Raw genomic sequence first — 43,988 nt, 5'->3', positions numbered from 1 at the left:
AGTTATCTGCGGCGATCCGGGCAAGCTTTCTACGCTCGGATCGAACCTATGGGGCGCGGCGGGTTTGGCACGATCTTCTCGAAGAAGGTTATTCCTGTGGTCTGCATTGCGTTGAGCAATTGATGCGACAAGCGGCCTTCAGAGCCCGTCCAAAGCGTCGGCAACCACCGAAAGACCAAGGCACCAGGTCGGTGATAGCCGCAAACGTGCTTGAGCGAGAGTTTGATGCAGAAGGTCCGAACCAGAAATGGGTGGCCGACTTCACCTATGTCTGGATGGCGGAAGGCTGGCTCTACGTCGCGGCCGTCATTGATCTGTTCTCACGTCGGGTCGTCGGTTGGTCCATGAGCGATGCAATGACATTCCAGATGGTGACAGATGCTCTGATCATGGCGATCTGGCGTAGAGGGCGACCACGCGAACTTCTGCACCATTCGGACCAGGGCAGCCAATATACCAGCGAGCCGTTCCAGCGGTTGGTGGCTGACCACGGCATCACATGCTCGATGAGCCGCTCTGGCAATGTTTGGGACAATGCTGCGATGGAGAGCTTCTTCTCATCGCTGAAAACCGAAAGGGTCAGGAGAAAAACTTACCGGACCAGAAAGCAGGCACGTGCAGATGTATTTGACTACATCGAGCGGTTCTACAATCCAAAACGCCGCCACGCGACCATTGGCTATCTAAGTCCTGTGACCTTCGAGGAGAGAGCTATGAAAGCTTAAATTGCCGTCCACGAAACCGGCAGCAGGCCATTCTGCTTCTCTTTAGGTCGAGCTACGCCTGATCGTCTAGAATTGGGACTATCGTGAATTTCGTGCTCTGGCGTAGTAACTGCTCTGTAAGGAAACGGACGTATGAGCATTGACAAAGCCCTATTGGACCGGTTGATGGAAGGCCGCTCGGCTGGCGACCTGTTCGGCAAGGAAGGCATTCTTGCCGAGCTGACGAATGCACTGACGTCACGCGCGTTGACGACCGAGATGGAGGAACATCTCGGCGAGGAACGTGTCGAAGGGTACCCGAGGGCCATAGCCAGCCGCCCAATCTCCGCAACGGCAGTAGCCGGAAGACGGTGACCACCGACAGCGGGAAGGTGGTTCTGGACATCCCGCGCGACCGGAATGGCACCTTTGATCCGTTGCTGATCGCTAAATATCAGCGCCGTTTCCCGGAGGTCGACCGCAAGATCGTCAGCATATATGCCCGCGGCATGACGACCCCGGAAATTCAGGGGCAAATCGAGGAGATTTGTGGCTTTGAGGCCTCTCCAAGCCTCATTTCTGCGATCACAGAGGCCGTGATGGAGGAGGTCACCGCCTGGCAGAACCGCCCTCTGGAACCCTGTTATCTGGTGGTATTCATGGATGCGATCCGGGTCAACATGCGCAGCGATGGCGCGGTCAGCAACAAGGTGGCGTTCGTGGCCTTGGCGATCCTGCCGGACGGCGAACGCGACGTTCTCGGCCTGTGGTTCCAGACCAACGAGGGCGCCAAGTTCTGGGCAAAGGTGCTGAACGATCTTCGCAATCGCGGTGTCCAGGACATCCTGATTGCCGTCGCAGGTGGTCTCAAGGGCTTTCTCAAGGCCATCGAGGCGGCCTTCCCAAAAACTCAGGTCCAGACGTGCATCGTCCATCTGCTGCGCCACTCCATGAGCTTTGCCAACTCCAAGGACCGCAAGGCGGTAGCGACAGCCCTGAAGGCTGTCTACACGGCCGTGGATAGGCGATGCTATCGCCGAGAGACATTTTTGGTTGGGGCCGCGCTTTGAACGTCTGCTGACGCATCATTCTTTCGACGCGATGCAAATCACAGCGATGGCCCTGCTCCAAAAGATCATGCCAGACACGGTGCGCACCATAAGTCCGATCCGAGCGCAGAAAGCTTGAACGGATCGCTGCCGATATCGTCCCGGATCGACTTGTCGCGGCGCGGTCTTGTCAGCCAGGCATGGGGTCCGCTTCGTGACACACCGAGCGCATCACACATCCAACTCACTCGCCAAACCCCTCTGTGTTTTGCAACGAACCCAAACATCATAGCTGGTCCTTGGCGCAGGAGGCTGCGGCCTTTTACCAAAGCTTACGACAAATTCCCGTTAAAAAGGAGAGGTTCCCAGGGCCCGAGATTCCGTGGACTGCATCATCGCGATACTGGCAGCAGCGAACTAAAAGAGGGCGCGAACCTGATCCGCGCCCTTTGACGTTTTCTGGATGGGCTCAATAGCGCGGTCGGCTGCAAACGCCAGCATCATCGCAGAATACACCGGCAAGCCCGCCGATGATTGCACCGCGGTCACCGTTTCCGTCGATGGCCTTGGCCGTGCCGTACCCGAGAGCTGCGCCGACAAGGCCGCGCTCCATATCGCTGTCAATTGCGGTGCCTGGTGCGCAGGCTGAGATCAGGGCGGTCGCTGCGATGAGCGGATAGATGAATTTCATGTTGGTCTCCTGATGAGCCGACAGTGCGCCGGCGGCATTGCGGGTATCGGGGGGATTGCGGAGAACCATGTCTCCGCAGCCCCCCGCAGATGCCTTTACTTATACTTCAAAGGCGTGCTGTTATCCGATCACCGCCCCAGTTTTTAAGCGTGTTATCAGATAACAACGCCTCCCTATCGTTCGTTCCGTAAATACCATTGGCCGATAGAGCACAAATCTGGGATATCTTCCCAAATTACGGTGGGCACCCGACTGTTTCTGAGCTTTGAGAAATTTGGTTCCCCGCTGGTCCTGAGCTAATGACTGCCTAAGACGGATGTCTTCTAGGGGCTGGCTGCGGTCAACTGAGAAAAACCGTCAGATGAGGGCTCCGAGCCCCCTTTGCCCAAGAACCGATGCCTTGCGTATCCCAAAGTTCCAACAGCATTTCAGGAATTTTTCCGCGATAAGAGTTGATAACTTCAACGGAAACAGATTTCGCTTCCAACAGTGGGCCATTGCGGTCAATTATTACGTCCAAATCATTCACATGATTTTCCTCAACATGGTTTGAGCCTTACGTTCGCTTTCACAGCGCCTTGGCCGGCTTGACTAGCAAGAGCGTCATCAAGTGCATCTACTTTTCCCCGCCACTGGCTACCTAAAGAGCGATTGACGGACCTGTTTTGTACGCCTGAAACATCTGATGGATCACCGCCTGCAACGATATCAAGCACATGGGTTGCATCTAGGGTTGATGCCTCCAACTCAGCAAGACGTTCGGCCTCGATTGGTCCATGCAAATCTGCTGATTCATCAATCTTATTGCGCATCGACGCATTCGCATTTCATGGGTCGCCAAAGCCATTCGACGGAGATGTTGTCCAGGAACCGGCCCTTGGCGAGGTAGGTTTGGAGGACCGCCGGCCGGATCCAAACTGGGCGTGGAACCGCATTCCCGATGACATTCGGGATCAGTTGGTTGAGATGGCCCTGGAGGAGCCGGAGTTGTCGCCACGCGAACTGACGGTGCGATTCACCGATACGAAAAGGCACTACATATCAGAAACATCTGCCTATCGCATCCTCAAGGAGCGCGATCTTATCAGTCGCCCGGCCTTCGTGGCCATCGAAGCTGCTGAGGCGTTCAAAGACAAAACCACGCGTCCCAACGAACTCTGCCAGACCGATTTTACATATGGCCGGCGCTCTCCTTGAGTACAGCCTGCCTAAGGACCCAAATTATCTGAAAACTTGAAGGTTTGGAGCCGATCCCGGGGTTTGGATCAGTGGCAACTCTGAGTTGGCCTAGTCCGCGAGACCACATGTGGGTCTGTTTGGACATGAGGCTGCTTGGGCAATGCTAAGCCAAAGCGCACCGCCTTCAAAGACTTTCGGTAAGTGTCAGGTCAAACCAAAAGCTGTCTGCGCCCTCTCCCACATCCTGATCGGTAGCGAGAACCAAGCTGTCGAACCGACCTGTAAAATAGTCGCCAACCGGAATTTCATAGCTGAGTGGACCATCGGCAATCACTGAAGTGTCGTAGAAATCGCGGATGCCAAACCCGTCCTGCGTCCCCAGCAACGTAAAAAACGTATCCCCATCCGGCACATCATCGTTTTCAAAGCCGATTGCATGCAATTCGCCTTGATTAGAAGAGTCAAAATCGAATGTGAGGAGGGTTTTCTCTGTCACCTGATAGTCAATGTCGATCCGCTTCCAGGAATTGGAATCCTGTACCAGCGTGAAACCGTTATCAAAGATCGTGGCCGTGCCGCGGTCCTGTTGCGCGCTATAGGATTGAACGTTTTCCAACGCGCCATTCAGCCGCACTCGGGGTCCATCCTCGAAAAGTGCGACGTCGGACCAGATACTTGCCGCGGGGTCCTGTGATACGGGACCCGGCGCGTCCTGGTCCGTGACAAAAACCAGCCGGTCGAACTGTCCTGTGAAGTATTCGCCCACCGGGATTTGGAAGAACTCGGCGCTTGTGCTGTTTTCTATCCCGATATTGAAATCTTGAAGACCGAAATTCCGCTGCGTTCCACCGAGTTGAAAATAGGTTTCAGATTCGGGATCATCGTCATTGTCGAACCCTATGCCATAGATTTCGGCCTGCCCTTCCGCCTCCAAACGGAAGGTCAGGATCGTGTCGGGCGTCACCTCATAATCAACGAGCAGGTGATTCCAGGCGTTTTCACCCTGTATCAGCCTGCCGGCAGAACCGCTCACGTCGAAAGTCCCGCGGTCCTGGCCTCCACCGTAACTCAGCACTGGCAGCACCGTGTCGTTGAACGCCAGCGTGTCCGCCGCATCAAGCCGAAGTTCCAGAGCGCCCAGATCGGCAAGGCCATTTCCGGTCGCGCCGGTATAGGGCAAATCGACCGTCCGCGCGAAACCCGCACCCCGCGCATCCGTCATTAGCGGCATCCCGGTTGCGTCAACCGCCAAAGCCGGATCTCCTGCATCGAGAGCCGGGTTAAGCTCCGAGGCACGCAACAGAAGCGTTGGCAACGTCCCGCCATTGTCCGCCAGCACCGGGCCGTCCTGACCGATATTTGCAAAGATGTCCTCTGACTGGACCTCGCCGGACTGCAAGTCACCATCAAACAAGGCCGAACCAACGATATTTTGGCCGATCTTTGTGATCACCGCGCCGGGTGCCTCCGTCACGATACTGTTGATCAACGTCAGTTCGGCACGGTTCTCGATCTCCGCCCCTGTGTTCGCCGTGATTGTGGAGTGCACGAAAGTCATTTGTCCCGTGTTCCAAACCGCATCAGGGGTTCCAAACGACGTGGGTGTGGGGGTGTTTCCGGTAATCGTTGCGCCGCTGAGCACCATGGTACCAGAATTGTTGATGGCGCTGCCCTCAAGCCCGACGTTACCGGTAAACAGCACATTTGTCGCCAACGTCGTCCCGCTGTTCAATATACCCCCACCGCCGCCGAGAATGCGTCCCGCCGTTGCGTTGTCGCTGATGAGCGTATTTTCGATAATAAGCATGCCGGCATTGGCGACACCCCCCCCATCCGAAGACGAGCGACTGAAGCCCGCCGAGTTCTGAAAAACTTCGGAACCGGTCAGCCGCAACGTGCCCTCATTGTATATGCCACCGCCTAAAGATCCGGCAAAGTCGCCTGCCCCGTTGCGGTATATCCGCGCGTCGGCGATCGTCAGTTCAGCCTCTGCGGCAATAGTCACACCACCGCCATCACCAAAACCACGTTCATCTCTCAGGCCGAGACCGCCCCGGGTGATATCAACATCCGAGATTGCAGCATCGCCTGCAAAAACCTCCAGAACGCGGGATCGATAGCCACCGTCTAGGATGATGCTGCTTGTCCCGTCACCTGCGGCATCGCCTTCAATCGTAACATCACTCGTGATCTGCAGTGCGTTACCGGTCAGCGTCACTCGACCGTTGGCGAGGTCCGGGTGAAACACAATCTCGTCTGAGCCAGTCAACGCATTGGCAAGATCGAGCGCTTCACGTAGCGACAGGCCAGTGCCATCCGCCGCCTCTCGCGCTGCGTCAAAGGGTTGGTCCGATGAAAGTGCTTCGTCCGCAAGTGTTGTTACAATGTAGGTTGTCATCAGAATCTCCGACCGCAAGCGTCGGAATGCCGGAGCAGGCTCGCAGCACTGCATCAGGGCCTGCGACGCGAATAAACGTAATGGTTGAGTGTAATCCGCAGTATTCTACTTAGAAATGTTAGATCGGGTTCTGGATTCGAGCAAGTTCCTCTTGACCAGGACAGAAACGTTGGGCGCAAGTCCGCCGAAACTCTGTGATCGGCGCCCGACCTTGAACCAGCATCTTATGCCTTGATGCCGGACAGTACTAACGCAAGTGCTATTGAATATCCCGTACGGGCTCAGTTACAGCAGGGGTCGGCGGGGTCCCGTGGCTCTAGTACGGTCTCCTCGGGCTTTGGTCGTCTGATTGCCTTTTATGATCCTGACCTTCTGACCCAGCTCCCTGAAATCCGGCCACTGAGGTGCTAGTGATCCGTCCGAGAAAGGGATGGACTATGAAACGCAGATTTAGTGACGAACAGATCATTCATTGCCCGGCAGACGATTTGTTTCACAAATCTGCCGAGGGGGGGGATGGTCAAGGAATATGAGGCAGGCGTGAAAGCGCAGGAGCTGTGCCGGAGTTGGAGCGTGTCGCAATCGATCCGGTGGATCGATTGTAGCGAACAACGGGATCAGCGATGCGACGTTTTACAAATACAAAGCCAAGTTCGGTGGTATGAACGTATCTGATGCGAAGAAGCTCCGGGCGCTCGAAGACGAGAACAATCGCCTGAAGCGGATGCTGGCGGACGCAATGTTATACAATGCTGCGCTAAAGGATCTCGCGACAAAAAATTACTAACGGTTCGGCATGCGGCCGCCATCGGTCCGAGGACCATGCCGGACACGTGAAACGCAGGGCTGTGTCGGACGTGATGGATCGGCATGGCCTGTCTGAGCGTCCATTGCCCGGCAGGCGATTGCGGAGCAATCTGCCGAGAGGCGGGCGTGCGAGTTGGCGGATCTGCACAGGTCCGTCTTCCAGTATCAAAAGCAGGATCAGGGCGATGGCCCCCTACGCAGAGCTCGTGCACCGTGGCAGTTTTGCAAACCAGAAAACTAGCCAGCTAAGCTGAGAGTCGACCATTAAAACGGCGACTATGATGGAAATCGTGTTCTTACCCGACAAAAGTTGCAAGTCTCGCCGGACAAGTTGCGATTCACGCCGGATGGTACAAATGAAGTGTTTGGCTGTGCGCGCAGTTCCGAGCTATCCAGTCTGCGCCAAATTTCCCTGTTAACAGGGAAAATACAGGGAAAACTGCTGATTTTGTTGATATTCTGGCCTGCCGGCTTGATTTCGGCAAAGAAAACAGATGCTTGAACGCCATTTCCCTAAACTTTTTAATAGGGAAAATTTGTTCTAGTATCAGCGAATTGATTGGAACGAACAGGGAAGCGATACCTAGCCTGACCTCTGCGGCATGGTGGATGAGTTGCCCGAATTTCCTAAAGCCGACATTCGAGTAAAATGCAGCGAATGACTGTAGCGAGGTGTTTTGGGCGCATTTTCGGGCGATTTGTTCATGGTTTTGAGGCTATCATTTTTATGTCCGATAAGGCAAACTTATTGGACATAGAAAAGAGCTGTAACGTGGGGCGGTTTGTACACTATCTGGTAGCGGAAAGCGCCGCCGTGCGATAGTCTTGTGGCATGACCTATCAGCCCACAGCTGTCAACGACGACCTAGTGAGCCTACCCAAACTCCCGGTATGGGTCACCACTCGGCGTGCCGAAACCCTTGAAACTGTGGCATTTCGGTCCGGGGCGGCGCTGATAGTGCTCAATCAGTTGATCAGCGATCCTAGGCATGGTGTGCCGCTGAAATTGCTGGCCAACCGCCTGGCGCTAAGCGCGGCGACGGCCACGTCGAAACTGGAAGGCCGGCTGGCGCGGGAGGCGGATATCCGCGACGCCTACCACCTGACGCCGCGGGGCGAGGCGCGGGGTTCAGACGGAGATCTGTTGGCCTTCTGGCGCGCCGCCGTGCGTCTGCGGGCAGGAGGTACGGATGAGATTGCCGACCTTGTCGGTGCCGACTTAGCAGGCGAGGTTGGCGTCTGGCTTGACGCGGGATTGGAGCGCGCACGGACACATGGGCCGCTGTCGGGTTGTGTCGCTGTGCTGCGCGCTGTACTCGAGGTAGACGACCGGGCGGAACGGGTTGCTTGCCTGCTCTCGGATATTGTCTTGGCGCGAGCCCTGAAATGGAAAACCCTGCTACCTGTATCTGCACGGCGGCTGACAAAGACGGCGCTGCGAGACCTGGTCGCAGACGGGCAGGGGGCCGAGCTGGCGGTCCAGGTACTGATTTTGGAGAGCATCGAAGAGACGAGCCGAATGGCAAGGGATCTAGCTCGTCGCGGCGAGGCGCTTTGCTTTGTCGCCCCGAAACTGCGGGCAAAAGGATCGGACGCGGCGGTCGATCTATTCCTGACCGAGGATGCCGTGGTGCCGGCGTCGATGCTGTCGCCGCGTATCTGGGGTACCAACATTCCGATGACGGATCGCGCGGCGCGGCGGTTCTGTGACAGGCTGGTGGAACTGGGTGTGGCGCGGGAACTGACCGGACGCTCGACGTTCCGGCTTTATGGGATCGCATCATGACTGTCGCTGCCAAGAAGCGGAAGCTGACAGACGAGGGTGGAGCCGTCTTTGACCGGGAGCTCGACGACCTTCCACAGGAGCTGCGTTGGCGCGAGTGGATGGGGCGGATCGAAGTGGTGCTCTTCGCGAGCGCTACTCCGGTTAGACGTGATGATCTTGCGCGCGTGGTGGGGCAGGGGGTGTCTGTCGAGATGCTGATTGAGGATGTTCAGGGGGAGCTCACGGGTCGACCTTACGAACTGGTCCAGACCGCCGGCGGCTGGATGTTCCGGACTCGAACCCAGTTTGCTGATGCGATCAAGGCGGCCGCTGATCTTGGAGATCAGGCGCTGGCCTTCACCGAGATGGAGATGGGCGTGCTCTGCGCCATCGCCTATCACCAACCCATCGATCGGGCGGGCCTGAAGAACATCTTCGGCAAGGAGGTCAGTCGCGACCTTCTGGCACGGCTGCGGTTTAAGGATTTGATTGCCAGGGGACCAAGGGCTCCGCGTGCGGGCGCGCCGCATACCTTCGTGACGACTGAAGCGTTCTTGGCCACCTTTGATTTGCAGAGCCTGCGGGATTTGCCGGAGCTGGACTTGGCTACCGATGGCGCGAATGAACAGGCCCGAACTCTGCAGGTTTGAGGGTGCTCGCTTTCAATTGGTCGGGCTTTGACTTTCAATCAGTCGGAGTTAAGAGCAAGTTTTACGTGCAAATGCACAGCAGAGTATAAGTGTGTTTGCACGTGTTTGAGTTATAGGATTGACTTCTATAGCTCAAAAATGCTCATTCTGTGAGTTATAGGAAGGAATTCTATAACTCATGGCATGGAACTGGCAGATATCAGGTTGGCCGGATTTCCGGTACGACGCAGCATCACTGGCACCGTTCGAGCAGCGCTTCCTGATGTCGTCAGGCGAAGTCCTGGGCGCCGCTCAGCATGTCAATTCGGCAGAGCGTGATCAACTCCGCATCGACCTGCTGAGCGACGAGGCCATGAAAACCAGTGCCATTGAAGGCGAGATGCTGGATCGGCGCAGTGTACAATCCTCGCTGCGCCGACATCTCGGATTGGAACCGGACAGCTATCCGAACAAACCCCGAGAGCAGGGCGTGGCCGAAATGATGGTCGACGTATACTCGACCCATGCCGAGCCCCTTGAACACGACACGCTCTTCCGGTGGCACGAAATGCTCCTGTCTTTCGACAAACGGCTCGAGGCCATCGGGTCCTATCGGCGGCACGAAGATGCGATGCAGATCGTCTCGGGTCGTGTTGATCGCCCGGTCGTACATTTTGAAGCCCCACCGTCTAAGCAAGTTCCGGACGAGATGGGCCGATATGTCGATTGGTTCAACCGGACAGCGCCGAATAAGGAAGGGCCTTTACCAGCATTGACGCGCGCCGGTCTCAGCCATCTCTACTTCGAAAGTATCCACCCGTTTGAGGACGGGAATGGCCGCCTGGGTCGGGCTCTGGCTGAAAAGTCCATAGCTCAGAACATCGGTCAGCCAAGCCTCATCGCACTTGCCTTCACCATCGAGCGAAAGCGGAAAGACTATTACGATCAGCTCGAGCGGCACCAGAAGACGCTGGATGCCACGCCGTGGCTGCTATGGTTCGCTGAGGTCGTTCTGGAAGCGCAGCAGGTCACCCAGGACCGTGTGAGTTTCTTCATTGCCAAGGCACATTTCTATGACCGGTATCGCGTTGCGTTGAATGAAAGACAGGCCAAGGTGATCGAGCGGATGTTCCGAGAGGGGCCTGACGGGTTCAAAGGTGGCCTGAGTGCGGAGAACTATATCTCGATCTCCGGGACATCACGGGCAACGGCAACAAGAGATCTACAAGAACTTGTCGCGATTGGTGCCCTGAGGCGGACTGGCGAGCTCAGGTACACGCGCTATTGGCTAAACCTGAATGAAACAAATGTGTGACTAGAGGAGCTGGAGTTGGGCGTTCTCTAACCATGGAAAGTCTATCAGAGACATTTTCACAGCACCCCGTTAAGTTGCCGGGCAAATTGAAATTCAATCAAGACGCGTAGGTCTTGTTCTGAGCGACTGATCATTAAACAGAAACCCTAGTTGAACTTCTAATTGAGAGTACAATTTGTCAGAGACTGAACTATCCAGAACATCGCTTGCACTCTGGCCGCATCAGCATGCAGCTCTAGATACCGTAGACGCTTATTTCGCGTCATCGAGCGAACGCGCCTGCCTTGTCAATATGCCGACTGGCACGGGAAAAACTGGAGTAATAGCTTCAATCGCTCGCCAACGAGCCCAAACTCAGGCCGTACTCGTAGTTTGTCCTTCAGCGGCTTTGGTCGAGCAGCTCTCCTCCCAGTTCGAGAACCGCTTTTGGGATAAAATCGGTGCTGGACCAGAATGGAAGCCAGATAAGGTCTGGAATATTCTACCGAGTAACATCGAGCAACTGATTGAACACCTAGACAATAACAACGGTGAGCAGATCATTTTGGTCGGTACCGTGCAGGCAATCCAGCAGATCGACGCTGACGGCAAAATTAGTCAACTGCATGGCCGCGTTGGCACGATATTGTTCGACGAGGGGCATCGTGAACCTGCGCCAAGCTGGGCACGCGTAGTCCGCGGATTTGCCGTGCCGACCGTCTTGTTCAGTGCCACACCATTTCGTGGCGATCTAAAGATCTTCGACGTCGATGATGACCATATTCACTTTCTTGGCTTTGCCGATGCGGTTGGCTATGGTCTCATACGTGACGTCGAAATTGACGAACAAGCATTGCCCGCATCGGTTGAAGACTATGCCATGGAACTGGTCGCCAGAGTCGACGCACTTGTTGCAGATGCACGTTTCACGGCAGCCAACAAAGTCATAGTACGTTGTGACCGAGAGGATTCGGTTCGAGAAATGCATGAGGCGTTGACTGTAGCTCTTGCCGGTCGTGCCGACGGGGTCCTCGCGATCCATAATAACTTCCCCGATCGGCCCCATGACGGGATTATCAATGCCGTACCGCGGGACCTTTCAGCGCGACCCGAACGTTTTCTCATCCACCAGTTCATGCTGATAGAAGGAATTGACGACCCGCTCTGCACGATACTCGCGCTCTACGAACCTTTCACGAATACGCGCATGTTGGTCCAGCAGATTGGCAGGTTGATACGCCATCCTGGACCGATTGGTGAGCCCGTACCACAAGCTTACGTACTTGCACCCAACGGTCAGAGCGTCGCAGACGAATGGAATAGTTTTCTTTCTTTTGACAAAGCTTCGATGGCGAACGACAACAAGCCGTTTGTCCGCAATGACGCAGCGGTTTTGGAAAATCTAATCGCTGCCCTGCCAACTCTCGACTACGTGATGGGACGCTTCCGCGAAAGACCCGAACTCGACGATCCCAGTCTTCATGACGATCTAAGATTCCCGAGCGCGGCGGTCGCATTCACGATTCAACAAGACCTTAATTTGGATGAGCTCCAAAGAGACATCCGAGCCCAACTGACTAGCGATGATCGGCACGAAGTGCTAACCGGTCAAACTGCCGACGGTCTTTGCCGCTATCATATCACACTTCGACTAACGCCATCACCGTTCCTGTCAGGCAGCCTCTTTCAGGCACCCAGCCTCGAAGCGACGATCTACGCAAAAAAAGACAAGCGTCTTTTCTTCTTCGACAGCGCGGGACTCTGGGTCAACGAACTTGATGGCATCGGTCCACGCGTTAACGCCAAGACCTTACGCGCTCTTTTGCCCGACGGGCATTACAACAACATTTCTTTCATGAGCGTAAAGAACACCGGTCTCGGGCCGCTAGCGCTACGATCACGCAGTCTGTCAGCTCGCTCGCTTGATCGGTCCGGTGTGTTTATGGGCGAGCACCTCAACGTTGTGACCCGGGCCACGGGTTATATTCACGCCCAGGCGAACGAAGATGGTACTCGGAGATCTGTTGGTTTTTCCCGTTCGCGGGTGCGCGATGGCAAAGGAAACGACCTAACACCACAGCAATATTCGGAGTGGTGTGGAAAAGTTGCCTCCGAGCTCGACGAAGCCGCAGGGACAGCGTCGATTTTCTCCCGTTTCGCAGTTCCTGACATGGTTCCAGCCGATCCAACGCCGCTCAACATTCTTGTGGACATGGCGGAGCTGGATGACCAGTTCGTTGCAAAGGGACAGACAGCGGCTGTTGCTATCGAGAATCTGTGCGTCGAAGTTGAGGAAGACACAGATCCTAAGGCGCCGAAGAGGTTCCGGTTTAGCCTGCGTGTCGATGGAGACGACCATCATGCGTGGATCGATTGGAACGCAAAGAAGGGGAAGTACTGGCTCGTGTCGCCTAGCCTCAGCCGCATAAAGACCAAGGACAATCCTAAGATCTCTTTAACCCGTCGCTTGAACCAATTGCAGCCTTTCCGGATCATCACCCGCGATCTAGTCCACACATATGTTAGTGGTGACTTTTACCGTCTCGATCTCGACCTCACTGACCCGAAAGGTGCCGCTAGTTTGGTGCTCGATCTAATCACTACAATCCCAGGTCTCGAAGCGGTGACATCTGAGAAAGGCGAGCTGGTCAACGGCCATGTCGATGTTTGGGCAGACGGCTCTCTATTCGAGTTTATCGATAAGTCGCTCAGGCCAGATAGGGGACCTACTCTATTTGGGCGGAGCTTTCCGGATCTGGTGTGCGACGATCTACATGACGAAGTCGGCGACTTTCTTGGGCTAGATGAGGCCTTACTAAGCCCAGCAGCGGTCGTGGTCGCCGGGAAGTGGAAAAAAGGCAACCCTGGAGTATCGGCTTCAGCCTTCTACGATGTTTGCGCTCAAGGCCTTAAAAACCTTGCGTATATGAAAAGCGACGGAGCGGAACTGCCGGGTAGCGTGACCCGTTTCGATGGCCGTTGGAGACTGTCAAAGCGTAAGTCACCCATCACTCAGACGGTCGATCGTAAACGTCATGGCAGAGGATCGAGGACTTTCCGTAGGGCCTTCCAACGTTTGCGTTCTAGTCCAACCACAGACAGAGAGATTTGGCTAGTATGTTCGGGAGGTATGCTTTCGCTTGCGAAGTTGAAGCTCCAGTTCGCGAAACCGCAACCTGAGCCGCACGTACTTCAATTCTATCACTTGGTACTTTCAACCTATTCCGCATGCCAGTCAGTCGGTGTTCGCCTCCGAATTTTCTGCGCTGAGTGACATCCATCTGCTGAGAAGGAAACTTGTTTGACTGCGCGTGAGCTTCAATTTTAAAAAGATTGTAATCTCGGTGAATAATTGCATGCACTATCACCCAAGTCGGCTAATGCGATCCCACAAGAACAGTTGATTTAGTCGCTACTGCTATCCATGTTGACAGATAATAACGACTTATTGGAAACACTGAATTATGCCTGAGATCGATCTTCGCGACGCAATGAATGCAGTATCCGATGTTATTCAAAACCGCCCGAGGCCCATTAGGCAATTCGACCAGATCTACATGAAGGCGGGTGATATGGTCATCCAAAGCGAATTTGTAGCTCGTTGGGCAAATGAAAAGCGTCTAGTGTTTGTCGGTGATGGCGACGCGATTAGTGTTTGCGTCGCCTATTTGAAGAACCGTGGCGTCCTGGAGTACGGGCCCTCAAAAGTAATGGTGCTCGACTTTGACGAGCGCATAGTAAACGCGGTCAAACGCTTTGCTGACAAGGAACGCTTGGAGAACCTTGATGCAAGGCTGTACAATGCCTTGGACGGGCTCCCCGAAGATCTAGTGGAGTTTGATTACTTTTATACCAATCCCCCCTGGGGACAATACAACGACGGTGAAAGCATAAACGTGTTTCTTGATCGAGGAGTAGAAGCAGTCTGCAGTCAAGGAGAAGGGCTTGTTGTAATAGCCGATGACAAAGAGATAAACTGGTCGCAAGAGGTCTTGGCTAAAGTTCAATCACACGCAGCGAGCAGGGGCTTTTTTGTTGCCCGCATGCAGCCGGAGCTACACCTGTACCATCTGGATGATGCGCCTGACCTTAGGTCTTGCAACCTTCTATTCCGAGCGCGACCCCAGAATGAACGAGTTAGGGTGAGTGAAGCCGTAATGGAGCAAAGTCGTCTGGAGAACTTCTATGGACGCTCGAAAGCGCCTCGCGCCAAGTATGTTCGAGAACTGAAGTCTCTAAACTACGGCCAGGCGCAAGACAACGAGTACGAGCTGCAACTCTTGGAGGAAAGATATGACTAAGATTTTGAAACCAGGGGCAGGAGTTCTTTTCATGAAGGTTGGTACTCATGCCAATGAGGGATTGGAGGACATAATCGGTCGCAAGCAAAAGGAAATCGAAGACGAAGGTTTCGCCCTTTGGGGCTACGGCGGAAACACCTGTCACCCAACAACTATGGTGCAGCCTTTTGCTGAGGAACATGCAGAGAATGGTGATCCCATTGTCCTTTGCATGGAACCGATGGTTTCAAACCACTTCGCTGAGCCTATTAGAGCCGATGAGTACTCCGTTGATGGTGTCACTTGGCAGAAAGTTCCAAATGGTATCCATGCCGTGGGTTCAAGGTTCGCTCTACTCATCAAGAATCTTCAACTAGCCAAGTTCGAGCTACCTCTGTCAGCAACCGAAGTTGCCGTAGGTAGGAGTGCGGGAAGGTTGGGAAGCCAATATGTTCGTGGTCGAGTTGACAAAGCCTGTTTGAATGTGAGGACTGATCCAAGTTTGTTGAATGATCCAAACCAAGAGAAAGTGATTAAGATCGGGCTGACGGCGGAGCTCATCGACCCTTACGCGGTGTTTCTACGGACTGCAGCCTAAGGTCTTAGAGCTAAACCCATCGGACTTTGTAGCCAGGTCCGACTGATAGCTAAGAAGTGCTTGCGCTGCGGTTCCTTCGCTCAAATTTTCCGTTCCACACGAGAAGCAGATTGCAGCTGTTTTGTCTGCCTTGGCATCAGAGCAAACTCTTTTTCTAACCTGGTCTTGGCCAAGAACTTCGATCATGGTTCCTAAGATTTGCTCTAAACTCATGAGGCGACCTTTAAGAGTTGCAATCTCTGCAGCGTCTTTCGCGATCTGAGCGCAGCCGCAAATAGCTCGCTTGTCGCCAGTCAGAACGCGATCAAGCGTACGCAGGATGGCAGCGGAAAAAAGTATGCTCTCACCTTCATCCATCGTCATCCCTTTCGGTAAAGGAAATTCTTGGAGCGAAGCCGCCAGATGCAACTCAGCCTCTGTAGGAACAAGCTCCGACGCAGCATGCAAGAAAGCTTTTAAGTCCTCTGTCGCGCCACTGTATTTCTCACCGACAAACTTTTTTCCAATAACAAATCGAAGCGAGCCCAAATATCCAACGGCTGATAATTCAAGCTCAAGGCAGTCTGAGATCACACTCAGGCTTTCCCAACGACACAGCTTCTCAATCACGTCGTTGTCGACAACAGAATTAAGCAACGTCCACAGCTCCCATGACTGCTCTAATGTAAGCTGCCTCGTCGTCTCTGTACGAGGACCAATCAAGCTGTTTTGATGCGGTCAAATTAAGAAATCGCCAAACGTCGTGCTTTGAGTCATAGATATGGTGGAGTGCGGCGTAAGCCGTCTTCCAATCATTGGTTTGGTAGCCGTAGCAAAGTGCAAGTGTCCCAGGTTCAATCCTTCGTTCCGAGGCAGCTTTGGCGACAGCTTGCGCCAACTCCAACCCGTTTCTGGGTGGCGTGTCGAACTGAAGGCTTGGATTCCTTTGCCCTGTTAACAATTCCAGAGCGTATCCATCCGCTTCTCCCTCCTCCTCATCCTTCTCATCCTTCTCATCCTTTTCGATTGTCTCTTCGAGATCTACCAGAGCGCTCACTTCCGCCAGATGACCCGCGGCAATGTGGCCGAGTTCATGAGCTACGTGGAACGCTGTTGGCGCTGGAAACCGGGAATCCTTACCAACGAGTATTGCAAAACCTTCAAGTGTCCTAACTGCCATCGCCACCATGTTCTTTGCAGAGAGCGGAAACACTCGAAGGTGCACAACTGGTATTCCAAATCCCCAACACACCGCGCAGACGTCCGGCAATGAGACATAAGGAGATCGACCCAAGATCGCCTGTCGAACGCTTGTTGCATCTGACAGATCTGCCGACTGTCGCGAGGCCCGGCTGATGCCTTTTTCAAGATGGCGCCCAAACGCAATGCCGAATGACGTTAAGGCTGCTTCCTCGTCGCCACCGTAGGCTGATAGCCCCTTGAATTTCGCATCATGGCGCCAAACAAATTCAGGCTGATCTTCACCGATGACTGATTTAGGAGTAAGGCCAAGTCTTCGCGCCACAGAAAACCGCATCTCTGCCTGAGCAGAAATTGAACCATCGGCTTCGTTGCTCCACCATTTTGGCCAAACCGCTTCAAGAGCTTCCTTGGAGATACCAAGTCCTTGAAGCTCTTCCTTAAATGATTGCGAGTCCGTTTTCACCTGGCCCCTTTGCCTTTGATTTCAGCGTAGTTTGCTATCGCCGTTAGCAACATGTCTATCGCTTCCGCTTCGCGGTCGTCTACTGGAGCTAAATTCTCGAAGTGTCGAGCAAGCATATCTGAGCCATTATGAATACTTGTATATTCAGAGTCATCTTTCGTTGCGCCCTCCAAGAAACCAAGCACTTTGCGATAGGCGGGACCTCGCTTAACAGTTGGTTTTCTGAGTATGCGAGATATTGTTGGCTGACTGACGCCAATTAGTACAGCCAACTCCGATTGATTTATACGTTTTTTTTCAGCGAATGATCGCAGCTGGACAGAAACATCTTGCATAAAGGTGAATATGCATGAATATTTGGTTGAGCCAAGGGAGAAGTTGATGTCACTGCCAGAAGTATTCGTTTGGACGCGATTTGGAACTGAGGCAGGGCAATCCATTGAAGACATCATCGAAAGGAAGGAACGTGAGCGCCGCGAGAACAACGGCGTGTTTCTGTGGGGCATAGGTAACAATATCGCGCCTTCACTGCCTGCACTTTTAAGCGCTGGACATAAGCCACTAGTCGCCTTTAGCCCGATTAAGTCGAAGCCGCGACTGGTAGACGAAAACCCTGGACAAATTGCTGTGTGGCGCCAAGCGACAACTCCAGGAGGTGTGCGATACGAGTTACCATCCGCATCTCTGGTAACCAGCAGATACGTCCAAGGCAAATCCAAGCACTTTGCATTGGTCTGTAGATCAGATCACCCTCTGACAATCAGTTCCGTATGCGATACAGTGGATTTTGGAAGTTTGGTTAATGCCAAGTCCGGTGCTGGTATTGGATTTTCGCAAGTTACAGCTGTGGTAAAGTCCGGTGGAAGTTTAACCGGCCAAGAACGTCACTACGACGTAGCAATACGTTGTGAACTGGCGGCACCATATGTGGCGGTACTTCGTGATCCGATCGTCATTTCCGATCCTAAAGAAAAAAGCCTAAAGGACGCCTATCGTGCCGGTTGGCATGGCGAAGGTGCGGAAGATGTTACAGGTCAGCTTACCCTCCAACTCGGTTAAATAGTTCTCTTCAGTTTGCCTGGAATTGGCATCCGCAGCGAATGACTGTTTTCCTCGCTTAATGTTTGAGAGCATTGAGAATGTCGGCGCGCGCCAAAGCCCGTTTCAGAGCATGGTTTGAGACCCTCACATAGATTTCAGTGGTCCTGAGGTTGGCATGCCCGAGCAGCGCCTGCACCATTCGGATGTCGGTGCCTTCCTCGATTAGCAGTGTTGCAGCTGAATGGCGGAACCGGTGCGGTGTCAGGTGGGGTGCGATCCCCAATCGATGGGACAGAACCCGCAACCGTTTCCGGAAGGTTTGCGATCGGAGCCGACGGCCAACAGCGTTCAGGAATAACGGCGAATCTAAAGAGCCATGCTTAGTGCGAACAATGCAGTATTGTCGAAACGCGCTTTGCAGCTCCTCGTCGGGAACAAAGACCATCCGCTCCTTGTTGCCTTTGCCGCGTACGATCATTTGGGAGGCGTCGGTGGAGACATCGCGGATCTTCAGGTTCGTGAGTTCGCCGATCCGAAGCCCAGTAACGATCAGAAGCTTGATCATCAGGATTGTGACCTCTTGCATCACGCAGGAGTTCGGGCGGCTTTGCAGCGCAAAATTCATTTCGTTTTCTGTCCGCAAAATTGCTTTGAGTGTGTCCCGGTCGATCGGGCGTGGAAGGCGCCGTGGAATGCGGATCGAGATGCGAACGCCCATGAAAGGTGAGGGAAGGGCGCTGTTCCGATCTGCGCGCCAAGCAAAGTACGACTTAAGGGTTACCAGCCGACGCTCGATGGTCGCAGGTTTGGCGCATAGCTCATCGCGCAGATGGCGGTGGTAGGCGAGGATGTCGTCTTTCGAAAGCGGATCGGTGAGGTGGTGTTTCCTCTTGAAACTAGCGAAGGTGCGCAGATCCTGAGCATAGGCTCGCAGTGTGTGATGTCCGACGCCGCGTTCATCGCGGCATGAATTGACGAAGGCTCTGTAATCGAGGTGGGGCATTGGCGACTCCTGTTGCGATGCCCCGGCAGATCATCATGGTATTCTGGATCGGCGAAATCGGTCCCAGGCCACGGCAACGAAAATGGCTGTGCCAATCGCTCTGAGCCCTAGAAAGCAGTATCAGAGGCAAAGCCCGGTCCGTGTCCAATGCTGCAGATCTGGCCAACGTAAGCTATGTTCCGAGCTTCCACACAAGTGGCGGTTTGGCTCGCACCGACACTTTGTGTCTGGCTGGGGCAGATGTTGAAAGCAAAGGGGAATATGAAGCTTGGTGCAGGTGGTCATTGGCCTCTCGAACCTAAAAGGAAACGCAGAAGATTTTCCCAATCTGGTAAACGCCCAAGAAACGTAGGGCACCAAACTCCACCAAGGTTTTCATCGTCCGATTGCCATGGCTAAGGGCCTATCTCGAAGTCAACCTCAAATACGCTTGGCCGACTCTAATGCGCATTGTTATCGTGAATATGTATAGCAAGACACCAATACAAAGAATTGCATATTGCCCAACGATACTCCACTTGAGCGTTGCCCATGAAGAGATGAAAGCTTTGTCGACACTTGCAAAAGTTGTCGCAAACAGAACAAAAAATATGACGGGGATCAGATAGTGGAAGGCGAATTCTTGACCTACTAAGGGCATGATCCCGTGCCGACCGAGAAGATTCTGTCTTTCCTCGTGAAGGTAGCGGTCTGCGCCCAGCAGGGAGATAGTTCCCGTCAGTCGCCGGATCTCAGGTGCGACCACATGATTTATGTACCGAGCATGATGAATTATCATCAAGTCATGGGTGTTGTGTGCTGACGAGAATAGCAAAAAAACGAAAGGTGTCAGTAGAAGAACATACCTAACAAACGCGGAGGCCTGGAGTTGCAAGAAGGTGTCATCAAAGAACTGGCTGCTTGCTGCGGCGACTACGCCGATAGCGGCGATTTGGTAGTTTGTCAGATTCTGCTGAAACCCTAATCTCAACTTTATTTCACCTGAGGACTGTCGATACTCCTCTAGAAGGATGTCTACGATCTTTTCTTCCGCTGGTGTCAGTTGGTCCATACTGTTATTTCCTCAAACGTGGCAAGTTCACTAGAAGAGTGTCGGAGCATTTTGACTAAGAAGTTCAAGCGACCTTGTCCCAGACTAGAACTATACCCATAGCGAGTGAGCAGTATTGGCTCCAACGCTCGAAAGCAATTCGTCGGTGGTCTTTATGGTTCCCAAGTAGATAGTAGCCAAGGAACGCGCCCACTAGTGCCACCAGACTTACCGCTGCGAGTGGTGAAACTTTGAAGGCCAACATGCATAAAATTCCTAACGCCAAGCAGGCCGAGAGATAGTGCACAAGGGCCTCGTATTTTCTTAAGTCGAAAAGGCTCAACAGATTCTGTAATCCTGCTTCACGATCTGCATCATAATCCCTAATCTCATTATTTAAGTCACTTAAGCATGATATCATAAAAAATGCCCCGCCAAGAACAATGGCCCATGGATCACCTATCTGGCCGTCAACAGCGAATAGTGCCACCCAAAACTGAAGAGTACCAATAAAGAAGCCATGAGACACAACATCTAAAACGGGGATAGCCTTTAGCCTTACAAATCTCCAAGAGTACAAAAACGCCAGAGAAATGCCGATAAGGTTTGCCAGGAATGCTTTCCATCCAAGAGCTGCTGAAGCGGTCATAGAAGCGAGAAGACAGAACACACAGATTAGAATAGCACTCCTGAGGCTGAGCCGACCTGCGGTCAATGGGTTTCGAGTGCATCCCCTGAGGCTCTTTCGATCATCTTCAATGTCTTGGAGGTCATTGAACGCGAACGCAAAGGCGAGGCAACCAATGTTCGAAATCAGTAGTAGCAGTAAAATGGACAAAGAGGAGTTTGACCCTAGCACGTAGCCAACGCTCGTACAGAAGATGCAGACGCCGATGTATTCGTGGGGTCTCACGAGTTCGATGGCCGCGTATGCGCTATTTCCTAAGGTTATTCGTGGCACGCGAGACGAGCTCCTTTTTACTGTGTCCTCTTGTTACATTCAAGATTTTACTCTGTTTACCGAGATCAAAGTAGGTTCCGCGCCAGACGGCTTTACGCCTCAACACTGAAACCAATCCAACACCAAATATGATAAACTCCCTCATTGGCAGAAGAAACAAATGGGGTAGCCTGTAGGCTGGACGACAAAGAACTCGCGCACCGAGAAGTTCTAGAACCAACTTGATCAAATAGACGACTGGTACGACGTTGAAAAAAAGGCTTGGCTGAAATAGGGCTGCCAAAACGGCAAAGCAAAAGGGATTAAAAGCAATGTCACCTGCGAGTGCCGGCAGGCTGATAGAACCGCGCATGGCCAACCAGCGCAAATTTTTGCTAAGCAGGCTGCTAGCACTCAGTGTTTGGTTTATTGATGCGATCGAACTCAGTGGTAGAATGTCGACTTTCTTGTGCCCTCTACTGAATGCTTGCCCAAGCAAGTAGTCCTCGGCCAAAAATCCCGCAATTACTTCCTCCCCCTCCAAATCTTGAAATGTAGTTCGACGGAAGAATAAGCTCTTTCCCAATGTGCAGGGATGATGCGCGACGATTGACAGGAACACTATCGAAGGGATTAGATAGGTGTTCAGGTAAGAATTGTGGAATGCCGCGAAGATGTTCGTTTCACCGACCCCTATGGGCAGAGCGCAAAGAAGGTCGCTTTCCTTAGACAGAAAGTTTGAATGGATCACTCGCAGGGAATCTCGTTGAACCCGAATGCAAGCATCGGTTTGCCAGATCAAATCAAAGTTAGATGCAGCGATGCCCTCAATTATGTTGGCGGACTTCGGGTTGAGAGCTTCACTACCTGATGAACTCAGGAACCTAGTCGTGACGTCAGGAAATTCAGCCGAAATCGATCTGGCAACTTGAATGCCGGGTTCATTCAGTGAACCGGCAACAAAAAGGACTTCATGGTCGCCAATCGGCTCGACTTCGAGGATTGAACGTATGTTCTCTTCCAACCCTGCATCAACTCCGCAGATTGGCTTGATTATGGAAACTGAGTCGGCATGCTTCGGACCCGATTTGCTGGCTGGTCTCATTCGTCGAACTAACAAAGCTATACCTAAAAGATGCAGCGCTAACCCTATGAAAACAATAAAAAGAAGTGGGTTCACAAGTGTTTCCATAAGGCACAGTCACTCAATCAGTCAGTAAAATAGGCAGGCGTTTGGAAGGCAGACTGAGACTCACTAGTAACTCCACCTACTCCAGATTAACACTACAGGCCCGAGGGCTCTTGGCACGCCCCTCTTGCTAGTAAAGAATATCGTTGATTTAAGTTGAGGGTGCAGAGTGAGTCCAAGTGATCGGCTATTAGGCCTTATCATAGCTTGTTTCCTAATTTTTGTTGGGTATCAGATATACTTTTTCCCACAAAGATTAAGGGTGCGCCGGTACTATTCTCTGTTGATTGTCCTCGATCAACGCATTCGCTTTGAACCGGTTTGGGTTTGGATTTATACCGTTGCCTACTATCCGTTCATACTGTCGCTCGTTTTTATGGTGTCTAACTGGCGCGAGTACACCTACATAGCTTCCAGCTTTTTCTTCATGCTCGCACTTCAAGCCACAATAGCTATGATTTTCCCAGTAAAGACGCCGTTTGAATGGCGTGAATATCACCTTGAGACGATTTCGCGAAGACTACTTTCGGTCGTTCAGAGGATTGACCGTGGCGGGAACTGTTTCCCGTCGATGCATGTTTCGGTTGCGGTCCTTAGCGCAATGCACATGCACATGATTTGGGACGTGACGATCACAGTTTCTGCCGTTATCTGGCTGTTCCCAGCCTTGGTTTCGTTGTCAACCATATACACGAAACAGCATTTCGTGCTTGATGTTCCGGCAGGCGTTCTGCACGCCGTAGTATGCTTCGTTGCCTTCGACAATATCTTTCAGAAACTCACTGTGGCTTGAGAAGCATTGGCTAGAGTTGCCTCTGGCAGGCAACACATCCACCAAAACTTAGTACTAGGCGGTGTTGTGAAGCGCTTGTAGAGTAGCCTTGTCGCCTGGAGACTTCTTAATATGGACCTGTCGACATCGTGTATAGCGTGAGTTCAACCTCTAGCCACCGTTAGTACTGGCGTCGGAGTTGCCGATCGATACCCGTCATCCGAAGCCTCCAGGTTGCGAGCTGACTGCTTATGCCAAAGGCCTCAGCAATTTGGTCATCATCAAGTCCCCGCTTTCGCAAGGCCACCAAACCGTCGCGGGGTGCTAACATTGCGCCGGACAACCAATCTGCTTCGTCTTCGAGTTCTTTCGGATAGTCACTGAGAAGCAGAAGGCCATTTTCAAACTCGTCAACACGGCTTGGTTTATGCTTCAGCTCAAGATGTGCCCACTCATGCATGATCGTGTTGGCTTGCCTCGCAGCAGGGCGCGTGTTGTTGACAACAATGACCGTGCAGCCACCTTCCTTTATTGTAACGGCATCCCAGCTATCCGGATCAGAAACGGTCAACTGAGTAAGGTGCGACACATCTAGTTCAGGCACCTCTTGAGGTGTCCAAACAAGACACCCTTTAGACTGAACAAGTTCGATGGGGTCGATGGCGCTGTCATTGCGGATGCCAAGCCGATTTCGCGTCTCAAGTGACAATCGCTCGGCATGCGCCTTAAAGCCCCTGCGCATCTATTCAAAGTTCTTCCCGAGCGATGATGGCATTCTGCACGGCTACTATCATGGCTCCAAGCGCAGTTGCTGTATCAACTGATGTTGTATTTTTCTTGCGCATATGGACTGTTGGGGGCGGCCTGACCGAGCGATTTGCTTCGATGCCCAAGAATACAGCGGGGTCTTCTCCCAGCCACGCGCAGATCTTTGCAAAGGTTCCTAGGTCCGGAACATGCCCATTTTCAATCCGTGACAATGTAGCTGAACTAACGCCAATTTCTGCCGCTGCGGCCCTAACGCCACTAGGGCCACGATGCTCAACGATACGAGCGCCGAGCTTTTGAAGCTGAAGACTCATTCTTTCTCCCAGAAGATGCGTTGACTCGGTGGTGAATTCGTCTTAACTGTCCTACATGTGAGACAGTTAGTGTTTCGGTTTTGGTACGTCTCTCATGTAAGACAGTGAATCATGTGCATGCTTGTGCGTCAAGTCTGACGTCGGGTTTCGGTGATTTTGGGCAAGAAAATAAGCTCGAACTTCTCGAGCAGCAGTCAAAGCAAGGAGCATGGAAATGGCTACAAAACGAAACACAGAAGTTACCGGGAAGCGCGCTGCATCTGCAGCATCAAAGGTCTTGCGAAGCCGTACAGCCAGCAAAGCCGCCAAGAGCGCAGCCGGATCTGCATTGACGCAGGTACGCAGCAAAGGCAAGGCCAATGAAGTCACCAGCAAGAGGGCTGCAAGCGCTGCTTCCAAGACGCTTCGGAACCCCTATGCCTCAAAGGCAGCAAAGTCCGCCGCTGGGTCTGCTCTGACCCAACGTCCTGGTCGCAAGCGTTAAGAACTCACGCAAGGCACCGAAAACCCTAAGAAGTTGAGAGATAATAAATGGCAAGATGCACAGCCCCAGTGAATGGACACCGAACAGCGAGCGGCGCAGCAAACTGTCCGGCATGTAGCGGCGGCTATCGCGGATATAGATCGTACTCGTCGCCATTTCCATCTCGGACCTATTCTGGCTCAGGATATGTCAGTGGTGGTCGCAGTAGCGGTGGAGGTTCTAGTTCCGGTCGTAGTAAGCCGAGCTGGTCTCCGGCAGGATCGGCTGTGACGTACACCACGGCTGAGGTGCGAGCACTGACGCCGGTCCGCCGCAGTGTCGAGATACGAACTACTCCGCCAGATCCACGCGACGTATTTCTCTGCCATGCGTGGGAAGATCGAGGAGGGGCAGCCAAAGAGCTTCACGATTTGCTAGAGTCGCGGGATGTTTCAGTTTGGTTCAGCGAGAAGGATGTCCTTCTTGGTTCGACGTTGCTCCGAGAAATTGACAAGGGTTTAGCGAAATCGCGTGTTGGGGTCGTGCTGGTAACACCGGCGCTGTTGGAGCGTCTTCGCGGGGAAGGTATTGCCGACAAGGAACTGTCTGTTCTTCTAGCGACTGACTTACTCGTTCCTGTCGTACATGACACCACGTATGAAGCGCTTAGAGACGTTAGTCCGATGCTTGCTTCTCGTAGTGGTCTGAGTACCGCAGAAGGCGCCATGGCAGATGTAGCGGCGAAGCTAGCAGAGCTAATTAGCCTCTGAATCGATAGTTGGTCCAATGTTTGGGGCGTGTCAGCAAAAGTAAATCAGCGGTTAGTAAGGTAGGGATTACCAGATGCCAAAGAACATACTCATTTTTTCTGATGGCACTGGTCAGGTAGGGGGGCTGCGCCCCGACCAACGGCTTTCCAACGTCTATAAAATGTACCGTGCAATGCGGCCGGGCCCGTCCTCACCGATCAAGCCGCACGAGCAAGTCTGCTTTTATGACGCTGGACTCGGCGCCGGCGAAGTTGGCGGCCTCACTCTTCAGCGGGTCAGAAATGTGCTCTCAGCGGCGGTTGGGACCGGTATCGATGAAAACGTGATCGACTGTTACGAAAAGATCATTTCTTACTATGAGCCGGGAGATCGCATCCTCCTGTTCGGATTTTCGCGTGGTGCCTATACCGTCCGTGCGGTTACGAACGTTATGAACCTTTGCGGAGTCCCAACTACGATGCCGGATGGCACGTCGGTGCCGCGGCATGGACCGCGTCTGCGAAAAATCGCGAGCGACGCCGTCAATTACGTATACAATCATGGCAATGGGTTTCCGAGAGGCCAACAGCCCTATCTTGATCGACGGGAGGAGCTGGGTCGGCGGTTTCGGCGCAAGTATGGTAGCTTTGTTCCGGATGCGGAGAAGGACGTACAGGGTAATGTGCAGCCCACTTTCGTCGGTGTATTCGACACAGTTGCTGCATTAGGGAATGCCCTAGTCGGATTGGCCGCAGCGGGCGCGTTTGCTGCGCTTCTGGCCGCTGTTTCGTTTATGATTTATGCCTCTTGGCATTGGCTTCTGTGGACACCCCTGAGCATTCTGGCCCTATTCGTCCTCTACTGGTACGGCAAATTGCGGTGGTCGCAGTTCAAGTACTTCTCTCCTGATGAAGACAAGCCACTAAGGATCTCGAACATCCGAGATTGGCCGAAGATCTGGAAGTTCGGACATCGAGCTGTTTGGAATCGCCAAAACTACGACAAATGGCTGGATTCGGATGTTGGCTTTGCTCGTCACGCCTTGGCAATTGATGAGCAGCGGAGGGATTTTCCGCGTGTAAAATGGGCCATGCATGCTGAGGAAAAGAAAAACGCCGGTAAAAAACCTCAGTGGTTGAAGCAGGTTTGGTTCGCGGGATGCCATAGCGACATTGGGGGAAGTTATCTCGAACCGGAATCAAGGCTGAGTGACATCTCCCTGGAATGGATGGTCAAAGAGGTACGTGACTGCGTGCCAGAGGTTTTGATCAATGATGACCAACTTGTGACCTCGCCTGACCCAATGGGAATGCAGCACGAAGAAAGCTTCATGTTCCAGCTTGGCCCGATCAAGAAACGGTGGCCAGCAAAGCCGCGGTTGGTGGATCCAGGTTTCCCACTTCATCCTTCGGTACTACAGCGTCTAAAAGCTGAATCGGTTTCGCACTTGGGGGAGATGAAACCGTATCGGCCCGAGCAGTTAAGGGACCACATTGAGGCGCGCGAATTCTATGAAGAATGCCAAGCAGCAGCTTCGGGGTCGTCGCCTTTAGGCTAGCGATAAGATGGCCTTGGTTTGAAATCCGCCGCCTGGACCGGTAACGATAATGGGACCCAATATTCGTTCAGACTGAAAATTTGCTTTGGTTCGCCAGGCTTCACAACAAGTCTTCGGGCATGCCTTGCGGCACATTAATGTGTGGCGTTGCACGTGAAGCCCAATCTGCCAGCCATTCTGCAGCTCCGTCACGCTTGCGGATGGTACGGTCCGACTTCGGCGGCACCCAGCCGTAGATCGATTGCTCGCGCCACGCAGGCTTCGACATGCCGAACACCCATCTCATGTTGCCATAGGTTGCTGGATCTCGGCCATCAAGGGAAAGGCGATCGTTAAGGTAGGAAGCCGTTTTCCAAGCGGTCTGCGGATCCTTCGTCAATTTGATCAGCTGTTTGCCCCAATACATGCGGAGATTGTTGTGCATGTAGCCGGTGACGAGCCATTGGCGCTGAGCAGCGTTCCAGGTTTCGTCTTCCGTCCGCCCGTGCACAAGATCATCCAGTGAATACAGAACGAGTCGTGGATCATCAGTGTGTTCGATTAGCGAACGCCGTGGACGCTCGGGTACGGTTTCAAAGCTGTCGGGGCGCTCTTCGCGATACGCTAAGTAGTGGAAGTATTCTCGCCATGTCAGCAGCTCATCGAGGTACTTCCACTTCGCGTTGGCAGGGACATCTGCGGCCCGGATAGCTTCTGTGATTTTCCGTGGCCCGATCAGTCCGAAATGCAAGTAAGGTGACAGGCGTGAGACGCCGTCTTCTTCCGCAGGGTTATTGCGTCGATAGGGATAAGACTTCAGCGCGGTATCGACAAATTCGTTTAGCGTCGCATCTGCGGCCGCGGCCGTTGGCGGAAATTCGGGGCAGGGGGGTAACGAGTGGTCAATCGCACAACTCGCGATGATCTCCGACAACTCGGCATCAGACTTGCTGCCCAAGGCTTCATCTTCGAAACAAAGATGGCCATCGAACTGCGGAACCGACGGTTCAAAATCTCGCGCATGCTCCTCGTATCTGGTACGTAAAGCGCCACTCGCTTTGCGGAATGCTGGCGTGGTCGTGAGTCCATCGGGTAAGACGCGAGTTGGGACGAGCCGCGCGGTATCAACAGCGACCACTGGAACTTTCGAGCGCTTCGCAAAACGATCGGCCTGTTCACGTGCGACAAAGACAGGGTGGTCGTCGGTCAGAACCGCAGCCGCACTTTCAGCCAGACGGTAAACTAAACCCTTCTCACGCCGCCCTTTCCGCTCGACGTAGTTGACGCTCCGCACTCCGCGCTGCTCACACCCCTGTTGCAGATCGCGACTGGCGCCAAGCAAAAACGCATGAAGCCGGTCGGACGCGCAAGGGTAGTCTTCGCGGACCCCGTGATATACGAGCACAGGAAGGCCAAGCGCGTTGCCAAGCTCGATTGCCGCGTCCAATGCCGGATTGTCCCACGCACGCAGCGTTTGTTGCAGCCAACAGAGCACATAGGCGGTTTCGTCTGACTTCTGTAGCTGCGCGGCGTTGAGCGGGCGGATGCGATCGGCGATGTCGGGTGACCACTTATGCATTTCTGGCAGCCTTCGCTTTCTTGCGCGGTTGTCGAAGCTCTCGCGGCTTGCGGCTTCCGTGCTTCTTAAACACCGCTTCGGATTCCTGCCGAGCTTCATCGGTTCGACGGAGCGCATAGATCCGCTTTTTTGCTTCACGCGCTGTTTCCTGATGGTCTACTATTGGCTTTGGATAAGCGGCAGGCGGCTGGTCCAGCGTCCAGGGTTCCTGCAGCGCCTTGCCCTCAAGGCTCGCAAGCTCGGGCACCCAATGGCGCGTAAAATCGCCGGTTGGGTCCTGATCATAACCTTGCTTGACGGGTGAATAGACACGCACGGCGTTGATACCCGTTTCGCCCGCCTGCATCTGGCTTTGCGGCCAATGAATGCCAGGCTCATAATCGGTAAACAATCGGGCGAGAACTTCTCCGGACTGCTGCCATGGAAGCCACAGGTTGTAGGATGCAAATGACATGAGCATTGCGCGCATGCGGAAATTGATCCAGCCCGTAGCTTTGAGGTAGCGCATGCAAGCATCGACGAACGGGTACCCGGTCTGCCCGGTTGCGAAGGCATTCAATAACGCATCATCGTTGGGTATCGGGCGCAGCCCCTCATAGAGGCGTGCCATGGGAAGCCATTCAATCTCTGGCTCCGCTTCCAGCTTTTGCATGAAATGGCAGTGCCAGTGCAGCCGCCCGATGAAGGATTTCATCGCACTTGGCCACGTTCCGCGTTCTGACTTCGGAAGGTGGGCGACCTCTTCTTGGCGAGCCAATGTTGCCTGGTAGACCTCGCGCATTGAGAGGCTTCCGGCGACAAAGTGAGCTGACAGTCTGGAACAGGCAGTCTCCCCTGTGACCGGACTCGACATGGCTTTTTGATAGGGCTCGCCACGATCATTTAGAAACGAGTATAACGTCTGCAGCGCAGCGGGACGGCCCGGTGCCTGTAGATCAACTATGCCGTCACGGTCCAATCCAAGATCGGCGGCTGTTGGTACCTGATCGCTGCCCTGGGCTACCCATGAGATTTGCGATGGCACAGGCAACAGCGGCTCGGACATCATCTTGTCCCAGCTCTTTGCCCATTTGTTTCGATCCAGAGACTGTCCGCGCCAAACGCCATATTGTTGAAACTCGTCAAAGACGATGCCTCGGTCGAGGCACCAGCCTCTGACGGCCTTATCGCGCTCACACGTCCAAGCGTTCCCGGTTTCCATATGAGCGACAAGCCGAAACTTGCCATGGGTCGCTAGAATGCTGTCTAACGCCTCTTGAACCGAACCCAACATGACACAAAGCCTACCGCCGTGATCGGCGATGTCTTTCCTCAAGCTCTGAACCGCACCGCGTAGGAATTTCCATTGCCGGTAGCTCGTGTCAGGAAGAGCCCAATAGTTCGGCTCAGCGACATAAAGAGGGAGAACACAACCATTCTGCGCAGCATTGGCCAGTGCTGCGTGATCATTCATTCGAAGATCACGTTTGAACCAGACCACTGTCAGGGTTCTGTCGTCGAATGGTTGCGTATCACCGCGGGTTTGGAGTGTCACATCGCCAGCTTTCAGAGAGGATTACCTAGGAGAACGTTTTGGATTCAATTGTGTTCCGAGAGTGCGACCTTAGCGCTCTTTGGGCCCGTCCTAGCCAGCTTACTTATTAGTCTATGCGGCTGGTACGGGTTAACTCGAAGCCTATTGGTGCAAACTAAGCACGCAAGGCAGCATTTAAAATGAACAGAAATGCGTGGCTTCGTCCGGGACTGGAGCGCTATTGAAGTCCGCGCGCTCTGGTATGCGCCCAAACGCAATCTTCGCGCCAAGATATCCGCCCGGCACAGTCGCTTTTGGTCCCAAAGAAATGGCGCCGAGGCCAAATTCCGAACGCAACCGGTCCATTACGTCGCTCACCTGTTCCCAGCGTCTGCGATCGCATGTCGATTTGGGAGGGCCAGCATTGGATGCTTCAAGATCGAAGAGATCGCCTGTCATCGCTTCGGTGTCCAGCAGCCCGTGCAGCATAACGCTGACGGATCGCGGCTTGAATATCCTCTGACGTGTGGCATTCATCAAACCTTCGGCCAGCGCCTTCTGGAATGTACGGTCATCTCGGGAGGGTGCGACGCACAATTCCTGATGCCAGCGCAGGTCGTCCTTGCGTGAGCCGGAGGCACCGCGATAGCCGCCTCCGCGAAACCCGAGCGTCAGTTTGGTTGCCGAGAGTTCCGTCCGTCGAAGGCGACGGGCGGCACCGAAACAGAGCTGTCGGGCGCAGATCGCGACTTTCTCTTTGTCGCGCCAATCCGGCGGTAACATTCGACTGTGCCCAAACATGCGTTTCTTCGTAGCTGGCCGCTCACTATGGTACCCGTGCAATCCGTTCCAGAACCGCTCTCCTTCGACAGACCCCCAGATCGCGCGCGCTTGCTTCGGCGCAATCCGCCATAACGCTTCGAAGTTCTTAATTCCGCAGTTTTCCAAACGCTGCTGAATACCTGTCGAGATCCCTGGAAGTTTATGCAGCGGCAAATGTTTCAGCTTCGCCGGTAACTCAGCTGCGGTGATCAGGCTGAACCCGTCCGGCTTGTTCATCTCAGCGCCGATTTTCGCCAATAGCTCGGTCGAAGCCATGCCAATGGAGCAGGTCAAGACCTCGCTAAAGTTGCGGCTCAGTTCCCTCTTGATACGGTTGGCCAGATGAACACCCTGTGTCGCCTCACTTGGCAGCAGGGCGCACACCAACTCATCAATAGACCGAACATACGAGACGGGTAAGCAGCTGTTGATCACCTGTAGAATGCGGTCGTGCAATCGGACGTAAACGTCGTGTCGCGCGACGACGAAGATCATATCGGGTATTGCCACTCTCGCGTCCCTGATTGAGACGTTTGACTTCAGACCAAGTGCCTTGGCCTCTTTACTGATCGCGATGCACCCTGTGTTCGGGGAATCCAAAGGCACCACACCAACCGAGCGGCCTCGCAGGGCTGGGTTAAAATGCTGCTCGGCCGTCGCGAAGAAGCTGTCGAAGTCGAGGTAGAGCCGCTCTACACCGTTCGCCTTTCCTCGTGAGTGATCGTGCATTCTGGACTCCTGACAAGACGAGAACAATACAGGAACATAAAGGTGAGTCGCAAGTGCGGCCGATGTCGTTGGTCAGGTATGGCCAAAATTTGCCAGGCGTTGGGTGCACCGCGCGCGACAAGAACAATTTTGATGTTCACCTCTTAGCTTTGCAAAGCCCTTGCAAGACCGCATAGTTGTTCAGCGAATGCACTGGCGCTTTCTTGAACGTGGCGAGCTTTGCCCGCGGAATACGATACAACGGTTGGAAGGTTGCGACCTAACGCGGCCGGGAATACGAGAGAGCGGGTGAATAATGCCAGAATGGTTAAGCAATATCGGATTTCAATTCGAGCAGGCGGACTGGTTCATGCGACTGGTCTTTGCGCTCGTTGCCGGCGCAATTCTTGGTATAGACCGTGAAGTGCGACACCGCCGCATTGGCATACGGACGTACATGATGGTGTCGCTAGGCGCGGCGATGTTCACGATTGTCTCCGTCGAGATGGCGCAAGACATGACGGCCGCTGGGCTATCTGCGGACCCGACGCGTGTCATTCAAGGATTGATTGGGGGCCTCGGTTTTCTGGGTGCCGGTGCAATTATTCAGGGCGACAAGCGCGTCGGCGGAATGGTGACTGCTGCAAGTCTCTGGGTCGCGGGCGCGATTGGACTGGCAGCGGGCATGGGATACGGTCTGTTTTCAATTATCTGTGCGGCGTTGGCAGCAGGCTTGCTCGCCGTCAGCCGTGTGATGGAGCATCGCGGTGCCGATGACCGACCCGACCTAGACTGACGTCGCACGTCCTCAAAACGACATTACCGAAATCACAGAGCCTCTATAGGATTTATGGCCGCGCGTTTCGCAGCGCTACTTGCCCAGGCACGAGGCCTATCACCAAAGCATTCGAGAATGGCGTCCACACCTATGATGGTGCCTTTTGCTAACCGGCCCAGCACCGCAATGGGCAGAACACTTTCATTCTGTGAGATGACGTAACCATCTGCTGTCGTTGCCACGCCAAGTTCATCGTGGACAGGCGCGACAAGACCATCCTGCAACAGACCTTCGATCAGTGGAGATCGGACATCGGCAATTTTTGGCGCGTCCAGAACCGCGTTGACCATGACCTGCGCCGTGGTGTGGTCTTCGCCGCTGGTCAACACCCACCCGCGATCGGTGACAGTGATGCCCGGGTCGGCGAGATACTCCAGATCCAGCATGCCTGCTTCGTAGAGGGCAATAAGCTGCTGGAGGCTCTCCATCGGCGGTCCGAACGCATAGCGCTTCATGCTTTCGTCCGTAAAAATGATATCCGCCAGGACTTCGTCGCTGAGCGCGCTATGAGAAAGCGACCTGTAGATGGTAGGGTGACAGTGCCGCCAGACCTGACCGATGCAATAGTCTAAACTGACCGGCGCGCTTCCGTTGGCCATCTGGACGAGATTTTTCAACAAATCGATCGGTGGCTGACCAGTGTCCAGAAAACACTTATGGCCCTGCGCCGGATCCTCGATCCAGGCTTTAACTAGATGATGCAGGGCGTCGTTGTCCGACGGCGTGTCGTCTCGCTTATATTCAAGTCCTCGAAAGACGCCGATGATGACGGGTGTGATCGCATCTAGTAGAAACGCTTTTCCTTTTGCACGCGCCTGTAATTCTGGATCACTCAGTTCGCGGCCAAGCGCCTCCAAGACTTTTTCTGACGGCGCGAATTGCCGGTCCAGCTGTTCGGTAATGGGTTTCGGACCCATAGGCAGACCATCAAGGGAGAACGGAATGATGGTCGGGGCAACCTCTTTCGTTGGCGTGAACTTCAGCTCGCGCAACTTTTCGTCTCGCAGTGAGAACGAACCATGTGCATCGGCAATCGCACGGACGACATCGATCGTGGCAAGCCCGTATCCTCTAACGGCGACGGTCGTCTTTGTACGCCTCTTTGCTGCATCGACGATTGGACCAACCGGGTATGGCTCATCAAACAGGCAAACGGCATCCCTCGCTTCGATTTCGGCCTGCCAACTTTCAATCTGCGGGTCTTGTTGTGTCGGTTGGTGACCGACCGTCAAGAGGACCTGATCTGCGAAGAACTTGACGCCAGATCGGGCCGTTACACAGGCCCCTATCTCAGTAAGAGCTACCGCGTCGGCGCGTTCTTGGACCAGATTTGCAATACCGTGTTCAACAAGTGGATGAAGAAGGGTGGCAAACCTTTCATAAAGATAGGTGCCGACCGCGTTGCGCGGGGGATAGTGGTCAGAATTATCCTCTGAACGCGCGGCCGGGTTGGTCACGGCCCAGTCGTGATAGCTGGGAAAGCTCTTTATCACGGCGGTGCCGAGATTGATTTCGGGACGTGCGGGCAGCTCCAGAATGCGATCGTTGACGTTGCTCCAGTTGCTATCTGGCTGTGACAGGTCCCAGACAGGGCCATTTCCCAACTGTTCGGTCTCCTCGACGAGGAGGATTCGCACGGCTTTAACGGTATCTGCTCGGGACAGTTCTTGAGCAAAACGCTCCAAAGCATAATGTCCCCTTGGGCCAAGGCCGACAATGGCCAGATCAAAGTTCGATTTCGTCATATAATTTCCGTTCGGACACCGCCGTTCGGTGTGCTGCAGCAAGAAGTCGAACGCGATGGATCACGTCAGCCTAGGCATGTCATTTTGTGGGTAAGGATGACAGCGGCGTATAGCCGTTGACATATCAGAGGTTAGGGAAGAAAGCTCTACACGCTCCGAGATCGGCCCCACTACCGTGTATACCCAAGGTGGGTCATCAACCCTAAGCTAGGGTTCCTAATGATGAACCTAGCTTAGCGAGCCTATCTGAACCTTTCGGTTCTCTTTACGTGATTGGCGCCAACCAGAAACCTAGATCGTCTAGATGGCGCCAAATCGTTCAGTTCGAATTCAGGAAGTCATCGACCTCTTGTTTCGCTTCTTCTTTGGTCTTTCCGTATTTCGCCTGGATTTTACCCTCAAGCGCTTCACGGTCGCCATTCACTTCGGCGATCTCGTCATCGGTCAACTCGCCCCACTTGGCTTTGACATTGCCGGTCATCTCTTTCCATTTGCCTTCGACTTGATCCCAATTCATTGTAGTTCCTCTCAGATTGCATGCCGGGACGATGCGTCCAGGCTCGGTTTCAAACATATGGTGTGCCGACACCCATTTTGCCGACCTCGGTGCGATCTACCTTTAGGACAGATAATTCCAACCTATGGTTGTTAAATTCAGCGCGGCAGTACCCGGTAGTCTTCTTAATTTGTCGACGCTTTGCTTATTTGGCCAGCCAAGGAAGGTGCAAATTTGGCAAAAGCTAAACCAAGACAGCTTTGGCTCCGCTGTGACAGCTTTGGCCCCGCTGTATGTCGACCCAGGCGGGGTCTACAATGCCGCGACGATATCACACCCTGGGAGGTCGTCTTTCCGCGAATAAATCGCCTCCGATGCAGGCCAAAATTTAGCTAAGTCCGCATAGATGACCTCTGCTTAGTCAGACCAGCGCGAGTTCTGTATGCACGGACTTATCCCGAGGGGGTAGTTCTTCTGGAGGTTCGACACTGGGAAACCATGACGTATCCACATTTTCATAGGCATCGAGAAAGTCTATGTCTTTCTCCCACTGCTCTCGGGCGAGGAGCCGAAAATACGGACGGTCGATTTCTAACTCCCCTCGCTCTCTAAGTGCACGAAGCAGTTTATTGACGTAAATCGACGTAAGCCCAATGGCTTGACCGATCTCAACTTGACTCAAAGGTACGTGAAACCGGTCACCGGAACCTACGCCAGGCACTTTAAGTCGAGAGCGCAACTGGAGAAGAAAGAATTTCAAGTTGCTCTCAGCACTCATCGAGCGCATGCACGATCCGTGATGTCGAAAGGCTTGCAGATCGAGTGACACGAGCGCGAGTAATAACGCGTTGAGGCGGGGCAATCTGGACACGCGACTATAAAATGCGCGTCGCGAAAGTCGGCTGACGACACCCGATGTCTGCATGCTAATTTGGTGCTCCATCTGGGGAGTCCCGATCTCAGATAACCCAACAAATTCCCCGGGCAGAAAGACACGGAGGATTTGGTGCCCCGAGCTTTTGTTGTAGGATTTCAGGACCGCCCAGCCAGATTGGAGCACGACGATGTCGCCACCCTCACCGCGTTGGGATAACTTGTCGCCTTTTTCGATGGTCTCCGGATCGTCTTCAGAGCGATCGATGAAGTCCAGTTCTCCGCCAGTTAGCCTGACATATTTTGACAGGCGGTTTCTGACCGAGCTCGCCGCGTTCGCTTGCCGCCCTCTCGGAGCGGGGGGCACGAAATTTAACAGGCGAACACCGGATGAGCGCGACAAACGGTCGGGCGGCGTAAGGCCATAGGTCATGAGATTCCCTTCACTAGACTGACGCTATACGAGGCGTTTGGTTCCCAAATGTATCGAGTGAATGTCTTACGCTCAGCATACCATTCAGGGTTTGGACCCTGTTCGTCTGCAATGGTAAAAACGCTAGGTGAGCATCCTTCGGCGCGAAGGCAAACGTGAAACGCTGGAAGCGCTTCTCCACCAATGCGTGTAGCGAATGCTGATCTCAGTGTCAATAAAAGGGCGTGCGAGCTGCGGCATCGAGCTTGATCAAACGAAGTGCGTTTCACCAGAGAAATCTGGCTCGATGTAGAGTGCCACAGCCATTACATATCGGCAGCTTCCGCTGCAATTTGACCGATATCTCCGCGACTTAGGCCGATATCGACCAACTCTCGATCTGACATGGCTGATAGCTCTGCGAAGGTCTGATTATAAACAGCCCGCGTCCGGCGATTTTCTGCGATCTCGGAGCGAAGTCGCCAATAGACCTCTACTATGCGGTGCAAAGGATGTGATAGATGTAAGTTCTGGAACGTCATGTAAGATAGCCTTTCCGGCTGTGTGGACAGGAATGCCAATCCACGTGACTAATTGTTAGGGGTGTTTGTTCCGGCCGAGCCGAAGTCTGATTGAGGGGCGCAAACGCCAAGTGAGTGGTCAAACCACAGGCGTTTGGACCGCTCTTCTTCGGAGAAACATTGCGCCGAGTCGATGTGTGCCTGCGGTAAGCATCTGTGCGAACCATTCGCGGCGCATCGCGCGCGCTTCGGCGAGATACCTTTCGACATCAGCCTGTCTTGCTGTTGTGAAGGTCATTTGCGGGGTCATAACTTTATCTTTCGGTTGCACGGCATCTGCGCCGCACTCTTCAGGTGTGGTCGATGCACCCGAAGTACAAACCATAGGCGGTATGCGGGCAGAACATATCGACCAAACCTCACGACGACCGGTTAGTCCTCAGATGCAGACTTGAGCGCCGCGCCGATGGCCGTGTCTTCATCACCGTCAGCCACAGCATCTTCAATCTCGGCAGAACTGGAAGACTCGACCTCTGCGTGATCAGGATCGCCTTTCTCTCCCTTTTGGTTCTTGAGCTTATGATGCTGTTCAGACCCCTTAAGCTCGATCGGTGTGTCCTGGTCCATATCGATATCTTTGTCATGTGGCTTGCCAGTGTTTGTCATGTTCAATGCCTTAATCAAATCCATTATCCTGATGGCCATCCCAATCACCTCTCACACGGATGGGATGGCACACAGGTGATCAGTTCGCGTTTACGAAATCATCCACTTCCTTCTTGGCCTCTTCTTTCGTTTTGCCGTATTTGGCTTGGATTTTGCCTTCAAGCGCTTCGCGGTCACCGTCGACCTCAGCGATCTCGTCATCCGTCAACTCGCCCCACTTGGCTTTGACGTTGCCGGTCATCTTTTTCCAGTTACCTTGAATTTGGTCCCGTTCATTAGGTGTCCTTTCGGGTTAGAATGTCTGAAGTTCGTTTTGGTTACGCTTGGCCAAGCCTTCGTTGCCGCGTACACGCATTGTGCATGGCACCAGCGTTGAGAGGCAGGCAGGTCTAGCTCGTGCAAGAGCGGCTTAGCCTTCGTCACCGTGGCGGTCATTTGGCACTGAGGCCAGTCCCGGGGCGCGGCAAACTTTCCAAACACTAAACGAGAACAGCTTTTGCGGATGCAGCTGCCTCGGTCGCATCATTAGTTAGATTTTTGAGGGTTTGCACAACCGGCCCGCCATTTACGCAGACTTCTCAGATCATTGATAACAGTTTCTTGGCGGCCTCCTCAGAAGACGCCGGGTTCTGGCCGGTGACGAGCTTTCCGTCGACAGTGACGAACGATGCCCAATCATCACCTTTTTCGTAGACCCCTCCGTTTTCTTTGAGCATGTCCTCCACCAAAAACGGGACGACATCCGTGAGGCCAACTCCGTCTTCTTCGCTGTTGGTGAACCCCGTCACCGTTTTGCCTGCAACCAAGGGCTGCCCGTCGCTGCCCTTCGGATGCTTGAAAATGGCGGGTGCGTGGCAGACTGCACCAATTGGCCGGTCGTCCTTCGCGAACGCTTGCAACAGATTGATGCTGTCTTGATCCTCGGCCAAATCCCACATCGGCCCATGACCACCAGGATAAAATACCGCGTCGTATTCTGACTCTTTTATTTTCGACAAGATATGAGTCTCAGACAGGATTTTTTGTGCGGCCTCATCGCCCCTGAAGCGCTCAGTCGCAGCAGTCTGGGCGTCGGCAGTATCGCTGCTTGGGTCAAGCGGAGGTTGGCCACCTTTCGGTGATGCAAGCGTGATCTCAGCACCTGCGTCCTGCAGGACATAATACGGCGCAGCAAACTCCTCGAGCCAGAAGCCAGTTTTCTTGCCCGTATCGCCTAGTTCATCATGCGATGTGAGCACCATGAGAATTTTCATCTGTTGTTCCTTCTTTTGTTCGTTGAATGGATGTGTGCGGCCTGAACATGAGCCCCTGGTGAGCGCCTTCCGTCGACCGCAGAATCTATTTTTGATGTGCCGTGGCGTACCGTCGCCCGCAGGCGCACGTCACCTAAAGCACGCGAAGGGGCGGTTTGTGCTTCACAATGCTCCAAAACCTGTCTGAGATTAGTGAATGCCTCCGCATCCACTCGGCTAAGGATGGTATCCATGGAGAAGGTCGACGAGGTCTTTGCAGACCATCTCTGCCCACCCGTCGTTACAGATGGACGAAGGATCAAATCGCTCACAAGTTGAGAAAGCTTAGGTGTGGGATTGGGTCGTTCGCGTCCGTAGCATCATACAATGATAAGGAAAAATCATGTCTCTCTCATTGAGAACACAAAATACTCGTTTCATGACTGGGCTGCTGGCCTCTGCTGCAACTGCTCTGGTGATGGCTACATCAGCACAGGCCGACGGCCATACCGCTGCATTCATGGATCTTGAGTTCGACAAAACTCAAAACCTGAATGCGTCCGAGCTCATCGGTGCGCGCGTCTATGCCTCGGAGGCAGACATCTCAAACGAACCTCTGGCTGCCGACGGAGAAAAGGAGTGGGACGACATTGGCGAGATTGATGAAATCGTCTTGTCGCGTTCGGGCGATATCACCTCGGTGATCGTCGGCGTCGGTGGCTTCTTGGGCCTGGGCGAGAAATCCGTTGCCGTTGATTTGTCAGAACTGACATTTGTGTCTGACGGTGAAGATGCTGATGAGTACTTCATTGTCGTCAAAGCCAGTGCCGCCGGTGTTAAGGACGCGCCGGAGTATTTGACGAACTCTGATGCAATGGTGCGTTCTGATCGTCAGATGCTCGCTGCTCCAGCAGTCGAACGCGATGGTTACGAGGCGATGGAAGCGGAACAACTCACATCTGAGAACCTCACAGGTGCCCGCGTGTATGGCAGCAATGACGAAGATATCGGTGAAATCGACAGCCTGTTGCTGACAGATTCCGGCGAAATCGATCGTGCTGTTATTGGTGTCGGCGGATTCCTGGGTCTTGGCGAAAAAGATATCGCTGTGACGATGGAGGAACTGACAATCATGCAAAAAGACGGCGACGTCCGTGTGTATATCGACAGCACAGAAGAAGCCCTCGAAGCCCAGCCGTCGTACGAAGGCTAAGTCCCGACGCACAGTTGTTGAATGGTGTTGCTGTCGCTCAGAGATGAGCGGCAGCACACTATCGTTTTGTTGGGAGCTTAATCCGCTGAGAGGCTTCGTTCGATGTCTTCAGTGGGCGAGTTGATAAGGGTTTTCGCCGACTCCAAAGTGATTTTTTGCGTGACTTCTTGATGAAGAATTGGCCGGATCTCTCCCAATGTGTCTGGGTCCGCAACAAGAACAAGATGCTCGAATTCTTTCTTGTGGGCCTTCGCGTAGAGATACTGCGCGAGTTGTTTGGCGGAGGTTGCTTCGTCCGTCTCTTGGTTAGAGGACTCAGGTGGCCGGTTGCCCGAGGGTCCTTCATCATCAAGGTTTTGCGGAGACAGGCCACCGACGTGCTTCAGCTTTATGTCCCGTACCGTGCCATCGTTGACAAAGAACTTTGCCTCAGCCCCTGATGCGATCACGACAAAGGCTTTGGGTGGGCATATAGAAGTCGTCATATTTGGATCTCCCTGGTTGGTCTGGGTTGAGCGACACGCACACTTGCAACCCGTTTTGAGAAGCAGAAGTAGGAGGTGGTTGCTTCGTTGGTGTGGAACTGCAAGTACGCGAGTACAAACCGCTGGAGCAACGTTTGGCAAAAGACGCCTTGCAGCGAGCCATAAGGCTAGAAGAGCCTATTTGGACTTCGATTTCTTTTGGCTTTGATCCTCATTGATTTCAGAGAGGACAGATTTGCTCTTCGTAGAAGAAGGCTGGTCTGAGGATTCTTTGCCATCCGCGTTTAGTTTGGCGAGAACTGATTTATTTTTGGCTTGTTTGTTGGATTTTGAAGTCATTGCGTCTTCCTTATTGTTCGTGAAAGAATTTTCTTTAGCGGTTCAGAGTGGTAGCTGCTTCGGTCTTCTGAAAAAGCGGCACATTAGAAATCAACGTCCATGCAGATCTGTTCCGCACATCGTGCCTATGAGTATCGAAGACCAAAGTTTCGTATGCTTCGTCGAAGATCTGTTTCACCGGTACCGATTTCCAAACTATCGAGTGGTACTCCGAGAAAACGTCCTCTCTTCGACTAGGGCGCGGGTTTGAGAAGTGCGGTTGGTTTGGTACGCTGCAAGGTGCCGGTCAAGTCAGGCGTAACCGGTTCATGCAGCGTTTTGCCCATCTTGGACCGATAATGCCCGGACGTCTGCGCTCATTTCCTAAACTCTGACAAGGTTTTCCAAGAAAAGACCCTTTTCCTAGCCAGCAAATTTGTGGACCGTCTGTTTCGCTGACCGCAGCGGTGATACGCTGCTAGCAGTGGCCGGACATCTATGAGCCTGACGGCATAAGGCACTTGCCCGAGGTCACCTCTTTTTTGATTGTGAGGGTTGGGATGGCCTACAGTTCGCTTCGGCCATTCGATGTTGAAGTAAGGGACGGGCTTCGTGTCTCCCTCCGAGATGTTGTTCCGGATGACGGCCACCTGATTGAGTTGGGGTTTGACCGTCTCTCGAAGCAATCCCGATTTTTTCGCTTTATGGCGGCAAAGAAAAGGCTGACCGGTCGTGAGATCGAGCAATTTTCTGCATTGAACACGAAAGATCATGCGGCCGTTGGTGCGCTGTGTATGCGCGCAAATAGTGCCCAACCTGTCGGGATCGCACGCTACATCCGCACGGGTACAGAAGACCACTCAGCCGAGATTGCAATTACGGTCGTCGATGCATTTCAAAACCGAGGGATCGGCACTCTGTTGCTTGGCGTTCTTGCGAAGGTCGCGCAAGCACACGGGATTACAGAATTCCTTGCGTTGGTAGCCAAAGAAAATGACGCCATGCGGCACCTTCTTCACGAACTCGGCGGTACGGATGAAACGCCGGGTGACCCAGAGGTGAACATTTCGCTAACGATTTACCAAGACCCGCAAAACTACCCGAACAACAAGGTCGGGGCTTATGTTCGCCGGGCCTATGCTCTCACCAAGCTTACAACAGTCTGAGAACTGAGATGCGCCAAACCGCAAATAACGCGCGGTTTTGCGATCTGGTTTGGGAAGACGGGCTATGGATATCTCGACTGGCAGTGGCGTTCTGAACGTCACATCATCGTCTAGCAACCGGTCGGAGCGATTAAATCTGTCCGGGCCGAGACTTGAATCATCTAGATCTGGAACTTTGCGAGGCCGCTGAGAGGTCGCGCTGCACCATAAAGTTCACTGTGTCGGCCCAATTACTATTGCAAACCCTGAAATAACATCCATATGACATCCAAGCAGATGGAGAAAAGAAATGGGTAAGGTTACACAGCTTCGCGATAAACAGCCTGAGAACGAGAAAATCACGATCAACCTAGGCTTTGTCGACTTGGGTCGGATCGACCTGTTGGTTCAGGAAGGGTTCTACTCCAATAGGAGTGACCTGATCCGCACAGCGATCCGCAATCAGCTGGAAAGTCACGGTGAGGTCGTCAGCAAATCGCTTGAACGACATACCATGGAGCTCGGTCTGCGGGATTACACAATAGCTGATCTCGAGGCGCTCCGGGATGCTGGCGAGATGCTCCATGTCAAGGTCGTGGGATTGGCACGGATTGATCCTGATGTGACGCCGGAACTCGCGCTTCAGACCATAGGGTCCATCACTGTGCTTGGCGCCCTTCAAGCCAGCACGGACATCAAACAGGCACTTGGCGACCGCATCAAGTAGGCCGCCTCACATATAACAAAGGAAATACTATGAAACTCTTCAACGTCGGCGCGACGCGCCCGGCGGCCGATACCGCTTGGGCGTCGGCAGCCAATGATCTTGTACAACGCACACTTGCGCAGCACGGCCTCGTGTCGCCGTTAGAGCAGGGCGCACAAACGCACGGAGTAAACCTGCCTTCGATCGACAGCATGTTGGCGGGTTTGTCCGGGCAAACCATACATTCTGGCTCTCCCAAGATCAGCGTTCCGGACGGCGCGATCTTCACGGACGATGTCTTCGTATGCGCATCCGGAAGTCGCCGCTATCGTCTCTATGTCCCTGCTTGCGCGAAGGAGGGCATCACAGGTGTAGTAATGATGCTGCATGGGTGCACCCAGACACCGGAAGACTTTGCCGTTGGAACGGGTATGAACGCCTTGGCCGACCGTCACGGGTTTGTGGTGATCTACCCTGCCCAATCACGGGGCGATAACGCGCAGTCCTGCTGGAACTGGTTCAGCCGGGGCGATCAGCGTCGGGGCAGGGGGGAACCTGCGATCCTGGCTGGATTGGCGCAGAAGATCTGTGCCGATTACGGTGTCACTCGCGAAGATTCCTTCGTTGCAGGTCTTTCGGCAGGCGCCGCCATGGCGGTCATCCTTGGGGAAACCTATCCGGACGTCTTTGCTGCAGTCGGCGCGCATTCCGGTCTTCCGGCAGGATCGGCCAAGGACGTGCCTTCCGCTTTTGCCGCGATGGCGGGTAATGCACTCGTTGGCCCTGATCCAGAGACGGCTAGTCACCGGGTCCGTACGATCCTGTTTCACGGATCTGTCGACCGAACGGTGCACCCCTCAAACGGTGAAGGCATCGCGCGGCGTGCACGCACGGTAGGGAGCACCCAAAGTGTTGAAACGTCCGACATGGGAGTTGCGTCCGGGCGGAGCTATACCAAGGAGATTTCCAGCGATGTCGATGGAGCCGTATCGGTCGAACATTGGACGGTCGAGGGGCAGGGCCATGCGTGGTCAGGCGGTCAGGCAGGCGGGTCATACACCGATCCAAATGGGCCCGATGCCAGCGCCGAGATGGTCCGCTTCTTCTTCGAGACTGAGAATAAGGATTTCTGAGATGACCACCATGACACTTACCTTCGATGCCGTTGATGAACCCAAACCCGGCCCGAAATGGGCAGCCCGCTGGGCACGATCCTGGCCTGATTATGAGGCGTGGTTCATCGCACGCGGCGGAGATACAGGGCCGTCCCGTGCCGACTGTCGAGCAGCGTTGAAGCACCACATGCCTGAATTGATCCCAACCTATGACAAGCTTGTTGTGATTGCAGGTGGCTCCGACCGAGCCGCGCGGTTCCTCTCCACATGGTGCCCGCCGCCTTATTTGGGTGGATGCTCTCTGGCCGCCGTTGCGGACCGAAATGATGTTCGGTTGGTGCGCAACTATGACCTCTCGCCCGAGTTGAACGAAGGGCTTCTGCTTCGCACAGAATGGACGGGTCGTGCGGTCATGGGCATGGTCGAATTTCTCTGGGGACTGTCGGATGGCATCAACGATGCGGGGCTCGGCGTTGCGCTGGCCTACGGCGGCAGATCCGAGACGGGCGAGGGCTTCGGCATCACAACGATCCTGCGCTATGTGCTGGAGACCTGTGAGACAGTTGATGCAGCATTGGCTGCATTGAAGCGCATACCGTCCCACATGGCCTACAACGTGGTCCTTGCGGATGCTGCAGGCCGAACGGCAAGCGTTGAACTCGCTCCTGGAGGCGGCGCTACGATCATGCCGCAGGCCATTGCGACCAACCACCAAAGCAAGGGCAGGGCCGCCGAACGGCCCGGTTTTACGCGAAC

The 43,988-nt window shown here is 53.8% G+C and carries 42 protein-coding genes and 5 pseudogenes (1 of these 47 only partly in view); 20 read left to right on the top strand and 27 right to left on the bottom strand.

The genetic code is table 11. From position 1 onward, the window contains the following. Together H7847_RS02270 and H7847_RS02265 are read left to right on the top strand one after the other, a co-directional pair. On the top strand, nt 1–725 hold a 725-nt coding region (locus H7847_RS02270), incomplete at its 5' end, for an IS3 family transposase (RefSeq protein WP_227267741.1). Nucleotides 726–857: 132 nt separating this feature from the next. Further along, a pseudogene (locus H7847_RS02265) lies at nt 858–1,726 on the top strand (IS256 family transposase); the annotation flags it as partial. Between the two features lie 31 nt (nt 1,727–1,757). Here H7847_RS02265 and H7847_RS02260 read toward each other — a convergent pair. From H7847_RS02260 to H7847_RS02245, 4 genes and pseudogenes are all read right to left on the bottom strand, one after another. Further along, a pseudogene (locus tag H7847_RS02260) lies at nt 1,758–2,082 on the bottom strand (IS3 family transposase); the annotation flags it as partial. A 140-nt stretch (nt 2,083–2,222) separates the two neighbouring features. Next, nucleotides 2,223–2,444, bottom strand: a complete 222-nt coding sequence (locus H7847_RS02255; protein WP_227267740.1) for a hypothetical protein — start codon at nt 2,442–2,444, stop codon at nt 2,223–2,225. Between the two features lie 340 nt (nt 2,445–2,784). Continuing rightward, entirely contained in the window at nt 2,785–2,973 is a 189-nt protein-coding gene (locus tag H7847_RS02250; protein ID WP_227267739.1) for a GAD-like domain-containing protein, read from the bottom strand. A gap of 10 nt (nt 2,974–2,983) precedes the next feature. Continuing rightward, nucleotides 2,984–3,256, bottom strand: a complete 273-nt coding sequence (locus tag H7847_RS02245; RefSeq protein ID WP_227267738.1) for a polymorphic toxin type 15 domain-containing protein — start codon at nt 3,254–3,256, stop codon at nt 2,984–2,986. A gap of 67 nt (nt 3,257–3,323) precedes the next feature. On the opposite strand from H7847_RS02245, the pseudogene H7847_RS02240 reads away from it, so the two are divergent. Continuing rightward, nucleotides 3,324–3,623: pseudogene (locus tag H7847_RS02240) on the top strand (helix-turn-helix domain-containing protein); the annotation flags it as partial. Between the two features lie 184 nt (nt 3,624–3,807). On the opposite strand, the gene H7847_RS02235 reads toward H7847_RS02240, so the two are convergent. Next, a complete protein-coding gene (locus H7847_RS02235) occupies nt 3,808–6,021 on the bottom strand; it encodes an autotransporter outer membrane beta-barrel domain-containing protein (RefSeq protein ID WP_227267737.1) in 2,214 nt (737 codons plus the stop codon). Nucleotides 6,022–6,537: 516 nt separating this feature from the next. Between H7847_RS02235 and H7847_RS02230 the strand changes: the two are divergent. The 7 genes and pseudogenes from H7847_RS02230 to H7847_RS02200 form a co-directional block, all read left to right on the top strand. Beyond that, nucleotides 6,538–6,799: pseudogene (locus H7847_RS02230) on the top strand (transposase); the annotation flags it as partial. 861 nt (nt 6,800–7,660) lie between these two features. Continuing rightward, nucleotides 7,661–8,614 carry a DUF1403 family protein gene (locus H7847_RS02225; RefSeq protein WP_227267736.1) on the top strand — a complete coding sequence of 318 codons (954 nt, stop codon included), beginning with the start codon at nt 7,661–7,663 and terminating at the stop codon, nt 8,612–8,614. Then, entirely contained in the window at nt 8,611–9,243 is a 633-nt protein-coding gene (gene scpB / locus H7847_RS02220; RefSeq protein ID WP_227267735.1) for an SMC-Scp complex subunit ScpB, read from the top strand. The genes H7847_RS02225 and scpB overlap by 4 nt, the downstream gene beginning before the upstream one ends. A gap of 178 nt (nt 9,244–9,421) precedes the next feature. Then, nucleotides 9,422–10,537 (top strand): Fic family protein, encoded by a 1,116-nt coding sequence (locus H7847_RS02215; protein ID WP_227267734.1) that lies wholly within the window; start codon nt 9,422–9,424, stop codon nt 10,535–10,537. Between the two features lie 175 nt (nt 10,538–10,712). Continuing rightward, nucleotides 10,713–13,790 (top strand): DEAD/DEAH box helicase, encoded by a 3,078-nt coding sequence (locus H7847_RS02210; protein ID WP_227267733.1) that lies wholly within the window; start codon nt 10,713–10,715, stop codon nt 13,788–13,790. Nucleotides 13,791–13,980: 190 nt separating this feature from the next. Then, complete coding sequence (locus H7847_RS02205) at nt 13,981–14,817, top strand: bis-aminopropyl spermidine synthase family protein (RefSeq protein WP_227267732.1); 837 nt, start codon at nt 13,981–13,983, stop codon at nt 14,815–14,817. Beyond that, nucleotides 14,810–15,394 carry a hypothetical protein gene (locus H7847_RS02200; RefSeq protein WP_227267731.1) on the top strand — a complete coding sequence of 195 codons (585 nt, stop codon included), beginning with the start codon at nt 14,810–14,812 and terminating at the stop codon, nt 15,392–15,394. Before H7847_RS02205 ends, H7847_RS02200 begins: the two co-directional genes overlap by 8 nt. On the opposite strand, the gene H7847_RS02195 is transcribed toward H7847_RS02200, so the two are convergent. Genes H7847_RS02195 through H7847_RS02185 form a run of 3 tightly spaced genes read right to left on the bottom strand, consistent with a single transcriptional unit; the run spans nt 15,377 to nt 17,374 of the window. Continuing rightward, nucleotides 15,377–16,030, bottom strand: a complete 654-nt coding sequence (locus H7847_RS02195; RefSeq protein ID WP_227267730.1) for a hypothetical protein — start codon at nt 16,028–16,030, stop codon at nt 15,377–15,379. The two genes, H7847_RS02200 and H7847_RS02195, sit on opposite strands and share 18 nt — an antisense overlap. Further along, nucleotides 16,023–17,039, bottom strand: coding sequence for a hypothetical protein (locus tag H7847_RS02190; protein WP_227267729.1), 1,017 nt, complete (start codon nt 17,037–17,039; stop codon nt 16,023–16,025). The genes H7847_RS02195 and H7847_RS02190 overlap by 8 nt, the downstream gene beginning before the upstream one ends. Then, nucleotides 17,036–17,374 carry a helix-turn-helix domain-containing protein gene (locus tag H7847_RS02185; RefSeq protein ID WP_227267728.1) on the bottom strand — a complete coding sequence of 113 codons (339 nt, stop codon included), beginning with the start codon at nt 17,372–17,374 and terminating at the stop codon, nt 17,036–17,038. The genes H7847_RS02190 and H7847_RS02185 overlap by 4 nt, the downstream gene beginning before the upstream one ends. Before the next feature lie 46 nt (nt 17,375–17,420). On the opposite strand from H7847_RS02185, the gene H7847_RS02180 reads away from it, so the two are divergent. After that, nucleotides 17,421–18,098 (top strand): hypothetical protein, encoded by a 678-nt coding sequence (locus H7847_RS02180; RefSeq protein WP_227267727.1) that lies wholly within the window; start codon nt 17,421–17,423, stop codon nt 18,096–18,098. Between the two features lie 58 nt (nt 18,099–18,156). Here H7847_RS02180 and H7847_RS02175 read toward each other — a convergent pair whose 3' ends face one another. From H7847_RS02175 to H7847_RS02160, 4 genes are all read right to left on the bottom strand, one after another. Next, nucleotides 18,157–19,083: a tyrosine-type recombinase/integrase gene (locus H7847_RS02175; protein WP_227267726.1), complete on the bottom strand. Its 927-nt coding sequence runs from the start codon at nt 19,081–19,083 to the stop codon at nt 18,157–18,159. A 403-nt stretch (nt 19,084–19,486) separates the two neighbouring features. Beyond that, complete coding sequence (locus tag H7847_RS02170) at nt 19,487–20,134, bottom strand: hypothetical protein (RefSeq protein ID WP_227267725.1); 648 nt, start codon at nt 20,132–20,134, stop codon at nt 19,487–19,489. A gap of 64 nt (nt 20,135–20,198) precedes the next feature. Beyond that, on the bottom strand, nt 20,199–21,026 hold the full coding sequence (locus tag H7847_RS02165) for a UbiA family prenyltransferase (RefSeq protein WP_227267769.1): 828 nt from the start codon (nt 21,024–21,026) through the stop codon (nt 20,199–20,201). A 22-nt stretch (nt 21,027–21,048) separates the two neighbouring features. After that, nucleotides 21,049–22,233 carry a glycosyltransferase gene (locus H7847_RS02160; protein ID WP_227267724.1) on the bottom strand — a complete coding sequence of 395 codons (1,185 nt, stop codon included), beginning with the start codon at nt 22,231–22,233 and terminating at the stop codon, nt 21,049–21,051. Between the two features lie 271 nt (nt 22,234–22,504). On the opposite strand from H7847_RS02160, the gene H7847_RS02155 reads away from it, so the two are divergent. Continuing rightward, a complete protein-coding gene (locus H7847_RS02155; protein WP_227267723.1) occupies nt 22,505–23,035 on the top strand; it encodes a phosphatase PAP2 family protein in 531 nt (176 codons plus the stop codon). 160 nt (nt 23,036–23,195) lie between these two features. On the opposite strand, the gene H7847_RS02150 is transcribed toward H7847_RS02155, so the two are convergent. From H7847_RS02150 to H7847_RS02140, 3 genes are all read right to left on the bottom strand, one after another. Next, the gene (locus H7847_RS02150) at nt 23,196–23,756 is read right to left on the bottom strand and encodes an ImmA/IrrE family metallo-endopeptidase (protein WP_227267722.1); all 561 of its coding nucleotides are present in this window, start codon (nt 23,754–23,756) and stop codon (nt 23,196–23,198) included. A gap of 4 nt (nt 23,757–23,760) precedes the next feature. Beyond that, entirely contained in the window at nt 23,761–24,096 is a 336-nt protein-coding gene (locus H7847_RS02145) for a helix-turn-helix domain-containing protein (protein WP_227267721.1), read from the bottom strand. Between the two features lie 66 nt (nt 24,097–24,162). Next, nucleotides 24,163–24,495: a hypothetical protein gene (locus H7847_RS02140; protein WP_227267720.1), complete on the bottom strand. Its 333-nt coding sequence runs from the start codon at nt 24,493–24,495 to the stop codon at nt 24,163–24,165. 351 nt (nt 24,496–24,846) lie between these two features. Between H7847_RS02140 and H7847_RS02135 the strand changes: the two genes are divergently transcribed. Both H7847_RS02135 and H7847_RS02130 read left to right on the top strand, forming a co-directional pair. Then, nucleotides 24,847–25,329 carry a toll/interleukin-1 receptor domain-containing protein gene (locus H7847_RS02135; protein WP_227267719.1) on the top strand — a complete coding sequence of 161 codons (483 nt, stop codon included), beginning with the start codon at nt 24,847–24,849 and terminating at the stop codon, nt 25,327–25,329. Between the two features lie 73 nt (nt 25,330–25,402). Beyond that, the gene (locus H7847_RS02130) at nt 25,403–26,866 is read left to right on the top strand and encodes a phospholipase effector Tle1 domain-containing protein (RefSeq protein ID WP_227267718.1); all 1,464 of its coding nucleotides are present in this window, start codon (nt 25,403–25,405) and stop codon (nt 26,864–26,866) included. A 100-nt stretch (nt 26,867–26,966) separates the two neighbouring features. Here H7847_RS02130 and H7847_RS02125 read toward each other — a convergent pair whose 3' ends face one another. The 3 genes from H7847_RS02125 to H7847_RS02115 form a co-directional block, all read right to left on the bottom strand. Next, nucleotides 26,967–28,424 (bottom strand): deoxyribodipyrimidine photo-lyase, encoded by a 1,458-nt coding sequence (locus tag H7847_RS02125; protein WP_227267768.1) that lies wholly within the window; start codon nt 28,422–28,424, stop codon nt 26,967–26,969. Beyond that, nucleotides 28,417–29,904, bottom strand: coding sequence for a cryptochrome/deoxyribodipyrimidine photo-lyase family protein (locus tag H7847_RS02120; RefSeq protein WP_227267767.1), 1,488 nt, complete (start codon nt 29,902–29,904; stop codon nt 28,417–28,419). The genes H7847_RS02125 and H7847_RS02120 overlap by 8 nt, the downstream gene beginning before the upstream one ends. A gap of 228 nt (nt 29,905–30,132) precedes the next feature. Further along, nucleotides 30,133–31,488, bottom strand: a complete 1,356-nt coding sequence (locus H7847_RS02115; RefSeq protein ID WP_227267717.1) for a Y-family DNA polymerase — start codon at nt 31,486–31,488, stop codon at nt 30,133–30,135. A gap of 295 nt (nt 31,489–31,783) precedes the next feature. Here H7847_RS02115 and H7847_RS02110 point away from each other — a divergent pair, with 295 nt between their 5' ends. After that, a complete protein-coding gene (locus H7847_RS02110) occupies nt 31,784–32,263 on the top strand; it encodes an MgtC/SapB family protein (protein WP_227267716.1) in 480 nt (159 codons plus the stop codon). Between the two features lie 32 nt (nt 32,264–32,295). On the opposite strand, the gene H7847_RS02105 is transcribed toward H7847_RS02110, so the two are convergent. The 7 genes from H7847_RS02105 to H7847_RS02075 all read right to left on the bottom strand — a co-directional run bounded on the left by H7847_RS02105 (nt 32,296) and on the right by H7847_RS02075 (nt 38,271). After that, nucleotides 32,296–34,050 (bottom strand): FAD/NAD(P)-binding protein, encoded by a 1,755-nt coding sequence (locus H7847_RS02105; protein ID WP_227267715.1) that lies wholly within the window; start codon nt 34,048–34,050, stop codon nt 32,296–32,298. A 319-nt stretch (nt 34,051–34,369) separates the two neighbouring features. Further along, nucleotides 34,370–34,567: a CsbD family protein gene (locus tag H7847_RS02100; RefSeq protein WP_227267714.1), complete on the bottom strand. Its 198-nt coding sequence runs from the start codon at nt 34,565–34,567 to the stop codon at nt 34,370–34,372. 400 nt (nt 34,568–34,967) lie between these two features. Next, nucleotides 34,968–35,852 (bottom strand): Crp/Fnr family transcriptional regulator, encoded by an 885-nt coding sequence (locus H7847_RS02095; protein ID WP_227267713.1) that lies wholly within the window; start codon nt 35,850–35,852, stop codon nt 34,968–34,970. Nucleotides 35,853–36,157: 305 nt separating this feature from the next. After that, nucleotides 36,158–36,373: a DUF1127 domain-containing protein gene (locus H7847_RS02090; protein WP_227267712.1), complete on the bottom strand. Its 216-nt coding sequence runs from the start codon at nt 36,371–36,373 to the stop codon at nt 36,158–36,160. A 411-nt stretch (nt 36,374–36,784) separates the two neighbouring features. Beyond that, nucleotides 36,785–37,057, bottom strand: coding sequence for a hypothetical protein (locus H7847_RS02085; protein WP_227267711.1), 273 nt, complete (start codon nt 37,055–37,057; stop codon nt 36,785–36,787). A gap of 40 nt (nt 37,058–37,097) precedes the next feature. Then, complete coding sequence (locus H7847_RS02080; RefSeq protein WP_227267766.1) at nt 37,098–37,280, bottom strand: CsbD family protein; 183 nt, start codon at nt 37,278–37,280, stop codon at nt 37,098–37,100. A gap of 316 nt (nt 37,281–37,596) precedes the next feature. Further along, nucleotides 37,597–38,271 carry a type 1 glutamine amidotransferase domain-containing protein gene (locus H7847_RS02075; RefSeq protein ID WP_227267710.1) on the bottom strand — a complete coding sequence of 225 codons (675 nt, stop codon included), beginning with the start codon at nt 38,269–38,271 and terminating at the stop codon, nt 37,597–37,599. 382 nt (nt 38,272–38,653) lie between these two features. Between H7847_RS02075 and H7847_RS02070 the strand changes: the two genes are divergently transcribed. Further along, nucleotides 38,654–39,463: a PRC-barrel domain-containing protein gene (locus tag H7847_RS02070; protein WP_227267709.1), complete on the top strand. Its 810-nt coding sequence runs from the start codon at nt 38,654–38,656 to the stop codon at nt 39,461–39,463. 77 nt (nt 39,464–39,540) lie between these two features. On the opposite strand, the gene H7847_RS02065 is transcribed toward H7847_RS02070, so the two are convergent. Together H7847_RS02065 and H7847_RS27075 are read right to left on the bottom strand one after the other, a co-directional pair. Beyond that, on the bottom strand, nt 39,541–39,948 hold the full coding sequence (locus tag H7847_RS02065; protein ID WP_227267708.1) for a host attachment family protein: 408 nt from the start codon (nt 39,946–39,948) through the stop codon (nt 39,541–39,543). A 373-nt stretch (nt 39,949–40,321) separates the two neighbouring features. Then, nucleotides 40,322–40,510: pseudogene (locus H7847_RS27075) on the bottom strand (CreA family protein); the annotation flags it as partial. A 316-nt stretch (nt 40,511–40,826) separates the two neighbouring features. Here H7847_RS27075 and H7847_RS02055 point away from each other — a divergent pair. From H7847_RS02055 to H7847_RS02040, 4 genes are all read left to right on the top strand, one after another. Then, nucleotides 40,827–41,432, top strand: coding sequence for a GNAT family N-acetyltransferase (locus H7847_RS02055; protein ID WP_227267707.1), 606 nt, complete (start codon nt 40,827–40,829; stop codon nt 41,430–41,432). A 289-nt stretch (nt 41,433–41,721) separates the two neighbouring features. Continuing rightward, nucleotides 41,722–42,138, top strand: coding sequence for a CopG family transcriptional regulator (locus tag H7847_RS02050; protein ID WP_227267706.1), 417 nt, complete (start codon nt 41,722–41,724; stop codon nt 42,136–42,138). Between the two features lie 29 nt (nt 42,139–42,167). Then, the gene (locus tag H7847_RS02045) at nt 42,168–43,250 is read left to right on the top strand and encodes an extracellular catalytic domain type 1 short-chain-length polyhydroxyalkanoate depolymerase (RefSeq protein ID WP_227267705.1); all 1,083 of its coding nucleotides are present in this window, start codon (nt 42,168–42,170) and stop codon (nt 43,248–43,250) included. 1 nt (nt 43,251) lies between these two features. Next, on the top strand, nt 43,252–43,988 hold the 5' portion of the coding sequence (locus tag H7847_RS02040) for a C45 family autoproteolytic acyltransferase/hydolase (RefSeq protein WP_227267704.1). 409 nt of this gene lie beyond the right edge of the window; only the first 737 of its 1,146 coding nucleotides appear in the window; the start codon lies at nt 43,252–43,254; its stop codon lies off the right edge, out of view.

Origin of the sequence: Roseobacter weihaiensis (assembly GCF_020622345.1) — a bacterium.
In the GTDB taxonomy this organism is placed as follows: domain Bacteria; phylum Pseudomonadota; class Alphaproteobacteria; order Rhodobacterales; family Rhodobacteraceae; genus Roseobacter; species Roseobacter weihaiensis.
Note: the sequence above shows the minus strand (reverse complement) of the source record. Positions and strands in the feature narration are given on the sequence as shown.

Excerpts from the sequence above, each read along its gene's own strand:
- H7847_RS02255 (WP_227267740.1), bottom strand. The coding sequence starts at position 2,444 with ATGAAATTCATCTATCCGCTCATCGCAGCGACCGCCCTGATCTCAGCC.
- H7847_RS02245 (WP_227267738.1), bottom strand. The coding sequence starts at position 3,256 with ATGCGCAATAAGATTGATGAATCAGCAGATTTGCATGGACCAATCGAG.
- H7847_RS02235 (WP_227267737.1), bottom strand. The coding sequence starts at position 6,021 with ATGACAACCTACATTGTAACAACACTTGCGGACGAAGCACTTTCATCG.
- H7847_RS02225 (WP_227267736.1), top strand. The coding sequence starts at position 7,661 with ATGACCTATCAGCCCACAGCTGTCAACGACGACCTAGTGAGCCTACCC.
- scpB (WP_227267735.1), top strand. The coding sequence starts at position 8,611 with ATGACTGTCGCTGCCAAGAAGCGGAAGCTGACAGACGAGGGTGGAGCC.
- H7847_RS02215 (WP_227267734.1), top strand. The coding sequence starts at position 9,422 with ATGGCATGGAACTGGCAGATATCAGGTTGGCCGGATTTCCGGTACGAC.
- H7847_RS02205 (WP_227267732.1), top strand. The coding sequence starts at position 13,981 with ATGCCTGAGATCGATCTTCGCGACGCAATGAATGCAGTATCCGATGTT.
- H7847_RS02200 (WP_227267731.1), top strand. The coding sequence starts at position 14,810 with ATGACTAAGATTTTGAAACCAGGGGCAGGAGTTCTTTTCATGAAGGTT.
- H7847_RS02185 (WP_227267728.1), bottom strand. The coding sequence starts at position 17,374 with ATGCAAGATGTTTCTGTCCAGCTGCGATCATTCGCTGAAAAAAAACGT.
- H7847_RS02180 (WP_227267727.1), top strand. The coding sequence starts at position 17,421 with ATGTCACTGCCAGAAGTATTCGTTTGGACGCGATTTGGAACTGAGGCA.
- H7847_RS02175 (WP_227267726.1), bottom strand. The coding sequence starts at position 19,083 with ATGCCCCACCTCGATTACAGAGCCTTCGTCAATTCATGCCGCGATGAA.
- H7847_RS02170 (WP_227267725.1), bottom strand. The coding sequence starts at position 20,134 with ATGGACCAACTGACACCAGCGGAAGAAAAGATCGTAGACATCCTTCTA.
- H7847_RS02150 (WP_227267722.1), bottom strand. The coding sequence starts at position 23,756 with ATGCGCAGGGGCTTTAAGGCGCATGCCGAGCGATTGTCACTTGAGACG.
- H7847_RS02145 (WP_227267721.1), bottom strand. The coding sequence starts at position 24,096 with ATGAGTCTTCAGCTTCAAAAGCTCGGCGCTCGTATCGTTGAGCATCGT.
- H7847_RS02130 (WP_227267718.1), top strand. The coding sequence starts at position 25,403 with ATGCCAAAGAACATACTCATTTTTTCTGATGGCACTGGTCAGGTAGGG.
- H7847_RS02125 (WP_227267768.1), bottom strand. The coding sequence starts at position 28,424 with ATGCATAAGTGGTCACCCGACATCGCCGATCGCATCCGCCCGCTCAAC.
- H7847_RS02115 (WP_227267717.1), bottom strand. The coding sequence starts at position 31,488 with ATGCACGATCACTCACGAGGAAAGGCGAACGGTGTAGAGCGGCTCTAC.
- H7847_RS02110 (WP_227267716.1), top strand. The coding sequence starts at position 31,784 with ATGCCAGAATGGTTAAGCAATATCGGATTTCAATTCGAGCAGGCGGAC.
- H7847_RS02105 (WP_227267715.1), bottom strand. The coding sequence starts at position 34,050 with ATGACGAAATCGAACTTTGATCTGGCCATTGTCGGCCTTGGCCCAAGG.
- H7847_RS02100 (WP_227267714.1), bottom strand. The coding sequence starts at position 34,567 with ATGAATTGGGATCAAGTCGAAGGCAAATGGAAAGAGATGACCGGCAAT.
- H7847_RS02095 (WP_227267713.1), bottom strand. The coding sequence starts at position 35,852 with ATGACCTATGGCCTTACGCCGCCCGACCGTTTGTCGCGCTCATCCGGT.
- H7847_RS02090 (WP_227267712.1), bottom strand. The coding sequence starts at position 36,373 with ATGACGTTCCAGAACTTACATCTATCACATCCTTTGCACCGCATAGTA.
- H7847_RS02085 (WP_227267711.1), bottom strand. The coding sequence starts at position 37,057 with ATGGCCATCAGGATAATGGATTTGATTAAGGCATTGAACATGACAAAC.
- H7847_RS02075 (WP_227267710.1), bottom strand. The coding sequence starts at position 38,271 with ATGAAAATTCTCATGGTGCTCACATCGCATGATGAACTAGGCGATACG.
- H7847_RS02070 (WP_227267709.1), top strand. The coding sequence starts at position 38,654 with ATGTCTCTCTCATTGAGAACACAAAATACTCGTTTCATGACTGGGCTG.
- H7847_RS02065 (WP_227267708.1), bottom strand. The coding sequence starts at position 39,948 with ATGACGACTTCTATATGCCCACCCAAAGCCTTTGTCGTGATCGCATCA.
- H7847_RS02055 (WP_227267707.1), top strand. The coding sequence starts at position 40,827 with ATGGCCTACAGTTCGCTTCGGCCATTCGATGTTGAAGTAAGGGACGGG.
- H7847_RS02050 (WP_227267706.1), top strand. The coding sequence starts at position 41,722 with ATGGGTAAGGTTACACAGCTTCGCGATAAACAGCCTGAGAACGAGAAA.
- H7847_RS02045 (WP_227267705.1), top strand. The coding sequence starts at position 42,168 with ATGAAACTCTTCAACGTCGGCGCGACGCGCCCGGCGGCCGATACCGCT.